This window comes from Halobiforma nitratireducens JCM 10879 (assembly GCF_000337895.1).
Classification (GTDB): domain Archaea; phylum Halobacteriota; class Halobacteria; order Halobacteriales; family Natrialbaceae; genus Natronobacterium; species Natronobacterium nitratireducens.
The window spans coordinates 1-55,721 of the sequence record NZ_AOMA01000067.1; the positions used below are offsets into that span (position 1 = coordinate 1).

Here is a 55,721-nt window from a genome sequence, read left to right on the forward strand (position 1 = left end):
GAGCCGTTCGATCCGCCGACTGTTCGGAGCGTCTCAGTCGTTCGCTTGGGCTCGTTGGCTCCTGACTCCGATGCCGTTCCACCGGCCGATGCGGTTCTCGAATTTCTCGTCCCGCACGTGCTCGAGCGCGCGTCGTGGGGGGCCCTCGATTACTTGCTCGTCGTGCTCCCGTCCGGGACGGACGCGCTCCCACGCGTTGCACTGGAGGACGTCGGACTCGACGGAACGATCGCGGTCGGTGACGTACGCGATGGGGGTGATTTCGAACGGGTCCGGGACGCCGTTCGGGAACTCTCCTCGGCTACGTCGGTGATCGGGGCTATCGGAACCGCACGCGGGGACGCTCCTGGCGGACAGGCCGGACTCGCGGACGCAAGCAACGTCTCTCTCACGGAATCTGCCTCCGGGTTCGTCCCTGCGTGCGCCAAGAATCCGGCCCGTCCGTGCGTTCACCGGGCCGTCGATGCGGATATCGATCGTCCGTATCTCGGAACGCTTTCACTCGAGGAGACGACCGACGGCAGCCGGGAACGAGCGAACGGGACATCGGCTGGCGGCGATCGAGCGGCGGCGACCGGCTGCTTGACGAGTCGTTCCGACGGGGACGAACCGGGGTGTGATCCGACTCGAGCGGTCGCCATCGCGGTAACGGACCTGATCGGACTGGTCAATCGCCGCCACGTCGCTCGCGGCCAGACCGCGTGATACGTCGCCGTTCGGTAGCTTCAGCTTCGCCGTAGAGAAACTGGTCTCGTCACGCAATATAAAAACGTGAACCTGTGAAGGTAGTTCTCGAACGACTGGAAATGCCATCATAAAGTATCTCCGTCAGTCGCCTACCGTAGGGTGTGGTGATACCATGTCATGGACGATAGTCGTCGGGGTCAAACAGGTACCCGACGCCGACGAGGTCGGTATCGACCCGGACACGGGTCGGCTCGACCGGGCGAGTGCGCCCGCGGTGATGAACGGGCCGGATCGGGAGGCCCTCGAGGCCGCCTTCAGGATCCGGGATCAGGTCGGCGGCGAGGTAATCGCGATGAGTATGGGGCCGCCGAACGCCAAGACCGTCCTCAAAGAGGCCGTCGCGATGGGCTGTGACGACGCCGTGTTGATCTCGGACCGTGCCTTCGGTGGCAGCGACACGTGGCCGACGAGTCTGACGCTCGCCCGGGCGGCCGAGGCGCTCGAGGCCGATGTCGTCATCTGCGGCGAGGAGACGACCGACTCCTCGACGGGCCAGGTTCCTCCGGGAATCGCGGCCCACAACGGCTGGGCACAACTGACCTACGCCGAGGCCGTCGACGCACGGCCCGAGGAGGACCGGCTCGCCGCTCGTCGCGACGTGGAGGGGGGACACGAACTCGTCGCCGCGGACCTTCCCGTCGTCGTCGCCGCGGCCTACGGCGAGTTCGATCCACGTCCCGCACCGTTACACCGGAAGATATACGGCGAGAACGACTTCGAGCCGACGGTCTGGGATGCCGAGGATCTCGAGATCAAAGACGAGGTCGGCCTCGAGGTGTCGCCGACCTCCGTCGGTGGGATGGAGACGGTCGATCCGGTCGAGCGCAAGGGTGAGGTCGTCGACGAGATCGACGACCTCGCCGACTCGATCGAGGAGGTGGTAGCATGAGCGACGACGACGAATTCGAGAACGGCGTCGTCGACGTCGAGGAGTACGACGACGTCTGGGTGTTCGTCGAGGAACACGACGGCGAGGTCATGTCCGTCTCGTGGGAACTGCTCGACGAGGCCGAACGGCTGGCCGACGAACTCGGCGACGATCTCGTCGCGCTGGCGATCGGCGAGGACCTGGACGACGTCGCCGAGGAGGCCCTCGAACGGGGTGCCGACCGCGTGCTCGTCGCCGACGACCCGGTGTTCGAGCCCTACCGAGCCGACCCCTACGGCGAGCAGTTCCGCGCGATGGTCGAAAAGCGCAAGCCTTCGATCGTCCTCATCGGCGGAACCCACACCGGCCGGGACTTCGCCGGCCGCGTCGCGGTGCCGGCCCACGCGGGCCTGACCGCCGACGTGACCGAACTCGGCGTCGACGACGACGGCCTGCTCGAGGCCCGTCGCCCCGCCTTCGGCGGCGACGTCTTGGCGACGATCCTCTGTGAGGAACACCGGCCCCAGATGGCGACGATCCGGCCCGGCGTCTTCGAGGCCGCCGAACCCGACGGAGACGCCGACGGCGAGATCGTCGAGGCCGATGTCGTCGTCGAAGAGGACGACGCCATCAGTGAAGTCCTCGAGCGCGAGGTCGGCGACACCGCCGACATCACCGAGGCCGAGCGGATCGTCGCCGTCGGACACGGTATCGATGGCGACCTCGAGCCGGCCCGGAAACTCGCCGACGCCCTCGATGCGGAGATCGCGGCGAGCCGTGCCGCGGTCGACGAGGGCTGGGTCGACGGTGCGCGACAGGTCGGCCAGACCGGCAAGACCGTCCGCCCCGAACTGTACGTCGCCGTCGGTATCAGCGGCGCGGTCCAGCACCTCGAGGGGATGAACAAAAGCGAGACGGTCGTCGCGATCAACAACGACCCGAACGCGCCGATCTTCGAACACGCCGACCACGGGATCGTGGCCGATCTGGTCGACGCCTGTCCCGAACTCGCCGAACGGTTCGACGAAGCTGCGGAACCGCAGGAGGTGGTACAATGAGCCCAGAACTTGAAAGCGACACCGTAGCCGACCCGAACTACGATGACGAGTTCGATGCCATCGTCGTCGGTGCCGGCCTCGCCGGGAGCGCCGCCGCCCTGACGATGGCGAACCGTGGACTCGACGTACTGCTGATCGAACGCGGTTCCTCGCCGGGAGCCAAGAACGTCTTCGGCGGGGTGCTCTACACCCCGACGATCCGCGAGTTGACCGACTTCGACGACGCACCGGTCGAGCGGTACGTCGCCGAGCGACGGTTCAGTATGCTGAGCAAGGACGACGAGACCGCAGTCTCGCTGCGTCCCGGCGAGTGGCACGAGAAGCCCCACAACGACTCCTACACCGTCCTTCGCGGCGACTTCGACGAGTGGTTCGCCGAACAGGCCGCCGAGGAAGGTGCGACCCTGCTGAACTCGACGACGGTGACCGGGCTGATCCGCGAGGACGGCCGCATCGCCGGCGTCGAGACCGACCGACCGGACGGGACCATCCGCGCGCCGTACGTCGTGCTCGCTGAGGGTGGCAACTCGCTGGTCAGCGAAGGAGCGAACCTCAAGCAGACCGAAACCCGCGAAAACGTCGCCGTCGGCGTCAAGGAAGTCCTCGAGTTCCCACAACGGGACGAGGTCATCGAGGATCGGTTCCGGCTGACCGACGAGGCCGGCGTCTCCTATCACTACTTCGGCGAGGGAGCCGTCGGCGACGCCTTCGGTGGCGGGTTCATTTACACCAACGAGGACACAGTAAGCATCGGCGTCGCCTACCGGATCGAGGACGCCGCGGCCCACGATCAGTCCCCGGAGGAGACGCTGAACGCGTTCAAGTCCCATCCGGCGGTCGCGCCGCTGGTACGGAACGCCCGAACCGTCGAGTACAGCGCGAAGACGATCCCCGAAGGCGGTGCCGAGAGCATCCCCGACCTCGTCCACGACGGCGCGGCCATCGTCGGCGACGCGGCCGGTCTGGTGCTCAACAACGGCGTCCACCTCGAGGGGACGAACATGGCCGTCGAGAGCGGCTACCACGCGGGCAACGCGATCGCCCGTGCGGCGGACAAGGGCCGCGTCGGGGCCGACGCCTTGCAGGCCTACCCCGAGTCGCTCGAGGAGTCGTTCGTCGTGAAGAACCTCGAACACTACCAGTGGATGATGAACGCGGTCGAGGAGGACCGTGACCTGCTGTTCGAGGACCTACCGCGTGCCTTCGCCGACGCCGGCACGGAGTACTTCCGGATGGATCGCCAGCCGAAAGAATCCCACGCCAAAAACGCGAAAAGCGCCGTCCTGAGCGCCGTCGGCGGCTGGACTGGCGCTGCAAAACTCGCCCTGCGATACCGAAAGGTGGTGACCTGATATGAGCGTTCAACCCCAGACTCCCGACCTCGACAACGACTCGATGGAGGATCGCCTCTACACTGTCAAGTACGAAGACCCCGGGGACTCACACCTCGACGTGAAAGTCGAGGACGTCTGCATGCAGTGTGAAACCAACGACTGCGTGCGCGTCTGTCCGGCCAACGTCTGGCGCGAGGGCGACGACGGCGTTCCCCACATTGCCTACGAGAACTGCCTCGAGTGCTCGAGTTGCCGGTTCGCCTGCGAGTACGACAACGTCGTGTGGACGTACCCGGAACGCGGTGCCGGGATGACGTTCAAACACGGCTGAGCAGTGGTCCCCGACGGCTGCAATCGTCCACCCCGTTCCCAATCACCGGGAACCGGTTACCCGTTTATTGGGTGAGAAACACACACGAGACAATAGAGGGAGATCTCCATGACCGACCGACTCGCCACCGACGACGGACCCGAAATCGCGACCAAAGAAGACGCCGCCGTGACGGCCTACGACGCACTCAGCGACGCCGGCTGTGAATCCGTCGTGACGTCGATGCCCCAGCGGACCAGATCGACGTGGATCGTTCCCGCAACCAGCGAGGAGAGTACCTGGCGCGTCCACATCGATCCACGGACCGGGAATACCCGGATCGTCGAAACGCCGGAGTGAGAACCCAACAGGACTCGCCTCGCCCCTTGATGTCCTCCCATCCCCGAAAGGGTGGCTTCCGCACGTTATGTGTCAGATCGGGTGTTCGAGCGACTCCATCAACACCTCGACGTTCGCCGACTCCTCGGCGAACGGCTCCGGATAACTGCCCAGTACGACGAGCAGATCGTCGTCGTGGAGGAACGAACTGACGACGACATCGACGTCGACGGTCCGGCCCTGGAACTCCGTTTCCCCGACGAACGCGTCCACGTCCCGTCCCTCACCGAGGATCGGGAGCTGGAACGTCTCGTCGTGCTCGAGGTCCTCGAGGGCGAACCCGTCCTCACCCTCGCCACCCTCGAGCTGTTCTAGAAACTCCTCGAGCAGTTCCTCGTTCGAGAGCCCGTCCAGCGGGTTGACCGAGTAGCCGGCCACCTCCATCCCGGGAACAGAGACGGCGGCGAAAACGCTTGCCTCGTGGGTCTGGCCCTCGAAGTCGCGGTCTTTCGTGTAGACTGACGTCCAGATCCCGGCCCGGACCTCGCGCTCGAGGCCGGCGACCTCGACGGTCTCTTCGAACGACTGTTCCTCGACTTCGTCTTCGACGTACCCCGTCCCCTCGAGCGTGGCGTCGCTCGGTGCGGCCCGTCGGGCCGTAAACTCGAGAGGTGCGTTCCCCAGGGCGAAATCGAGACAGCCTGCGGTCAACGCGAGCGTTCCCGTCGCGCCGGCGGCGAGTAGCGATCGGCGAGATGTAGTCATCACGTCAGTGGTACGCCAGGGGATGCATATTCCTTACGGCTCCTGTGATCGTGGAGACAAGATTTTCCGTCGTTCTGATAGCCCAACGACACGAATTACGGGTCGATCGTGACAGTTCCGGTGTCACGGAGCGTGAGACGGTGTGGGCAAGAGCACCAACAGTTATCGGGGTCGCCCGCACCTGTCTAAACATGACCGAGTTCGCAGACCGGGTCGAACGGGTTTCGATCAGCGGCATCCGCGAAGTGTTCGAAGCAGCGGGCGAGGACGCGATCAACCTCGGGTTGGGCCAGCCCGACTTCCCGACACCCGAACACGCCCGGCAGGCGGCGGTAGACGCCATCGAAGACGGAAAGACTGACGCCTACACGTCGAACAAGGGGACCCGAGAGCTCCGGGAGGCGATCGCCGGCAGGTACGACCACGACTACGGCCTCGAGGTCGATCCCGAGAACACGATCGCCACCTCGGGCGGTAGCGAGGCACTGTTGCTCGCGCTCGAGGCCCACGTCGATCCCGGTCAGGAAGTGATCTTCCCCGACCCGGGCTTTGTCTCCTACGACGCGCTGACGAAGATTGCCGACGGGACGCCGAAGCCGGTGTCGCTGCGGGAAGACCTGACCCTCGATCCAGCGACCGTCGAGGACGCGATCACCGACGAGACGGCCGCGTTCATCGTCAACAGCCCCGCGAACCCGACGGGGGCCGTCCAGAGCGAGGCGGATATGCGGGAGTTCGCCCGCATCGCCGACGAGCACGACGTGCTCTGTCTCTCCGACGAGGTCTACGAGAAGATCGTCTTCGATGGCGAGCACCGCTCGCCGATGGAGTTCGCCCAGACGGACAACGTCGTCGTCGTCAGTGCGTGCTCGAAGACCTACTCGATGACGGGCTGGCGGCTCGGTTGGGTAATCGGTTCGAACCGTCGAATCGAGCGGATGCTGCGAGTCCACCAATACGGGCAGGCCTGCGCCTCCGCACCGGCCCAGTTCGCTGCCGAGGCCGCGCTTACCGGACCGCAAGACCCTGTCGAGGAGATGGTCGACGCCTTCGAACAGCGTCGGGACATCGTCGTCGACGGTCTCGAGGACGCCGGGCTCGAGGTACCGACTCCCGAAGGCGCGTTCTACGCCATGCCGAAGGTACCCGACGGCTGGGTCGACGAAGTCCTCGACCGAGACGTCGTCGTCGTTCCCGGCGACGCGTTCGGCGAACACGGCGACGGCTACGCCCGGCTCTCCTACGCGACCGCGACGGAAGACCTCAAGGAGGCACTCGAGATCATGGGGAACGCGACTCGAGCGGTCCGATAGCTGACTGGCCGGCGATTTCGATTCGCGTTCGCTGCGTTCGATACCTCGGTCGCTCTTTCTCGTGGCCACTCGAGGGTGGACTTAAGCGTTCCAACTGTGCAGCGAGACGGGACTCCGAGTGACTTTCGCTCATCCACCAGGAGAGCAGTTGTTCGTGGACGGGGTCGCCGGTTTCGGCCAACTTCCGGTTCAGCGTCGATTGATACGACTGGACAACAGTCAGTACACACCCGATCGCGTCTCGACGCCCGTCGCGGAACTCGACGGCGTCTCGAGTGCGATCGGTGTGTGCATGGTTTTGTCCGGCAGTATGAACCGACCGATCCTGTTCGACCGTCACATTGACGAAGCGAATCCCGCTTTGCTGGAATCACTACGAGACCAAAACGGTGCGTCGGTACCTTCCGACGACTCGAGGCTCGTGGATCGAAACTCGAGACACGAGACCCGAAAACCCGGCAGGAACGAGACGTTCGACCACGGGTCCCGAACGCAGAGCCGTGGTCCCTTCGTACGAACCCGCTTCAGCGGTGACTTCGCAGGAACTCCTCGAGTTGGGCTGCGACGCCCGGTAACGACTCGTACTCGAGGACGTCGACGGCGTCGTTGCCCCGGATCATGGCGGACAACTCGTGGTCGGCGTCGGGCCGGTACAGCCCACAAACGGGTGTCCCTCGAGCGACGAGGCGACCGATCTCGTAGCCCACGCCCAGGCTGGGGATGGTCACTTCGGCCACCGCGACGTCGGCTTCGCGGAGCCAGGCCATGTCCTGCTCGTAGATGTCCGCGTCGGTCAGCCCTGCCTCCGCTTCCGACTCCTCGACATCTTCGTCGGCGACGTGCTCGGTGAGGACGGTGCCGTGCTCCTCGAGGAGATCGATCAGATCCGCGTAGAGGTCGACGTCCGAGCGGCCGCCACGGATCGAACCGGCGAAGTAGATTTTCATGCCGGCGCGGTTCCGACCACGAACGTATCAACGTTTTGTCTCCGGTCGAGTTCGATGGCCGCGATCGAGGCCCGCTTTTCGACCGCACGACGGCCTCGCATTCGGCCGGTCGAACGGTCCGCATCGATCCTGCCGGGGGCGAGGTCGTCGCGACTGCAACGAGCGGCGTGAGGGGAAGAGGGGAAGAGAAGGGAGACAGCGCGGAGAACAGGACCGCGGGGGTCGCTACACTGCGTCGACGACCGCTTCCATCGTCGTTCGCTTTTCTTCCTCGGTTATCCCGTCGACGAAGCCCACGCGGACCGCGTCGACGCCGTCGATCGCGGCGTACTCGGCGACCCACGAACGAACCTCCGCTGGCGTTCCCGCGGGTGCGAGTTCGTCGAGCACTTCCTCGGAGAGCGAAGCGGCCATCGCGTCCGTATCGCGGTCATCCCAGGCCGAACGAATCTCCTCGACCACGTCGGGGTAGCCTTGCTCCGCGACAGAGTTGCCGTAGTACGGGCCGTACGCGCCGATCATAAACGCGATCGTCTTGCGGGCCTTCCGGCGGGCTGTCTCTCGGTCCTCACTCGCGATCCCACGGACGATCGGGGCGACTCGAAGCTCGTCGAGGCTCTTCCCGCCGAGTTCGGCACCACGCTGTAGGTCCACGAGTCGATCCTCGAGCCCGCCCGTCGTGAACAGCTGAGGGGTCCAGCCGTCGCCGAACCGCCCGGCCAGCTCGGTCGCTTTCGGGCCGAGCGTGCCGACATCGATCGGTGGCGGCGAGTCGGGGACGCCACGCTCGTAGTCGAGCCCCGCGATTTCGAATATCTCGCCGTCGTACTTGGGGGTTCCGTCCTCGTAGACCGCCCGGAGTACCTCGATCGTCTCCCGCGTCCGCCGGAGCGGACGGTCGAACTCCCGGCCGTGCCACCGCTCCGTGATCGCGGGTGAACTCGGACCCAGTCCGAGCCGAAACCGGCCGTCGGCAGCGTCTTGCAGCGTCAGCGCCGTCTGTGCCAGCATCGCCGGCGAGCGGCCGTACGGGGAGACGACGTCGTTCGAGATACCCAACTCGTCCGTTCGGTCCGCAGCCAGCGTCAGCGGCGGCACGACGTTCCAGCCGGTGGTCTCGCCGGTCGTGAGACGATCGAACCCCAACCGTTCTGCCTCGACGGCCCGATCGGCCACGTCCTGTGGGCGGTCGTAGTCGTTCAACGAGACCAGGAGATCGATTTCCTCGCTCACGGGTACACCCTCCGCGTCGCGTCTCGGTCGGCTCGTGGCGTTGCCATCACCCTCGAGCGCGGCACCGAATCACATAAAACGTCGGGCTCGTGGCGACTCCTGCGTTGCACGCACAGCCTACGTCCCCGCGTCCCCGCCCGTTCCGTTCGCGTTCCCGAGAACTACGTCGCAGTGTTCGACCGCCGCTTCGACGTGGGCCCGTGCCTCCTCGTGGTCGACCCCCTCGAGTTCGTCGAGCAAGTCGCGAACGGTCTCGACTCGCTCGCGGACGATTTCGTCCTCGAGGTCGCTCACGGCGGCGTCGCGGGCGACCGCTTCGGCTTCACCGAGTACGCGGCTGCTCGAGCGTTCGATCGGCAGTTCGCTGGTCGCCTCGAGGTGGCGGGCGAGTTCGGCGACGTGTGCCCGGTCCGAATCGTTGTCGGTCACGGCCGTTCTACGGCGGCCGCCGTCGTTATCGTTTCGCCGATGTCGGGTCAGTAGCCCTAACGAAACAACTGCACCGATTTGCACACTGATCGCCGAGCCGTCCGGCGAGCAGGTCAAAATGGCTTGGAGTGGCTACTATAGCCGTAGAGCCTTTCTAAACCGATACAGCCACTCGGCACCGTCGTAGACGAGTGTCGCCTCGAGCGTGCCCTCGGTCTCCCGCCGGACGGGTGCCACAGTAGTACGGCTTCCCGTGTCGACCTGCCGTAGCCCACGGTATTATACGACAGTTCGTCGTCACACGAGGTATGTCGCTCGCGAGAACCGGCGACGGTCCCGGGGCGACGCTGCGAGCGTACTGGTCGCAGGTCCACCCCGTCTTCATGTTGCCGCCGCTGGCTGCCTCCCTGTTCGGTGCGGTCCTCGCCAGAGAGGTCGTCCCCTCGATCGCGACGGCCCACGTCGTCGCGATGTTCGCGGCGGTCTACACCGCCCACGTCAAGGACGGCTACGTCGACTTCCACGTCCGCGGTGAGGACGACGACCACCCGCTGACCGAACGCGGCTGTCGGGTCGGGATCGCCCTCTCGACTGCCCTGTTCGCGGTCGCCACGCTCCTTTTGACCGTCGCAGCCGGTCCGATCGCCGCCGCGCTGACGGTCCCGACCTGGCTGATCGCGTACCACCACGCGCCGCAGTTGGATACGAACCCGCTGACGGCGACGACCGGATACCCACTCGGAATCGCACTCGCGTTGCTCGGGGGCTTCTACGTCCAGGCCGGGACGCTTTCTCCCGTCTCCGTCGGTTTCGCGGTCGTCTTCCTCGTGTTGCTATCTGGAGTCAAGGTGATCGACGACGCCCAGGACTACGCGTACGATCGGTCGATCCGAAAACGGACGGTCGCGGTGATCGTGGGGCCCAGGCGAGCCTACGGCGTCGCGTACGGGCTGATGGCGACCGCGTTGCTCGCGGTTGCCGGTTTCGCCGCCGTGCGGGTTTTCCCGCCGTCGTCAGTACTGGCGGCGCTCGCGTTTGCGGCGGTCGCCGTCCTCGCCCGGCGTGCCGACCCGACCGTCGCGACGATGCTGCTTATTCGGGGGTCGTACGTCTTCCTCGCGGTGCTTGTCGCGGCAGTGTGGTTCGAGCCGCTCGCCCGAGTCTGGTGAGACGGCCCGACTCGAGGCACGCTACACTGCGAGTTCGATGTAGCCGAACTGCCAGAGGGCCAGCATCGCGAGCCACAGCACCACGTTCGCCGCACCCACGGCGGCGAAGACGAGGCCGACCCAGTTGCGGTGCATCACCTTCTTCACCTGGAAGCCGCTGTAGGCGGCGATCAGCCCGACGATCGGCAGGAACATCGAAATCGCGGCGGAGGCGATCGCTCCCCACAGGTGCGTGGGGCTCTCGCCGTGAGCCCGTCGAATGTCGTCCGTCAGCGACAGCGTTTCGGTCGTCATTGCTCGAGCGTTGGGGCCGAACGAATATAAACTGACCGGTCAGTCAACACAGGCCGCTTCGTGCTCTCTTTTCGGAGGTATCTTCGGATCGTGAACATCGATATCGACGAGGGCAACCGGAGTCGAGGTCACGGTACGGCCGTTATCGAGCGTGTGAAAGAAATAGCTCGCGGGCGAGGGTGTGACCATATCAAAGTCTCTTGTGAGTGGCAAAACGAGGGTGCACGCCGTTTCTACCGCAATACGGAGTTCCAACCGAAACAAGTCGACTACGTACAGTCACTGAAGTAAGTCGAAGTACGCCTCTGACTGCTCCAAGAACCAATGAGTAAATAGTTCGGCACTGTCTAGTTGAGCCAGTTTGAGAAGTGAGCAGGTCGTTGAGTTAATTTGGACTAATGCTCGCAGACCTGCTCAGCGAGAGCTACGACGCGAATTTAGAAGAATCTTGGGAGAACGAGCGGACGGCGACGCCCGTCAGGGCGTTCGCCGTCCGTCTCCATCAGACAGGTTGTTCTCTTCGGGAGACAGCAACGATTCTGGCTGAATTAGGCATTGAGCGCTCTCACGGAGCGGTCTGGAACTGGGTACATCGGCTGGCTGACAGCGGACACGACCCGCCTGAGGTGCAGCCGAAGCGGGTCGCAGTTGACGAGACCGCTGTCAAAATCAACGGCGAGTGGTCTTGGTTATACGCTGCAATAGACACCGAAACGAAGCTGATTCTCGATGTCGCGTTGTTTGGTCGGCACGGAACCGATCCGGCAGCTGCGTTTCTGCATCGACTTAACGAGAAATACGATCTCTCCGACACCGTATTTCTCGTCGATCAATTCGGATATCGGACTGCCCTTGCTCGATTAGGGTTAAGCGGTCGGGTCAACTATACCGAGCGAAACCTCATCGAAAAGTGGTTTCACACCCTCAAAGTGCGCATCGACCGCTTCCATAACTCGTGGGTGGGCAGTCGGGCGAGTGCACGCGAATGGTTTGAACAATTCATGCACTACTACAACCGCCAGAGACCGCATCAAGCTCTCGATACCCTGTTGCACGCTTTCGAAATTAGGGCCAAAAACCAGATGATGTTGCAGGTTTCTCTGAACAGGGTTGGCTACTAATGCCCACATCCGGGTACCAAGCATCAACTAATTTTGCACATGCAACGGGCTACTCGACGGAAAGACGCCGATCGAGGAGGTGCAGAACTAGACGGTGCCAAATACTAGATTTTGTCTATTCTGAATGACTAGCTTGATAGTAAACTTACAAGTAAACTTCTGAGTTTACCGAGAGGGAGACCCCCCACTCCACTGTTTCAAGTGTCGATCTATACCGGGGAGGAGCTACGAAGGAATGAAGACAAAGGACGGTGAAGAACGATCTGGGCACGGATACGAGCGTTTCATCAGGCTCAACCATGGTCCTTCGCACGGTGCCGGGACGCAACTTACGTCCCACTCCTTTCCGTGTCCCCTTACTCGTCTTCAACGGATTCGTCGTCTAAATACTCAACAAGACGATTCTCAACCCTATCCACCTCACCTTCATCCAGTACATCAAACCGGACAAACTCATCACGATTATCCTCCAATTTGGATAGATTACCCGCTACTTTCTCACGTTCAATATCTACATCGTCATCAATACCGTTCACACATCCTTCGATAGTGATTTTGAGTGCATTCAAACGTTCCTTATATACATCGCGATGAATTGAACATTGATAATATTTCTCCCCATCATTTATGGATTGGTCAACTGATCTATATGTGCGGTCAAGCAGTAACGGTACATATTGATCTACCTTGTAATCCGACGCTCCAATCGTCTCCTTCAACACATCGACAAAATCACTCTCCTCGATGGTACCATCTTCGTTAAGACTGTGTACAAGGAGATCATCATACATATACCGCGCACACGCCATCACCACATCAGCCGTTTTCTCTACGCTATTGGGGGTTGAGGTCCAGTCAACATGTTCAGGATTTATTACAGCATCCTCGTCATCCGATGTATGATTAAGTATTGTACGTTGATCCGTTGAGTCAAGCGTGTATTCATGTGATTCAGCGTCTGGATCATACGATTCCGCCAATGGCCCCGATGATGAAGACGAAGAGGACGATGTTGAACGAGAGGTGTTCTCTTTTTCTTTTTCCTTCTGCTGAGAAATAGCCCCCCCACCGGGGGTGGTGGATGAATCCTTTTCGAGAATGTCCTTGATTTCCCGAATTTCCTCCTCAACACGGCTGTACCGGTCGTTATCCAGGTATTCTATCATCGCACGTTCGAGATGTTCGTTCGGATCACCTACTACGTTTTCACAGAAATTCTCGAAGTCACGAATGAGTCCTTTGTCTACTGACCACCAGAGTTGTTCCCTGTTGCCAGAGCCTTGATACCGGTTAGTGCGATTCTGTGAGCTATTCTCCGACGATTCGTCGGGATTGGTTGGAATTTCCGACATATTGGATAATTGGGGTTGGTGGGCCTTAGTTCTTATCCAGTTTGTACATACTACTACTATACTTTTACATAGCAATTAGTTAGTTAGTTAGTTATCTTGTTTTTGGAGAGAAGGAATAATTGTTCTCGGGTGGTATTCACAACCACCCTCCTAATCAAGCAAATACTTCCCGTTTACCCGCAATTCATCTCATAACACCCCCTACCGGGGGAGGGGAGCTCATTCTCTGAGAAAGGAAAAAGAAAAAGAGAACAAGAAAACAGTCCTCTCCATATTTCCCAGCCTTTCCACTTCCTCACTGTGTTCCTATTCGACTTCGATCTCTTCTCAATCTCTCTTTCGTGTTTGTGTTTCAGTTTTGTACTAAAGGGATTCAGAATCGTGTGTGTTAGTTTTGTTCACTAGTTTGTGCTGATGATCTTGATCACGTCGCTCTCCTCGAGTTCGTAGTCCTCGCCGACCTCCCGGTTCGATTTGGCGTCGACGGCGTGAAGATAGCCGTCGCCGATATCGGAGTGGACGGCGTAGGCCAGGTCGACGGGAGTCGAGCCTTCCGGAAGTAGGTGGGCGTCCGGCAGCACGTTCCCGCTGCCGTCGGACCACTTCGAGGCGTCCTCGACCGGGTACGCGGTCAGGTGATCGAGCAGGTCGTAGACCGCGTAATCGAGTGCGCCCTGAACGCCCGTCCCGTTGTACTCGGCCATCGTCTCGGCGAGGTCCTCGAGTGCACCCCGCTGGGCGTCGCTGACGTCGTCGCCGATCTCGAGGGTTTCGTCGCCGGGATCGTAATCGACGAGGTCGTTGTCCGCCGCTCGACGGAGTGCGAGTTCTCCCTCCGCAGTAGTTGGAATCACGGGCTTGTCGATCTCGAGCAGTTTCTCGACGTGTTCCTCGGGAGCGACGTCGATCTTGTTCGCCGCGACGACGATCGGTTTGGTCCGTTCCCGGACCAGGCGTGCGAGCTCTTCTTTGTGGTCGTCTTCCCACTGGATGGGGTCCTCGGGGTAGTCGAGTTCACGCAGGACGGTCGCGATCTGTTTCGGCGAGGCTCCGAACCCCGAGAGCATCTCCGAGAGGGCGTCGTCGATATCGAAGTCGGGCGAACGGGACTTGCGCTCGACTGCTTCCCAGTTGCGCTCGACGATATCGGCCAGCCAGAGGTCCATCTCCTCCTCGACGAAGTCGATGTCCTTGAGCGGGTCGTGCTCGCCGATGTCGACCGGCTCGCCTTTCTCGTTTGTCCCGCCGGAGGCGTCGATTACGTTGACGATTACGTCGGCGTTCGTCAGTTCGTCGAGAAACTGGTTGCCCAGCCCCTTCCCCTCGTGTGCCCCCGGGACGAGTCCCGCCACGTCGAGCAACTCGATGGGGACGTAACGCTTGCCGTCCTCGCAGTTGTCGGCGTTGCAGCGCTCGTCGCGCTCGAGACAGGGACACTCCGTTCGGGCGTAGCTTACGCCCCTGTTGGCGTCGATCGTGGTGAACGGGTAGTTCGCGACGTCGACTTCGGCCATCGTCGCCGCGGTGTAGAACGTGGACTTGCCGGCGTTTGGCTTTCCGGCAAGCGCGATCGAAAGCATGGGAAGGGGTAGCGCCGTCGTCTCAAATTGTCTTTCGATTCGGGAGCCGACGGTGTCGACCCTCCTCCTGAAGCGGCTGGACCACGAACGAGCCGAAACCGTTTGAGGCCTTGAAGCGAACGAATCGCGGGACGATATCTCTCACGCGTGGTTCGTTCTTCGTTCGCCGGAGCGTATCGACGACCACCGATCGGTCGCCACTCGTTTACCGATCGTTCCCAGCGTGTCGAAACTCGCCGACCCTCGCTGCGGATCGGCCGTAGCGCTGAACTTCACCCACTGGGATACTCGGATAGAATGGGAGGAGAGTCCGACGCTGGGGTCGAGCGATCTGGGAGGGGTTCGGAAACGGGAACGGGGAGGGGGTCCGACTCCGACGAACTCTCGATCGAACCGTTTCTCGAGGGGTCGACGATCGACGCCGACGGACGCATCGAGATCAGTATCTTCGTCTCGGGGAAAGGGAGGCTCGCGGAGAACGAACTCGACGTGTTCCTCAAACGATCGCGGATCGATCCCGGTGATCGGATCGAACTCGGGGTCTTCGCGACGGGAATCGACCGCGTCGAGGAGAACGAACTCAGCGTGTTTCACGGCCACGAGGAGGTGATCGACCTCGAGGAGCCGGGGCTCGTTCGCCGGAACGCCACGCCGGCCGATAGCGGCGACGAGGCAGCCACGACGGCCGATCGGGGCGGAATGGACAGCAGTCGCCTGACAGGGGAAGTGGCCGATCGCAGCGCCGACGGGGACTACGTCCACCCCGTCGTCTTTCCGGACGACGACGAACGGATCGGCGAGGAAACCGACTACGCTCTCGAGGGGACGACTCTCGACGGGAACACCGACGAGAATCCGGCGTACATCTTCGAACTCAACACGCAGGACGGAGCACCGCCGGGGGAGTACTCGCTGCCGATCGTGTTCACCTACCGCTCGCCGGACGGCGTCAAACAGGTCAAGAACGCACCGTCGGTTCGGATCAACGATTGGCGAGAACGGTTGGAGCCCTGGCTCACACGCGGGCTCGTCGGCGGGGTGGCTGTCCTCGGTCTGGTTCTCTGGCTGGCGATCCTGTAATCACAACGAATAGGGCTCGAGTCGGCTGGGGATCGGGAGCTATCGACGTCGCCGTTCCGTCGGTCGGACTGTGTTTCGTACCGGCAGGGCACGAACCGAACCGTCGTCGGCGTTTCGATGCCCAGACACGCGGGCGGCGAGGAACCCGGACGTATCGGTTCGGACTCGCGGCGAGACTTGAGTGTCTCTCCGAAAACACGATTCCGACGGGCGCGACGGCAACTGTCTGCTGCCAGGAGTCGTGACGGTGATCGTCTCAGAGTTCGACCGCCATCATCACCTCGTCGGCGTACCGCCCGTTGAGCTTGTAGTGGTCTTCGCGGACCGCCTCGGTCTCCCAGTCGTGGGCCTCGAGGAACTCGATAGCCTCCTCGTTGCTCGAGGGAACGCTGTTGTAGACCTTCTCGTAGCCGTTCGAGCCCGCCCACTCGAGCCCGCGGGCGAGCAGGTGAGAGCCGATGCCGTGGCCGCGATAGCCTTCGAGAACGCCGACGGTGAGCTCTGCGGTGTGGCTCAGTTTGTCCAACTCCGGCGCGTAGAGGTGGACCCAGCCGACCACCTCGTCTTCGACCGTCGCGACGAAGAACATCCGCGACTCGAGTTCGTTGTGTCGCAACAACGCTTCCTCGCGATCGATTTCGTCGGCGACGGTCTCGGCGACGATGTAACTTTTCTCCTCGGCGACCTGCCGGATCGCGCCGACGATCCCCGAGAGGTCCTCCTGGCGGGCCGGCCGGATGTGAAACTCCAGCTCCTCGCTTACGTACTCCTCCTCGGCACCGGCCTCGATCGTCACGCGCAGTTTCCCGTCGACCTCCTCGAGTCGCTCGTCCCGCTTGAGGATCGCGACGTGGTGGCGGAACCCACTGGGATCGATCCCCAGGTCCTCGCGGGTTTCGTCCGGATCGGCGGCCCCGTGTCGCTCGACGTACTCGTAGATGCGTTTCCGGTCCTCGTGCCCGAACTCGAGTGTTTCGCCGATTGACATGGTATGTTATACCAGACCACAGTACTTAGTCCTTCGCTCGGCCCGCCCTGGGACTTAATAGACGAACAGGTAAATCCCGCCGACCTTGCGGATTCGCTCCGTCTGGACGGATGCGTGGGAAGCGTCGGTGGAGGAAACCCCGCCATAGACGTCGCCCGGCGCAGGATGAATGATCGAACCGGAGCTCGTCGTCGCCGGATTCGCCCTCCTCGGAACGGTAGCGCTCGGTCTGGTGGTTCACGAGTGGACCCACGCTGTGGTGCTCCGACTCGGCGGGATCGACTACGCGATCGCTTACGCCCCGAATCGCGGCCCCGGCGTGCTCGGGGTGCTCGCGAGCTGTCCCTGGGCGGTCGTGCGGCCGAGACCGACCGGACGCGAGCCGGCCTGGGTCCTCCGGTGTGCCGCGCTCGCCCCGCTCGTGCTCGCCGTGCCGGTGTTTCTGGTCGGGGTCGCTGGCGACGGTCGCCTCGCCTCACCGATGGCGACGGCGATCGCGATCGGCTGGCTGGCCTGTTCGCTTCCCAGCCCGCAGGACTTCTCGGTGGCTTTCTACGCCCATCGAGCACTCGAAGACCGACGCCGGAGGATCGCCGCGACGCCGTCATCCCGCGCCGACTGACGGTCGCCGGGTGGCGTCGCCGATCCCGATACGCATCGTTTCCGGACTGGTTTTGCCCTCGATCGTTACTCCGGAAGACGGTTCGGGGAACCCGAAACTACATACTGTCGAAGTGTGATCCTACGTCACACAATGCAAGGGGGGGACACTGGAGTCTGCGGTCACGGAACGGTCCGAAACTCGTCGTAAATCGATCGCTCCGGGGACGGACGCGACCAGCCTGGAACGGGCGCTCGGATCGGTGAGTGACCGATGATCGCCGAATCGACGGTTTTCCTCGCCTCGAGCGCCGTACTCGGCGTGCTCGCACTCTCGTATGCAGTCTGGACCAGCCGACTTCCGGCGTCGGTTCGCCGGTACGGGGGTGCCGTGGTGGTCGGGACCGCCAGTATGAGCGTCGCCTACCTTCTCATGGCAGAGGGTTTCATTACCGTCCAGACGACGGGGAGAGAGCAGTCCGTCGCACGGTTTCTCGGGTACACCGTCGCCTGGGCAATGTTCGCGTATCTTCTCGGGGCCGTCTCGAACACCGGCCGACGGTACACGGCGGCGCTGCTCGTCTCTATTCTGTGGATGCAGTGGGCGGCACTCGTCTCCTGGATCGTCGCCGGAACTGCCGAGACGCTCGTCTCGGTGAGCATGGTCGCAGCGCTCGCAGCTATCGTCTCCCTGCTGTTCGGTCAGTTCACCCGACGAGCCCGGCAGACGACCGGCAGTCGATTCCTCCTCTTTTCGAAGCTCAAGTACCTGACTGTGCTCGGCTGGACCGGGCTGGTGACCGCCGCGGTCGTCTCCGAGCAGAACCTCGCGCTGGTCGATATGTTCGTCGGACAGGCGATGGTGACGTACATCGACGTCGTCCTGCTTGCGGGCCTCGGCGGTATCGTCCTCCGACACGTGGACGCGCTCGAGGAGACCGCTGCCGGAGTGGTCGATGGCGGTGATATCGACGGCAACGGTGGCCACGACGACGGGGGCTCCAGCATCGATTCGGAACCCGGAGTCGCGGACTGATCACGGCCGACGAACGAACCCTCGTCTCCTCGGACGCTCTGTCGAGCCTAGATCGGTAGCTCGGGGTCGATCGACGGGAACGAAAGAACGGCGGGTCGTGGCCACACAGCCACGGGTAGCCACGACGCCGCTCGAGCACGAGTGTTCCACCGGCACTCACAGGTTCGTTCGGATGCGATGCGTCGGGGCGTCGGCGGCTCGCCGACACTGACACCAAGGACACGTCCAATAATAAATTTACTCGTTGGCGCAACTACGTCACTAAATCTCAATATGGTTGACGATCGGGGACCTATGTGGCATATTCTGTCGAAAAACTCGAAAATACTTCCCAGAGTACGACCCGGAGTAGAAGAGCGTCAGAACGAACGGGTACCCCGAGCGAAGGACCATGCTCGAGTGTCACGTCGAACGCGTCGTCGAGGCGGAAGCGATCGGCCTCGTGACACTGCTCGGCGCGGAGACAACGTGACGAACGATCGCCCAATCCAGAGTCAGAGGTCGATCCCGACCGGAGAGAGGCGGTCCGACAGTTCGGCGCTGATGAGCGCGGCGTGGCTCCGACGGAGCCGCTCGGACAGCGCCTGATGGGAGACGTCGAGTTCGGCGGCCAGTTCCTCGAGTGTGATCTCCCGTGGCACGTCGAAGTATCCCAGTTCGTGTGCAGCGACGACCGTCTCGTACTGGGTGTCGGTCAGCGGCGACTGCTCACGATCGAGGTTTTCGGGGCTGTTGATGCGCGTGACCTCGACCTCGAACTCGTACTGTTCGAACAACCCGTGACTCTGTGAGACCGATTCGCGGTCGTGATAGAGCAACTGCAGGGACCACCGATCGTCCCGCCCCTTGGCTGCCAGGATCGCACCGTCGTTCTCACGGACGATCTGCTGAAACAGTTTGAATCCGTCGTGGAACGCGAGTCGGTACAGCCACTGTCGCTGTTGGGCGGCATCGACGTCGACGTTCCCGTCGGCGACGGTGGGGCTGGCACTGCCGCCTCCGGTCGGCTCGTTTCCGTTCCCTCCCCCGTTCGAACGTCGGTCGTTCGGCCGGCCGGCAGTCGGACTCCCGCCGTCCGCTTCGCGGTTCGGCACGCCGGCCCGTCCTGGAGTCGTCGACGGCGACCGCGAATCGGTAGACGCACCTGCGACTCCGGCTGGCCCGTCGCCCACGTTCGCGATCACGTCCACCGAGGGATCAGTCTCGAGCGCGCGGTCGACGGTACGCCGATCGGGGCCAGTCAGCCGAACCAGCGGTGCGGAGCCCCCGACGAGCCCGCCGATTCGGAACTCGAACGTCGACACGCGGTCGAACGTACGGGCGAAACCGAGCCGTGCAGCCGGAGCCTCGAGTTCGACGACCGTCGTCATCAGAACAGTCCACCACGAATACGTATAGACGAATTTTGCTTCCGGTAGCCTTTCCCGCCACCCAATCGCGGTGAGAGTCACCTCGAGCCGACGGTTGTGCTCGGTGACCGATCCGACGAAAATAATAAACCGTCTCACACCTGCGTGGGGACCACGGTCGGCGAAAACGAAACGACCGAGTGGTCGCCCTCGACAGCGTCACACATGGAGTCGTTCGTTGCCGACAACCTCGAGTACTACGCCGAAACCCAGGGCGTGCTTCCGAGCCGCCTCGAGGAGTTCGGCGAGACGTACCGCGAGCAAGGCTATCTCACGCGGGATCAACTCTACGACATCGCCTACGAGTCTTCGACTCGCAGCGCCTACCACGTGGAGACGAATCCCGACGAGCGGTGTCGAACGGTGACCGAGAACGTTCTCGCCGTCGACGACGATTTCTCGAAGGTCCAGCTGCTGACCGGGCTCTCGGGGTTCAAGGCACCGACAGCATCCTGCGTGCTCGCCGCGTACGACCCCGAGCGCCACGCAGTCGTCGACACCCGGGTGTGGGCTTCCCTCGAGCGGCTGGACTACCTCGAGGGGCGCAAAGAGTCGTTCGACGCCGACGACTACGTGACGATGATCGACCCGATTCGAGACATCACAGCGGAGACGGGATACAGCGCCGCCGAAGTGGGGTACGCACTGTTCGCCTACGACGACAAGGTTCGGGAGGGAACGCTACACTGACGGCCACGGACGAGACGACCCAGCTATTCGATTCGCAGTTCGCCGCTCCCGTCGCCGTCGCCAGCGTCCTCGTCCCACTCGAGTTCGAACTCGATACTCAACTCGCCTGGACTGTCCGTCGGACCCTCGCGTTCGGCTTTCACCTCGAACGTCGGCCGGGCTGGCGGCTCCATCGTCACCGACTGGTCTCCCGCCGAGAGGGAGATCGGCTCGCCGGCCTCGAGGTTGTCGGCGACCTGTCGGAGATACGCGGCGATGTCGGCGCGGTCCTGGCTGCGTTCGGTCTCGAAGAGGACTTCTTCCGGCATACTCCTCTCTACGTGACGGGTCGATATATACTCTCGCCACGGAACTGGTCGGGGATAGTTGCTCTCTCGGGCTTTCGCTGCGAAGGAGAGACGAATTACGAACCGTCGCGAACCGTCGCGAGTCGTCGCGAACCGTCGTGAGTCGTCGCGAGCCCCGAGACGCCACCGACGTGGTCAGTGATGTCGCGACCGCGGGTCCAGTACTTCGACCGGGTGGACCGCGTCCCGGGCAAGCAGGTCCTCGAGTTGGTCCTCACAGGAGGTGCCGCTTGCCACGACCAGCCGGTCGCTCGCTTCGGGCGTCGTGAACTGGTCGGCCAGCCGGTCGCCGACGTCCATGCTCAACTCGTAGTACTGCTCCTTGTAGCCGAACGAGCCGGCCATTCCACAACACTCCACGTCGCTCTCGAGGACGTCGTACTCGAGGTCCTCGAAGATCGCACGCGTGTACCGGTCGAGACCGAGGGTCCGTTGCTGGCAGTGGGAGTGATAGGCGAGGTCCGGCCCGCGCTCGCCCGTTCGCAGCCCCTCGCCGTCGGCCCCGTTCTCGAGCAGCCCGTAGACGTACTCGCAGACCTCGTAGCTCCCCTCGCGTAGTCGTTGGGCGGATGCCTCGGGGAGGAACTTCTCGTACTCCTGGCGGAACATCGCGAGGTCGCTGGGTTCGATCACGACCACGTCACGGTCGGCGTCGAGGTGTTCTGCGAGACCGCTGAACACCCGACTTGCCTTCTCGTCGGCCGTATCGATCATCCCCTGAGAGAGCGGCGCGCGCCCGCTTCCGGGAACGTCCGGAATCCGGACGTGGACGTCCAGTGCCTCGAGGACGCGAACCGCGGCCTTCCCGCGTTCGACGTCGATGTAGTTGGTGTAGGTGTCGGGATAGAGAACCGCTTCACGCTCGGCGTTGGCGGCCGAGACGCGCGGGCCGCGGGCCTCGAACCAGTCGACGAGCGTCTGCCGTTCGAATTCGGGGAGTGGCCGGCGACGATCGACCCCGACGGTCTTCTCCATGAGCGTGCGGACGGGACCGAGCTTCGTCGTCCAGTTCGACAGCGGTGCGGTTGCGGAGGCGAGTTTCGCGAGCGTCTCGTAGTTGCCAAACAGCCGCTTCTGGAGGTCGACGCTGCCGGGCTCCTCGTCCGGGGTGAGCCCCTCGACGAGGAAGTCGAACTGGCCGTCCTCCTCGCGGTTGATCCGGTCGCGGACGACGGTGTTGATCCACGGGATGTCGATCTTGACGGGACAGGCTTCGACACAGCGCGAACAGCCGGTACAGAGGTCGTTGAACTCCGCGGCGCTGTCGGTTCCGTGGACGCCGGCTTCCCAGCCCGTCGCGATGCCACCCGAGTACGTCTCGCCGCCGAAGGCGTGGCCGCCGACGGACTGGAAGTTTGCGCAGGTGTTCGCACAGGCCGAACAGCGGATACAGTAGAGGGTTTCCCGGAGGTGCTCGTCCTCGCGCATCGCCATGCGGCCGTTGTCGACGAGCACGAGGTGAAACTCGCGGTCGTCGTCGCGGTCGGCGAACGCGACGTCCGGGTCATCGACGTCGACGACCGGCGAGTCGACCGGCGGGGTCAGCAGGGAGACGTAGGAGGTGATGTCCTGGCCCGTCCCGGAGCGGCCGATCAGTTCGATGAAGGGTGCCAGGTCCTCGACGGAGGGAACGATCTTCTCGACGCCCGCGACCGCGACGTGGGTGTCGGGTACGACGGCCGTCTTCCGGGCGTTGCCCTCGCTGGTTACGAGCATGATCGAGCCCGAGTCAGCCGTGACGAAGTTCGCCCCAGTCATCCCGATGTCGGCGTCACGGATCAGCTCCCCGAGCTGCTCGCGGGCGAACATCGTCAGCTCCTCGGCTGTCTCGAGCGGTTCCTCGGGATCGAACTGGGCGTTGAACAGGTCGGCAATCTCCGCTTCGGACTTGTGGATCGCCGGCGCGACGATGTGAGAAGGGGCCTCGTCGGCAACCTGGAGGACCCACTCGCCGAGGTCGGTCTCGACGACGTCGACGCCGTCTTCCTCGAGTGCTTCGTTGACCTCGAGTTCCTCGCTGGTCATCGACTTCGACTTGACGACGCGGTCGGCCGCCTGCTCCTCGGCGACCTCGCGGATGTACCGGTTCGCGTCGGCAGCGTCGTCCGCGAGGTAGAGCGTTCCGCCGTTTTCCTCGACAGTCTCCCGCAGCTCCTCGATCAGCTCCGGCAGTCGCTCGATCGCGTCCTCCTTGATCGCGCGGGCCTCGTCTTTCAGCTCCTCGTACGCCTCGAGGTCGGCGACCGATTCGTAGCGACCCTCGTTGAACCCGATCGTGTTCTCCTCGACCGCTTCGCCCTCGGTCTCGAGGAGGTGACGGATGCGCTGGGCTTTCGTCTTGCGGGCGTCGCTGCTCATGCCTTCCCCCCGTTAGCTGCGGCAGCGTCGTCGTCCTCCGGGCCCTCCGTGTCGGTCGACCCGTCCTCGAGTAACACGACGTGAACGTCTTTCGGACCGTGTGCTCCCGTCACGAGCGCGCCCATGTCGGCGGTCGCGCTCGGGCCGGTCGCGACGATCGCGCTCCTGCCCGCTCGCAGTTCGGGACCGAGCCGTTCGATCGCAGTGGGCATATCCGCCACGAGGTCACTCTCGCGGAGGACGGGCACGTGTAACTCCGGGAAGAGACTCACCGGCTCGCTCCCTTCGGCCGTCGACGGGAGTACGACGCTGCCGTAGTCCGCGATACCGAGCGACGCTGCGGTGACGCCGGTCGTCGCCGTCTCCAGTGTCTCGGGCGTCGGCTCGTCGTCGACCCAGTCGGGAAGCGACGCCGACGAAAACGGGAGCGGCGTTCCGACGACCGAATCGGTATCGTGGCCGTGCTCGGTGACGACGGTCTCGAGGCACTGGGCGAACTCGTCGTCGGGGTCGATACGAGTAATCGAGACCTCGAGGGCCGCGAGCGTGGCTTCGAATCGCTCGACGGGTGACGGTGATTCGACGCTCATTACGTGGTGGTTCGAGTCCGCGCATTTGTCTGTTCTGTTCGGGGGAGACTCGTTGACACTGATCGAGTAGTGCCGTAGCGACGTGGGCCGTTGTGGCCTGCACTGGATATCTGTGGTCGGCCGTTGGTGATCCGCCGGAAGGCAGCGGGCTGTTCTGCTCGCGCTTCACGGGGTTTGGTGGTCCAGTCGGAGAGTGGCGGCGTTTCAACGACGAGCCACCTCGTCCGACCACCTGGTTGTACAATTGGGCACGTTAAGGTCATGGTCGACCAATATGTATTAAAATATTACAAAGAATGCGGAAAGACTCCGATAGATATACGGTACCATACCATCGAAATTCGTTCGATGGCGGTTCCTCTCGACCCACTGGACGATCCGAGGCAGGACGCAGAGGGGGATAAGTACGATATCGAACGGAGGCGACGATGACGAGCCTCGTAGAAATCGGGGCCGCGCTCGCCCCGCTCGTTATCGTTGCCGTGCTTCTGGTCGGGTTCCTGTGGCCGGCCGAGCGATCGATGCCAGTCGCGTGGCTCGTCGCGGCGGTCGTCGCCTTCGCGGTCTGGGACATGCCACTCGAGTGGATTATGGCGGCGAGTATCGGCGGGGCACTCGCCGCAATCGAGATTCTCTGGATCGTCTTCGGCGCGCTCGTGTTGCTCTACACGCTGATGCGCTCGGGGGCGGTCGACCGGATCAACGAGGGGTTCGCCTCGATCAGCGAGGATCGGCGCGTCCAGGTCGTGTTGCTCGGGTTCTTCCTCGCGACGTTCATCGAAGGCGTCGCCGGGTTCGGGACGCCCGCTGCCGTCGTCGCGCCGCTGCTACTCGCGCTCGGGTTCCCGGCGCTTGCCGCCGTCATCGCGGCGCTTGTCGGCCACGCCGTCGCGACGGTGTTCGGTGCGGTCGGCACGCCGATCATCGTCGGCTACGAGCAGCCGTTAGAGAGCGTCGAGCCGACGATCGCAGCCGAGGGGATGACTGTCGGGGCCTACTCCGCCTCGGCCGGTGCCTGGGCCGCCGTGTTCAACGCTATCCTCGGCGTGTTGATGCCACTCTTTGCCGTCGGGATGGTCGTCTACTTCTTCGGTGATCCAGAAGAGCGGTCGCTGGCTCCGGTCACGAGCGTCGTTCCGCTCTGTCTGTTCTCCGGGGTCGCGTTCGGGGTCCCGTACGCGTTGACGGCCTGGTTCATCGGCCCCGAGCTTCCATCGCTGTTCGCCGCGATGGTCGGCGGAGCCGTCGTCGTGTCCGTGCTCCGTGCCGGCTATCTCGAGCCCGACGACACCTGGACGTTCCCGCCCCGCGAAGAGTGGCCCGACTACTGGGTCGGCACCATCGAACCGGGGAGCGACGAGACCGACGCCGCGATGGGTGGCGAGGAGTCGATGTCGCTGGTGCGTGCCTGGTCGCCGTACGTGATCCTCGTCGTCCTCCTGATCGCCACTCGCGTGATCGAACCTATCGCCGACTTCCTGCAGGGCGGCCCCATCGCTGCCCTCGATACCGGTGTCGGCGAGTTCTCGATCGGCCCGGCCCTCGAGTGGTCGGCGATCCTCGGCACCGAACTCGGCGGTGCGGTCGACTGGGCCTACGTGCCCGGCACCTGGCTCGTGCTCAGCGCACTGCTTGCGATCCCGCTGTTCCGGATGGACACCGATCAGGTCGCCGGCGCGTGGCGGGAAGCCGGCAGCAAGATCGTTTCGCCCCTGATCGCGCTCGTGTTCGTCATCGCGATGGTCGAGATCATGCTCGAGACGTACTCACACGTCGAAGCAGATGTCGTGGCAGCCGCCGCGGTACCCGACGGGAGCATGATCGTCGTCCTCGCGGAGGCGACCGCCTCGGCGATCGGCCCTGCGTACCCGATGATCGCGCCGGCAGTCGGCGCGCTCGGCGCGTTCATCGCGGGCTCGATCACGGTCAGTAACATCACGTTCAGCGCGTTCCAGTTCGAAGTCGCCCAGACTCTCGGAATGCCGACACAGCTGCTTGTCGGCGCACAGTCGATCGGCGCTGCGATCGGGAACGTCATCGCGATCCACAACGTGATCGCGGCACTGGCGACCGTCGGCCTGGTCGGGAAGACCGGACGCGTGATCCGACTCAACCTCATTCCGCTCGCTTACTACCTGATCGGGGGCGGGCTCCTGACGACGCTGTTCGTCTACGTGCTGTTCCCGACGGTCTTCTGACCGTCCGCGAGAGCGGCGGTCGACCTCGGGGCGGTTCGCTGGCCGATACGGCCGTTCGGCGACAGCGACGATCTCGCCGTAACCCGTGTCCGTATCCGGCTCCGACTCCAACACCGAACCGACACACGAACGTACCGGAACCGAACGCGAATTACGTCCAACAGCACTCGCTGCTGTATCCGACTGCCGACTCGACACTGCCATATGACGATCACACCACCCACACGCGGAGACCCAGCGGACGATCCGAACGCCGACTACGACTACCGTAGCGACGATGTCGAACGACCCGACCTCGTCGCCGAACTCGAGCGTCGCGTCACCGGCGACGTGCGGTTCGACTCCTACTCGCGACAGCTGTACGCCACCGACGCGAGCATCTACGAGGTGACGCCGATCGGCGTCGTCTTCCCGAAGACGACCGCCGACGTCGCCCGCGTCGTGACTTACTGTGCCGACGAGGGGATTCCGGTCCTGCCGCGGGGCGGGGGAACCAGCCTCGCGGGCCAGACGGTCAACGAAGCCGTCGTCCTCGATTTCACGACGTACATGGACGATGTCGTCGAGATCGACCCCGACGAACGACTCGCGACCGCCCAGACTGGAATCTACCTCGAGTCGCTCAACGAGAAACTCGAATCGCACGACCTGAAGTTCGCGCCCGACCCAGCCTGGGGCGACAAGAGTGCCCTGGGCGGCGCGATCGGCAACAACTCGACGGGTGCTCACTCCCTGCAGTACGGAAAGACCGACGCCTACGTCGAGGAAGTCGAGGTCGTCCTCGCGGACGGTACCGTCACCACCTTCGGCGAGGTCGACATCGACGACCTCCCCGAGTTAGCCGACGGCGACGACCTCGAGGCAGCGATCTACGCAGAGGTCGCACGGATTCTCGAGGAGAAAGGCGACCTCGTCGAAGAAGTGTATCCGGACCTCAAGCGAAACGTGTCGGGGTACAATCTCGACTGGCTGGTCGATGATGCACGAGGCACCGAACGCGGTATCGGCGAACCCGACGCCGAGGGCGGCACGGTCAACCTCGCGAAACTGCTCTGTGGGAGCGAGGGGACGCTGGCGATCGTCACCGAAGCGACCGTCTCGCTCGAGACCGTCCCGGAGGAAAAGAGCATGGCGTTGCTGGCCTACGATACAGTGCTCGATGCGATGGACGACGTCGAGCCGATCGTCGAGCACGACCCCGCCGCAGTCGAGGTACTCGACGACGTGATGATCGACCTCGCACGGGAGACGCCCGAGTTCGCCTCGGTCGCGGAGATGCTCCCCGAGGGGACCGCCGCGGTCCTGATCGTCGAGTTCTACGCCGACGACGTCGCGGACGGCAAACGAAAGGTCGCGAACTTGCTTGCCGACCGCTGTCCGGACGCCGATCCCGAAGGCGAGGCCGACGACGAGGACGACGACGCGCGGACGATTACCGACGCCGACGCCCTGGCGTTCGACGCCCTCGAGGCCTACGACGCCGACAGCCGCGCGAAGATATGGAAACTCCGCAAGTCCGGGCTCCCGATCTTGCTTTCGCGGACGACCGACGAGAAACACGTCGCCTTCATCGAGGACACCGGCATTCCGCCGGAGAACCTCCGGGAGTTCGTCGCCGACTTCCAGGAAGTCCTCGAGGATCACGAGACCTACGCTAGCTTCTACGCCCACGCCGGCCCAGGCGTCCTTCACATCCGTCCGCTGGTGAACACGAAGACCCAGGGCGGACTCGAGGCGATGGAGGCGATCACCGACGACGTGACCGACCTCGTCGTCGAATACGACGGCTCCGTTTCGGGCGAGCACGGCGATGGCCGCGCCCGCACCCAGTGGAACCGGAAACTGTACGGCGACGAGATGTGGGAGACGTTCCAGGAGCTGAAGACGGTGTTCGACCCGGACTGGCTCCTGAACCCGGGACAGGTCGTCTTCCGCGAGGAGAACCCGACGGACATGACGGAGAACCACCGGTTCGGCCCGGACTACGAGTTCGACGCCGGCTTCGAGTCGAACCTCGAGTGGCACAACGACAATGGGTACCAGGGAATGGTCGAACTCTGTCACGGCTGTGGCGGCTGTCGCGGCGAGCAGTCGACTACCGGCGGCGTGATGTGTCCGACGTTCCGTGCCGAAGACGAGGAAATTCTCTCGACCCGCGGGCGTGCGAACGCCCTTCGTCAGGCGATGAGCGGTGAACTCGACGCCGACGAGCAGTTCAGCGACGAGTTCGTCGAGGAAGTGCTCGACCTCTGTATCGGCTGTAAGGGCTGCAAACACGACTGTCCAAGCGGGGTCGACATGGCCAAGATGAAAGCCGAACTCACCTACGAGCACCACAAACGCCACGGGACCTCGCTCCGGGACCGAATGTTCGCCAACTTCGAGAGCCTGGCGAAGCTCGGCTCGGCGACCGCGCCGCTGTCGAACTGGGCGACGAAAGTGCCCGGAAGCGGCCTCATCGCCGAAAAAGTCCTCGGCATCTCCCGCGAACGCGACCTGCCGACGTTCCGCCGGAACACCTTCGCGAAGCGGGTCGCCGACCACCGACCGGCGGTCTCCCCGACCGAGGCCGACCACAAGGTCGTCCTCGTCCCCGACGTCTACACCAACCACGAGTACCCCGAGGCCGGCGAGGCCGCACTCGAGGTGCTCGAGGCCGCCGGCGTCCACGTCGAGATTGCCGATCCGCGCGATGTCGGCCGACCGGCATACTCGAAGGGGATGCTCGACGAGGCAGCCGAGAACGCGAACGACACCGTCCACGCGCTGTTGCCGTACGTCGAGGACGGCTACGACGTGGTGTTGATCGAACCGTCCGACGCCGTCATGGTCCAGTCGGACTACCTCGATCTCTTCGACCACGATGAGGTCCGGGCCGTCGCGGAGAACGCCTACGGCATCTGTGAGTATCTCGACCGGTTCGATCTCGATCGCGAACTCGCGTTTGCCGCCCCCGACGATCACCTCGCGTACCACGGCCACTGTCACCAGAAAGCCCACGCGAAGGATCACCACGCGGTCGGGGTTCTCCGCCGGGCTGGCTACGCCGTCGATCCCCTCGACTCGACGTGCTGTGGGATGGCCGGCTCCTTTGGCTACGAAGCCGAACACTATTCGATGAGCATGGCCATCGCAGGCGTGCTCTACGATCAGGTCGACGAGAGCGAGGGCGACCGCGTCGTCGCCCCCGGCGCGTCGTGTCGCACCCAACTCGAGGATCGACCCGGCGAGACCGCGGAGCCGCCGACGCCGATCGAGGTCGTCGCCGAGGCCCTCGAGGGCGGAGGCGTGGCCGGAACTGGGTCCGGGTCAGGGTCCGGAGCCGACGGCATCGGCCGCTAACCACCGTCCTCGGCTCCTCTCGTATCTCGAGTATCTCGACGGTCGACTGGTGCCCGACCTGCTTCCTCGGTCGTCCGTACGCTTGCTACATTCGAAACGACAGCGAAGCCGATCAATCGGGTCGGTCCGGCTCGATTTCGCTTCTGACGATGACGACGTCGTAGGTTCGCTCGGCCGCGACGGTCGCACCCACGCTGCTGATGTTGTTCACGATCCGGCCGGCGTTTTCGCTCCCGATGAACACCATCGAGGCGTCGACCTCTCGAGCGACCCGTCGAAGGCGCGTCGCGACCGTTCCCGGCGACGCGTATCGATCGACGACCACGTGTCGAAAGTTCGCCTGGGGTACCGTATCGACGACGTCTTGGTGAACCCGGGACAGCACCGTCCGCAACGAAAACGATTCGTCGTCCTCGAGCCAGCCCTTCTCGTGGGCGTACTCGGCGTTGCCCTTCGGGACGACGGTTACTGCGACCACGTCCTTCTCGAGGACTGTGCTGAATCGATCGGCACGCAACAACGCGGCGCGGGATAGCGCCGTCCCGTCGAACGGGACGACGAACGTCATCGCCCGATCACCTTCATCGCGTCGTGACGATGTCGTTTCGGTATCGGTGCATCCGTCTTGGCGCTCTCGAATCGTGTTCGGATCATCCTGGTGTGGGTGGTCGGACGTGGGCTTCGGTCGATCGGTTCGATGTGTCGCGGCGAGTTCGAAGGGACGGAGTCTCCGGACTGCGGTGTCGGGCGACGGTGTCGTCGATCGCGTTCATGCGCGAGCGTCGGCATCGCGGTCGTCGGTCGTCGCCTCCGCGATCGGCAACCTGACGACGAAAATCGCCCCCCGCGGCTCGTTGTCCTCGACCCAGACTTCGCCGCCGTAGTCGTCGACGAGTTCTCGGACCAGGTACAGGCCGATCCCGGTGCCGTCGCTTCTCAACCCCTTTTCGCCCTTGCCGAAGATTTCCTCCTTCTGAGAGTCCGGAACGCCAGGGCCGTCGTCCGCGATCCGGACGTGGACGTACCCGTCCTCGCGGTTCGAGTCGATCGTGACCGTCGGCACCGACGTATCGTTGTGCTGGATCGCGTTTTTCAGGAGATTCCGAAACACGGCATCGAGCATGTCGTTGCCGACGACCTCGACCGACGGCAGCGGTTGCTCGATCGTGACCGCAGCGTCTGGATAGGTCGAGCGAATCTCCGAGAGCTGGCGCTCGAGGGTCGCATCGAGTGCGATGCGCTGACTCTCGACCTCCGATCGGAGCATCACGTCCGCGAGATCGCGTGCAGTCGCCGTGAGTTCGATCGCGTTCTCGGTGCTTTCCCGGACGATCTCGAGGTGGTCTTTGCCGTCCTCGTCGACTGTTCGCTCCAGCATCTTCGCGTAGGCCTGGACGAGCTGGAGATCGTTGCGGATGTCGTGGCGAACGACCTGGTTGAGCACCTCGAGGTCGTCACGCTGCTCTTCGAGCTCCCGCTCTCGTTTCTTGCGTTCGGTCACGTCCTTGAAGACGACATCGAGGTACGTCTCCCCGTGTCGCTCGCGGCTGATGACGGTCACCTGTCCCCAGATGGTCCGGCCGTCGAGCGTCTCGAACGGGTGCTCGAACTCGACCGAGCCTTCCTCGAGCACCCGTTCGAACGATGGGGTGTCGTCGTCGCCCCAGAAATCGGCGACGGATATCTCGAGAAGCGCCGATTTGCTCTCCGCACCGGAGAGTTCGACCAGCCGCTCGTTGGCGTCGAGGATCCGGCCGTCGCCGGTCGGATCGAGCTGACAGACGCCGATCGGGAGCTGTCGCCAGAGGCGTTCGTAGCGTTCCAGTTCCCGGTTGCGCTCGGTCCGCTCGGTGATGTCGCGGGCCATCGTGATGAACCGCCGTTCGTCGCCGGCGTCGAAGTCGGTGACCCACACCTCCACGGGATACGTCGTCCCGTCGGCACGCTGGTGGACCCCTTCGAGGGAGAAGGTCTCACCGGCCGACAGCGATTCCCAGCCGTCACGCAGCGTCTCGGGGTCGATCCCGACCGCTATGTCGAACACACTGGTTCCGATCAGTTCGTCCCGCGAGTAGCCAAGCAGCTCCGTGGCCGCGCGGTTCGCGTCGGTGATCGTACCGTCAGCGTCGTGGACGATGATACCGTCCGGAGCCTCGTCGAACAGCCCGCTGAGCCGGCGTTCACGACGCTCGAGGGTCTCGACGTACTGTCTACGCTCGAGTTCGTACCCGACGCGTTCGGCCAGGGCCTCGACGATCGACCGCTGGAGTTCGATCTCGAGATCGTCGCGGGGTTCACGATCGGCGAAACAGAGCGCGCCGTAGCAGTCGTCGTCGACGGTCACGTGTGCCCCGACGTAACACCGGAGCCCGAACCGTTCGAACGCCGGATCGTCGTCCCACCCCTCCGCGAGCGCGTCCTGGAGGACGATCGGTTCGTCGGCCTCGAGCGTGTGTCGAGAGTACGTCTCCTCGAGTGGGTCGACCGCGCCGGGGTCGATAGCAGCGTGATCGCCGACGGCTGCGAGTATCTCCTGGGAATCGCCCTCGATCCGCGTCGCGTAGCCGATCGGATAGTCGAGCTGTTCGGCCGCAGTCTGCAGGAGTCGACCGATCGTCTCGGCTGCATCCCGATCGGGGTCGCCGTCGACCCGCTGTACCGCCCGCAAGGCCTCGGTCGCGCGCTCGAGTTGCTCGGTTACCGCCCGGTCGTCGACCGGTTCGTCCCGTTCGACGGACGACGGCCCTCCGTCGATCGCCTTCGAGGCGACGGCAGTTCGAACGCGGTTCAGGAGGACATCGGCACGGCTTCGGATGTCGACGGCTCTGACGAAGGCGGTCACGTCTGACTCGAGCAGCGAGGGCGACGGTGCACCCTCGGTGACGGCGACGATCGCCGGCTCGCCACGAATCCCCTCGAGCCGGATCGACGGCTCGTCGTCGGTCTCGACAACGGCCTCGGCCGCCATCACCACGCAGTCGATACGCTGGTCGGACTCCGTCTGTGAGCCCGCGAGTCGTCCGTCGACGAGATCGGCCGACCGCACCCGAACCTCCCGTTCCGACAACTGCGATTGAGTTGTCGGTGGAACGGCATCCCCGACCGTCAGTACCTCGAGCGTCCCCCTCATGCCTACCAGTACCGACGTTACGAACAAAAATCTAGTAGTTTCTTCTCGGCATCCAAGAGGCCGTGAAGTATTTCCATAACGTGTGTTGAACGAATAGCTGTACTGGTTATTCGATTCGAGAAAGACGCGGCTGTGGAGAGACGAGTGAAAACCAGGTGAGAGTTTATAGCGGCGACCGCGGGTTCGAGAGGGGGCCCAGAGTCGGCGATGGTGGGAAGTCGGTCCGCTCACTCGAGTTCCGATCTGAACGCGTCGATCGCGTCGTCGTCACCGGCGGGCAACAGGTTGTCGCCGCGCCGGAACTCGAACGACGGCGCGGGATCGGTGACGATCTCGTCCGACCGTTCGACCGCGATGAGTGTCCAGTTCAGGTCCGGAAGCGACGTGTTCGCGACGGCTCGACCCGAGAGCGGATCGGCTTCGAACCGGACGATCTTCAGTTGTCGGTCGTAGGAGATGATCTCCTCTCGGAGTACGTCGACTACGAGCAACCGACCGATGATGTCGGGTAGGGTGAGAACGTAGTCGGCTCCCGCCCGGCGCACCTTGGTTTCGTTCGTCGAATCGTTTACCCGAACCACGATATCGATGTCGGCAGTCAGTTCACGCGCGACCAACACCCACCACGACGTGATCCGCGAGGTCCGTCTCCGTCGGCAGCGACGGCGAGAGCGTCTGCTCGAGGACGGGCTGGAAGGTACGGGAGAACGATAGACGAGATCAGGCCGGTACTGAGGTCCATCGTGACGACAAAGAGGTTGCCGACGACCGACTCCAAGGGGGAGTCGGAGCCGTACCCGGTCCCGGTAAACGTCTCGACGACGACCTGCGTCGAGTGAAAATAGCTCGGCGAGCGGCCCTCGAAGACGACCATGATGTAGTGATAGACCAGCGACGTGAGGAAGACGAGCACGACGATACCCGCGATCGTCTTCACCGCGCGTCGTTGCACCGTTCCATGTGGCTCCGTTCTGTTCTCACGAGCCCGTAACGAACGTTCGTATCGACTGTCAGACCTCCTCGAGTCGGGACTCGCGGCTCCGTCCCGTTACGCTTTACCGCCACCGGCCCGAATCGGCGGGCAATGACTGCCCAAACCGTCCAGCAGGGCGACCTCGTGACCGTCATCGGCCTCGAGGTCCACGTCCAGCTGGAAACCGACACGAAGATCTTCTGTGGCTGTTCGACCGAGCCGACGGCAGAGCCAAACGAACACGTCTGTCCGGTCTGTCTCGGCTTACCCGGCGCGCTTCCCGTTCTCAACGAGGGGGCCGTCGAGGCAGCCGTCAAGATCGGCAAGGCGATCGACGCCGACATCCCCGAGGAGACGCGGTTCCACCGCAAGAACTACTACTACCCTGACCTGCCCAAGAACTTCCAGATCACCCAGTACGACGAGCCGATCTGTGCCGATGGCGAACTCGAACTCTCCGTCGAAGGTGATCGTCGCACCGTCACCATCGAGCGTGCACACCTCGAGGAAGACCCCGGAAGCCTCCAGCACGTCGGCGGGGGCGGGGGGATCGACTCGGCGGAGTACACACTGGTCGACTACAACCGTGCGGGAACGCCGCTGATGGAGATCGTCACCGCGCCCGACTTCCGCAGCCCCGACGAGGTACGAGCCTTCCTCGCCGAACTCGAGGAGGTACTGGAGTATCTGGGCGTCTTCGACGCCGAACGCGACGGCAGCCTGCGCATCGACGCCAACCTCTCGATCATCCCCGGAGCGGAGATCGACGGCGACGATGTCGACGGGATCGGCGAGGACGCCCTCGAGGCCGCGAACCGCACGGAGGTCAAGAACATCTCGAGTCACAAGGGTGCCGAGAAGGCACTGGCCTACGAGGAGACGCGACAGAAAAACGCCATCCAGCGGGGCCGCGCGGTCGAACAGGAGACCCGCCACTGGGACGAGTCCCGCGGGATCACCGTCTCGATGCGCTCGAAGGAAGAGGAGAAAGACTACCGCTACTTCGAGGAAGCCGACCTGCCGCCGCTGCAGGTCTCGGACTGGAAAGAAGAGATCGCGATTCCGGAACTCCCGCGGGCCCGCCGCGAGCGGTTCCAGGAAGAGTACGGGCTGAACGAGGAAGCCGCCTCCAAACTCACGTCCACGAAGCAGGTCGCGGACTTTTACGAGACCGTCGCGAGCGAGTTCGATCCCGACCTCGCGGCGACGTGGGTCGCGGACAACCTGCTCGGGGAACTCAACTACCGTGACATGGAGATCACGGAGATGGAGGGTCGTCTCGAGGAAGTCACTCGCCTCGTCGAACTCGTCGCCGAAGACGAGATTACGGCGAAAAACGCCCGCGAGACGGTCCTTCGGTCGATGCTCGACGACGGAAAAGGGCCCGACGAGATCGTCGAAGCGGAAGGACTCGGCAAGACCGACGAGAGTGAGGTCCAGGAAGCGGTCCTCGCGGCGATCGAGGAGAACCCCGACGCCGTCGAAGACTACGAGTCGGGCGACGACGGCGCGATCAACTTTCTCGTCGGCCAGGTGATGCAAAAGACCGGCGGCAGTGCCGACCCCGGCGACGTCAATCAGTTGCTCCGGGCCGAACTGGACGGCTGATCCCGTCGGTCGGTCGACCGTCCGGCCGAGACGTTGCTCGAGTTCGAGTCGGTGTCTCCCATTCGTTCGATCGCTCGCCGGGAGCGGTTACCAGCGTACCGTCCTGATATCCGTCGAATTAATATCGTCAGGCCGATTGGCTGGCACATGGACCGCATCTCGCTGGGCAACGAGGAGTTCGAGGGGCGCAACAATGCCTACTTGCTTGCGGACGACGCCGAGGGGTCGCTGGCGCTGGTCGACACCGGAGTCGCGACCCCCGGCGTCCGTTCGGACCTCCGGGAGGGGCTTGCCGAACGCGGCTACGAGTACGCCGACGTCGACGCTATCGTCCTGACACACTTCCATCCGGACCACTCCGGGCTGGCGGGCGAAATACAGGCCGAGAGCGATGCCACCGTCTACGTCCACGAAGCCGATGCCCCGCTCGTCGAGGGCAGCGCCGACGCTCTCGAGGCTCTCGACGAACGTCGTCGCGAGTACCTCACACAGTGGGGCGTCCCCGAAGAACCGCGGAACGAACTGCTCGCGTTCCTCGAGGCCTCCGAGGGGATCGCGGGCGACCCCCTCGAGGCGACGCCGATCGAAGACGGCGACGTGCTCGAGGTCGGCGGATACCGACTCGAGGCCGTCCACGCGCCCGGCCACGCCGCCGGCCTGTGTTGCTTCGAGTTCGAAGCAGACGGCGGCCTCGAGGCGTTCGTCGGCGACGCCGTCCTCCCCGTCTACACCCCGAACGTGGGTGGTGCGGACGTCCGCGTCGACCGCCCGCTCGCGAAGTACCTCGAGACGCTCCAGCGGATCGCCGACCGGGAGTACGATCGGGTCTGGCCCGGCCACCGCGACCCTATCGACGACCCGACCGACCGTGCGCTGACGATTGCCGAACACCACCGCGAGCGTACCGCGAACGTCCTCGACGTGCTCGAGGAGCACGGCCCGGCCGATCCCTGGACGGTTAGCGCCCACCTCTTTGGCGATCTCGAGGGTATCCACATCCTCCATGGGCCCGGCGAAGCGTACGCGCATCTCGATCATCTCCGGCACGAGGGGGCCGTCGCCCTCGAGGATGGGGCGTACCGACTGCTCGAGGAGACCGACGAACTCGATCTCGACGACGTTCTATCGAGGCCGGAAACAGAGCCGAGAGCCTGATACGGATCGCTGTAACTGTGTACCGCCGATTGCTAGAACGGGGTCGGCAATCGATTACAGTAAACCGTATGAGACGGGTCCTCGTCTTCTCGTTCCTGTCCCTATCCCTGTTCCTGTCCCTATCCCTGTTCCTGTTCCTGCCCCTGTCGTTGGCGCGACGTTTCCCATCTGGCAATGCCGGCCTCACCACTATCGGTCGGCGCGTCGACACGGCGGTATGGTCGAGTTCTCGACGATCGTCATCCTGATCTGGATCGGTCTGCTGTTCGTCCCAATTCCGCCGGTCGCTACGATCCTGGGTGTCCTGGTAATTCTGGCTGGAATCGCGTTACGGGTGCTGTTCGGTATATGAGCTGCAGGCATTTCGCTTCGCCACCGCTGTAACGGAGTCGATCTACAGGCGGAGCAGGCCGAGTGCCTCGGGGTCGGACGGGAATCGTGAACCGACGGGACCGGGACACCACGCAGACACGTCCAGCCAGTTCTCGAGCGGCGCGTCACCAGCTGTTCCCAGTATAGTGGAATCCGAACAAGACTTAAGCGATACCGAAACGTCGGTTCCGGTATGGCAGGCGACGAACTGACGACGTACGAACTGACCGGCGAGCGACAGAGTCCGAAACGAATGCGGATCGACACCGACGACGCCGAGTTCGTGGTCGGCAAGGACGTAAACCCTATCGAGTACTTCCTCGGTGCCGTGCTTGGTTGTCTGAACTCCACCGGGACGATGGTCGCGCGTGACATGGACATCCGGCTCGACGATCTGACGGTCACCGTCGAGAGCGGCGTCGACTACGCCGCCTATCGCGGTGAGGAAACCGACGACCGTCCAGGGCTCCAGGGCCTCGAGGTCTCCGTCGTCGTCGACTCCGACGCCGACGAGGAGACACTCGAGGAGTGGCTGGCAGCCGTCGAACGGCGGTGCCCGATCACCGACAACGTAGCGAACGAGACGTCGATCGGTCTCACACTCGAGAGCGAATCGGCCTGACGGCCGCCGCGACGTTGCGTGGTTTGGTCCACGATTTTATACCTCGCTACCCAACAGCCGGGTATGCAGTCGACTCCGCACGTGATCGTCGTCGGTGGCGGACTCGCAGGTCTCGTCGCGTCGCGGCACCTCGCCGGTGCCGGACTCGAGGTTTCCCTTCTCGAGCGAAACGACCGCGTCGGCGGTCGCGTTCGGACGATAGAACGGGACGGGTTCCGGTTCGATCGGGGCTTCCAGGTGCTGTTTACCGGCTACCCGGCCGTCGAGCGGGAACTCGACCTCGAGGGACTCGATCTCCGACGATTCGCTCCGGGGGCGACCATCGCCAGGCCGAACCACCGGTCGACGGTCGCGGACCCGTTTCGGAGTCCGGGGACACTCCCCGCGACGGTGCTCAATCCGGACCTCTCGATCGGTGACAAACTCCGGGTAGCCAAACTCCGGCGGACGCTTCGCGGGATCGATCCGGGCGAGATTTTCAGTGGCGATAGTGATACGGCCGACGACGAGTCGATCGCGGCCTACCTCCGGAACCGAGGGTTTTCCGATCGCTTCCTCGAGAACTTCGCCGCGCCCTTCTACGGCGGGATCACCCTCGATCGCTCGCTGTCGACCTCGAGTCAGGTCTTCGAGTACACGTTCCGGACGCTCGCCGACGGCGAGACGGTCGTCCCGGCGACGGGAATGGAGGCGATTCCGGCCCAGTTGGCCGACCGCGTCGCGGACGAGGGGGGAACGATTCGGACGGGTGTGACCGCCGACGCGGTGACGGCAGGGAACTCCGACGGCGAGAGCGACGGTGACGTGACGGTCTCGAGCGACGACGGCACGCTCGAGGCCGACGCCGTCGTCGTCGCGACTGACCCTCCGACCGCTCGCGACCTGACCGACATCGAGGCGATCCCGACGGAGGCGAGGGCCTGTGTCACCCAGTATTACGCCCTTTCGGCGGGGATGGACCTCGAGACGGGCAAGCGACTGTTGTTGAACGCCGGCGGCGAGAACGGCGAGCGCGAGGGGCCCAACCACGTCGTCCCCCACAGCGAGGTCGCGCCGGAGTATGCACCCGACGATCGGACCCTCATCAGTGCGACCTACCTCGGCGAGCGCGAGGAGACGGACGAGGAACTCGCCGATCGCACGCTGCGGGCCCTCGAGTCGTGGTACCCCGAACGAGCCTTCGACGGGTTCGAACCTCTCCACACGGCGCGCGTGTCGTTCGCCCAGTTCGACCAGCCGCCGGGCTTTCACGAGGGTCTTCCGAATCCCCGCGATCCCGACGGGTCGGTCTACCTGGCCGGCGACTACACCCGCTGGTCGTCGATCCAGGGCGCGATGGAAAGCGGTCGTCGGGCGGCCAGTGCCGTCGTCGAGGATCTGTCGAGGTAGCTCGTCGACGGCGGCACCGTCCCGCGTCCAGCACTCACAGTATGTTATCGTGCGAGAACGTTCGGATATGGCCCTCCCCTGCTTCGACGTCGCCCTTTCGGACCGACAGCGGCCCCGGCTTCGCGTCCTCGAGGTTGCCGCCGCCGTGCTGTTCCCGCTCCTGTGGGCGTCGATTTTCGCCCCGGCACTCGAGTCCCTGTTCGCACCACTCGAGTCGTTCGTGGTGTCGCCGCTGCTCGCCTCGGCGGTCGTTCCGGGGCTGCTCTGTCTCGTCGCGCTCGCCGGTGCGGTCGCGGACGGGTTGGGAATCGATACGGCCGTCGTCGGGGTATTGGTCGCGGTCACGTCGCTGCTGATCGCCTGGGACGTCCCCGTCGTCCTGTTTCACACCGGTGGTGGCGTCCACGTCGCACCGCTTTTCGTCTTCGTCTCGGGAACGGTCCTCGCGGTCGTGGTGATTCGCCGGGCACTCCTGGCAACCGTTGCTCCCGGTGGCGTCGTGGGATGGATTCGCGGCCGTCGAAGCGAATCGTAACTGACGGTTCGGATCGACCGCAGTCTGCTGGTCGAAAGCGGCCAGAGACCACCCGAAAGCACGCCGCTTTTCAGAGCGGGACCGCAGCCGTGTCGTATGGTCAACGTCGCGATCGTACTCGCGTTGGGCGCGCTGGTCCTGTTCGGTGGCTGGGCGGTCTCGGCCGGCGTCGCGACCCGGTCGCTGGCTCCGGTCAACGCCGTGTTCCTCTCGTACGTGGCGAGTCTCGCCATCGTTGGCGGCTACGTCCTCTTCACGCGAGAGCCCATCGTCGGCACCCGTATGGAAATCACGTTCGCGCTGCTGTCGGGCGTGTTCCTCGCCGTCGGCACGATCAGCTTCTACGCCGGACTCACCCACGGCAACATGGCTATCGTCTCGGCGATCGCCGCGCTGTACTTCGTCATCCCCGCGGTCGTCGGGGTCCTCTACTTCGATGCAGCACTCTCGCCGACCAACGTGGTCGGGTTGCTCCTCGCGGTGATCGCGGTCGTGCTCGTGTCCTCCTGATCACGGGCGCACAAACTTCTCGCCCCGAGTCCGAGTCGAGGTCGCTCGAAATCGGGAAGTGAGCCCCAGCGAGCGCTCCCGTTCGGCACCGCTCAAACGAAAGTCACAACAGCCGTCGACACTCCCCCAGCGGCGGAAACCACAGCGTCTCGCCGCGCTCGGAATCCCGTACCGCCGGGTAGCAGGCATCGGCGTCCGTAACGAGCGGCGACTGAAAGTCTCGAGCGCACATTCCGTTGACCGTCGCGCCGCTCGCGAGTCGCGTGAACGCCGGGAGAACGAGCACGTCCGCGCCCTCGTAGATGTCGGGGCCGTAGAGGAAACAGGGGCGTTTTCGACCGTCGATCGACAGCGCCGGGTGGTCGTGGCCGACGACGTACCGGGTTGCGCTCGCGTCCCCCGCTGCGTTGGACGGGGATTCGTGCCCGTGACAGACTACCGTCTCGCCGTCCTCGAGCCGGTACGTCGGCGACGTCTCACCGTCGAAGACCTCCGAGAGCATCGTGTCGTGGTTTCCGGGCGTCACCACGAGCGACGCACCGTGGGTCTCGACCGTCGACGCGAGGGCGTCGAGGTCCCGCTCGAGCCCCCGCGGGACGCGGTCGAACGAGTGCAGCAGGTCGCCGGCGACGACGACCGTCTCGGGCACGGTGCGCTCGAGCAACGCGGCGAGTCGATCCCGGATGTCCGTCCCGTCGTCGATCGGTGCGTCGACGCTCGAAGCGGCCGCGCGTCCGAGATGGAGGTCGGCGACGATTAGCGCGTCGGCCTCGGGAACGTAGACTGCACGCTCGAGGAACGAGAACGGGACGTCGACGTCGATTCGGTCGTCGGTCACGGGTGCTGTCGGGCGTCAATCGGCCGCCCGAGTCTCGACTCGTGACTCGGGTCGGTACTCCTCTTTTCCGAGCGCCTCGAAGAGGTCGTACTCGTTGCCCGAAAGGATGTAGAGCACCTCCTCGAGCGGTGCGAGTATCTCGGGGAGGATACGGACGACGAGGTAGGTGATGCCGATCAACGCGATGACCGACAGCAACTGGGAGATGTAGTTGTGTGCAACGAGGTACGAGACACGGTTGGCCTCGGCACCCATGTAGGTCGTCATAAACGAGACGAGCCAGTCCTGCTGGAACCAGCCCCACGGGGAGGCCAGGCCGATGAAGACGTTACGCGTGAGGTTGAGGAACCAGATGACGCCGATGGCCGCCGCGAGGGCGACTACTTTCCGCTTTAGCGGTGCGGAGACGGCCCCGATCAGCCCGCCGAAGATCGCCATGCTCCCGATTCCGGTACAGGTGAGGACGATGTAGGTCGTTCGGCCGGTAACCGTTTCGTCGGGATCGAAGTTGAACCGGCTCTGATAGCCGTCAGGACCCTCGTTGATTCCGGGACTGTGGCCGAGCAGCTCCATCCCGTAGTGGGTCTGGACCGCGGTCGTCTCGATCAGCCACTCCCGGAACACCGGAATCGTCTCTGCCGGCAGGTAGATCAGTCCCATCAGCGCGACCGCTTTCGTCAGCAACAGCAACGACTGACGGCCGCCAACGAGGAGATAGCCGGTATAGGCACACAGCGGGAGTGCAGCCAGCGAGAGCAGCGTCTGGAGCGGGCTCTGGATCTCGTAGTAGTAGTACGGAACCATCGTCAGCCAGAAGAGCCCGAACAGCAACCAGGCTGCAGCGCCGATCCGACGGGCGGCTCCGCCCGCCCCCTGCCACTGGGCCAGCAGTGCCACGAAGAACGCGCCGATCGAAATCCACGCGAGCGCGTCCGTCAGGCCGACGCCGGCGAGTACGGCGGGGGCGACCGCGACTCCATCGAGGCCGAGAGTCGAACTCGAGTCGGTGGCGAGTCCGGCCACGGCGAAGGAGGACGGCATGTTCACGTTATCCAATGAACTCTCGCGCTATCAACCTGACGTATCACTCCGGGTGTTCGAGGCAGTCGATCTGCCGCTACCGACGAAACGTTTAAGGAATATAATGACATTCGATAACATAGATCATGGCTTCCAGCGAACTGTCGACCAGCGACCACCTCGACCGGCGGGTGACGCTTCGACGCGTCGACGAGATCGATCCGACCGCAACCGTCCGTCACGTCGATCAGCTCGAGCCGGACGAACGCGAACAGTTCTACGAGTTATGGGCAAACGGTGGGTCGATGCCGATCGGGGAGACCGACTTCGAACTCGAACTCGAGCTCGAGGTCGGCGAAATAATCGTCTTCACCGACTACGTCGTGGTCGACGGCGTGTGAAGCCACCGCCTGCGAGCGGGCGTTCCCGGTTGGTCGCACGTATCGAAGCCGTTTTCCCCGGTGCGGCCGTTCGATCGGGTATGAACGGCGATACGGACATGACCCTGGCGTTCGAGCTCGAGGCGCTGAAGGAACTCGCCTCGCCGGAAAACGTCTTCGAGGACGCCAGAGGGTGGACCGAATACATCGGCGTCGTCTCCGAGAAGCCGACCTACGTCGTGACCAACTTCACTCGCAAGAACCGCATCCGCCAGGACTTCTTCTCGGGACCCCGCGGGAAAGCAGAGAGTCTCGAGGGCGTCAAAGACCAGTTCGACACGGAACGCTACGTCTACATCGGTGCCGACGAGGAAGACGAACAGCTGGCCGACGAGGTCGACTGGGAGTACCTCGACGTCGAGGACGCCGCGGACGCCGCCGACTGGATCGTCGCTTCCCGAGTCGACGAGGGTGAAGACGAGGACGAGCAGGTCCGAGACGACTGGCCCTGATTTCGATCTTTCCTAGCTGCTGACTCCGAGCGGGTCCGTCTCGAGCAGGTTCGACACGATCGCCACGCCTGCCCGAGCGGCGTTGTCGATCGCCAACTCGAGACTCGCTTCGGTACCGTCGAAGCTCTCCGTGACCGACTCCCCAGGGGCAGACCGATCGTAGTTCGCGACCGCCCGCACGGACAAGTACCGTTCGAGCGTACCGAACCGTTCGAGCACAGTCGCGGTCGCGGCGTCTTCCATCTGGGTCGTGAAGTAGGGAGCGACGCCGTAGCGGTCACAGAGCCACTCGACTTCTCGGGCGTACCGTGGGCCGTGCCAGAACTCGTCCCCACAGACCGTCGTCCCGCGTTCGACTGTCGGCCCGTCCGCAGGTGCGTCGGGATATCGACGCTGGGAGGCCAACACGTCCGGGTCTTCGCGAAGGTCGACGCTGCCCACAGCAGCGACGGCGTCGTCGACGAGCCGTTCCTCGAGGTGGTGGACGTACTCCCGAGGACGGTAGGCCAGGCGGTCGATCGGGGGAGTGTCGCGCCCATCACCACTCGAGTGGTCGGAGTCGCCGTGGTCCCAGCGATGTTTCCGATCCCAGTCGACGACCGCGTCGGCGACGACGACCGAACCCAGCGCGAGACGCTCGGGTGCGCCGCCGGCGATCCCCGCCGAGACCACGTAGGCCGCGGAGAGGTCGATCGTGGGTGCTCCGAACAGCGCGGCGACGGTCGCCGCCGCGTCGCTCTTGCCGATGCCAGTCGTCGTGATCGCGACTCCCGCGTCGTCGGTCAGGTAGATCGGCGTATACGCACCCGGTACCAAGACTGCACGCTCGAGGTCGGCCGCGTAGTGCTCGAGCCAGGCCCGGCGTTCGTCCAGCGGGGGGTCGGCGACGGCGGGCAGGACCAGCGCGGAGGGCTGCAGGGCCGGTCCGGGCCCGTCGTCGGCGAGTCGTTCGAGTGGCTCGGGCTCCGGGAGATCGAGGTCGTCGGTCATCGCCGAACTGTCGGCCCGCACGGACAAAGAAACGCGGGGCCGAACCGACGAGCCACGACTCCCGCGGAACCACAAGCGATTCGGAGCCGGCCTTCGATCCACCTGCCGTGACGGACGGTCCCGGGAACCACGACCGACGCGACAGCCGTGGAACGGACGAGACCGCCGACGCGGACGCACCGAGTGACTCGCCGACCGTCGACCACGAAATCATCGCTCGCGCTCGCATCCACGCCCGCGAAGTGGTCGACGGGGAGGAGTACGACCTGCCAGTCGACCGGTCCGCTCTCGAGTGGACGACCTCCGCGCGGGCCCGCCGACGCGCCGGCGCGTGTCGATGGGACGCCGACCGCGAGGTCGCGACGATCGTGCTCTCCCGGCTGGCCTACGAGCACTACGACTGGCCGGAGTTCGCCGCGGTCGTCCGCCACGAACTCGTCCACGCCTGGGAGTTCCAGCAGTTCGGTGACTCCGGGCACGGGCAGCGTTTCCGCGAACGAGCGGCGGCCGTCGATGCACCACGTCATTGTCGGTCGTTCGCCGACCCCAGGTACGTCCTCCGGTGTCTGACAGACGACTGTCCCTGGCGGGCCCAGCGCCACCGTGCCTCTCGGCCCGTGAAGACCCCGGATCGGTACCGCTGTGGCGCTTGCGGCGGCGACTACGAGGTCGAGCACGTCGAGAGTGGGCGAACGTGGACGACGGCGAGCGGATACGGCGGAGCCAGGGCCGCGCTCGGCGACGACTGGTGACTCCCCTCCCGCGACGGTCGCAGCGATCCCGGCCGCGTAACACGTCGATACTCAGCGTACGCTGTGGTTACGGGCGTCTCGCGTCCACACAGCGCGGAACACTTATTCGAGTGTCGATACCTGTTTCGCGTATGGGCATACTCGATCTGATGCTGGGCAAAACGGGACCCGGCGAGCAGGGCGTCGAGTCGGCGTCCTACACGCTCCCGAAGGACACTCACGGCTTCGTCTATCCGGTCGCCGTTCGCCGCGCCGAACTCGAGGCCTTCGACCGGCTGATCGACGCCGAAGCCGACTCCCCCTACCTCGAGGAGCGAACCGACGACCTCCAGGCCGTCTTCGACGACGTACTCGAGGATGCCGATCTCGACGCGTCGGAGTTGGTCGAGCGAAAGCGCGGGATTCGACGGGCCGTCGAGCCCGTTCTCGAGCGCTGGCGCGAGCAAGTTAGCGAGGACGAAGACGTCGGCGTCGTCTACGCGATCGCCGGCACGAGCGACGATCTGCGAGCGTTCGTCAAACTCTGTAAACAACGCGACGAGGACGCCGACGATCCGTTCGACCTCCCGGAGGGGTTCCCCGGGGCGGCCGCGCTACTCAAGCGGGTCGACGAGGCGACCGACTCGCAGTACCGGGCAGTCGTTCACGAGGACCTGGTCCCCGGCAACGCCGAGTAGCCCACTGCGGTCCGTTCCCGAACCCGTATCGCCGGCGTCACTGCCGTCGATCGCGAGTCGGGCGTCGTCCGCTGTCCCGACTGCGAGAGCGGAAACGAACTGAGAGATACGCACCTCTCTTTCGCCGTTCCGCGGGCACCGATCGACGACGGATCACAGGACCCGCTCGAGCATCTCGAGTGACGACAGTTCGTACGTCGGCCGGTGTTCCGACGACCGCTCGCGATCGCCCGCGACCAGCGCCGAGTCGATCCCCATCGCGTTCGCGCCGGCGACGTCGGCGTGGGGCGAGTCGCCGACGTGGATCGCCATCGCAGGGGTCGCTTCGAGGGCTCCGAGCGCCCGCTCGAATGGCTCGGCGTTGGGCTTCGGGTAGATTCCGGCGCTCGGCTCGGTGAAAACGCGAACGTCGAAGGCGTCCTCGATGCCGAGCGCCCGCAGCTTTCGCGTCTGGGTGGCCCGGCCGCCGTTGGTGATCAGCCCCACGTCGCCGCGGTCGGCCGCGTCCTCGAGGGCCGCTTTCGCACCCGGCCGGAAGCGAACCGCGGTGGGATCGCGCAACTCGAGGTAGGCGTCCGCGAGCCGCGAGGCGATCGCGTTTCGAGTGCCGAGTTCGACGTTACTGTGGCTCGCGACTTCGTCGAACAACTGCTCGAAGAACTCGCGATCCGTTTCGGTCGTCGGCATCGCCGGAATCGCCGCCCGCAGATCCGCCGGCGTACAGAACGTCGGGATACCGGTCCGGTCGAACGCGGACTCGAGCAACGTCGCGTCGTCCTGCGTAGACTCACACAGGGTGTTGTCGAGGTCGAAACAGATCGCGTCGTAGGCGGCCATCTACGATCCGTACGGGCGTGAGCGCCCTCAACGTTTCGCCGGGAGATGCACGCTTTGCACGCCCGCTGTAAGGACCGAAAGCACCGCCGCCTGGCCTGGACGCGGCAAGCTGTATCTCGTTCGACATCATCGGAAGTTATTGTACCGGAGTCGGTTGTCGGCGTATGGACGTCGTCAAGCGAGTACACATCGTCCCCGTCGGCTTCGAGTACGACCGCATCCTCGAGCCCGTACGGAGCCAGCGGGCTGACCTCGTCTACCTGCTCGAGGGTGGACCCGAAGGAAGCGACGGCGACGAAGCCGATCACGACAAGCGTCGATCCGATACCGCGACCGACTCACAGCTCACCAGTCCCCGTGCGGAGTATCACGACGAGTTACGCGCCGAACTCGAGCAGTTCGTCCCCGAGGTCCGGACCCGGCGCTGTGACCTGGGGGACGTGTACGCCGTCCTCGGGGCAGTCACGACGATCGCGTCGAACCACGCCGGCGACGACGTCTACGTCAACGTCTCGAGCGCGGGCACGATCGCTGCGATCGGCGCGACGATCGCGTGTATGGACGTCTCGACGGACGCCCGGGCCTACTACGTCCAGCCGTCGGAGTACGCCCACGACGGGACGACGGAACCGGCCTCCGTCGGTATCGAACGGACCGAACCGATCCCGACCTATCCCATCGAGTCCCCGACTCGGGATCAGGTCGCTATCATGGAGTTCCTCCGCGAGCCGTCGGCCTGGGACGGGTTCGACGACATCCGAACCGCGCCGCCGAAGAAGAAAGACCTCATCGAGTACGCCAGGGATCGCGGCCTCTCGTTTATGGCCGATCGTCGTTCCCCCGCGGACCGGAGCGGCGAGGACAAGGGCGCGTTCCGCGTTCTCGATACCCACGTGCTCGAGCCGCTGGTCGAGGACGGGTACGTGACGGTCGAATCGGTCGGTCGGCGACGTGTCGTCGAACTCACCGAGCAGGGTGAAAACGCCTACCGAGCGTTCAAACACAAACTCGACGGCGGCGACGCGGACGGTGGTGGATCGAGCGATCGGAGCTAGTATCGCCACTGTAGCGAGCGAAAGCGGGGAACGCGGTTTCAGCGGCAGTCGAACTGGAGGGCCGAAACGGTTCCGACGGAACGACAGCAGGCAGCGAGCAGCGGGCAGCGAGCAGCAGGCAGCGGGCAGAGCCGACGCGGGGGCACACGTCGGCGGTCAGCGAAGGCCCGTCGGTAATCGAGCGGACGACCGTTCAGCGCACCTCTTCTACCGCGGCGTACAGGGTCGTCCCCAGCCGCGCGAGCTCGAGGTCCGCCTCGAGTCGGTCGATGTGGGCCTGGAGGGCCTCTTCGAGTGTCGACGCCTCGATGTCGTCTCGATCCTCGAGATCCTCGGGATGGCCCGCGAGGCCGTCGACTCGCGCAAGCAGGTCCGGCGCGGCGTCGGCGAGATAGGAGCCGGGCAGCTCCGGCCGAGGCCGACCGCTCTCGCAGGCAGTGCGGATCTCGTGGGCGACGACGAGACGGCGACGTAACGTCCGGGTCTCGTCCGGATCGGCCGGCGGGGAGAGGGTTGTTGCCAGCACCTCCTCCGCGCCGACGATCGGATCGCGACCGACGCCGAACGCGTCGGACAGGTCACGGACGCCGATCGTCGGTCCGTCCGTTCGGCGGCTCGCGAGTCGGACGGCGGCCAGCACGGTTGCTCCGCGGCCGAACCGATCGATCGCCGGTTCGCCCGCACGCTCGAGGGCTGCTCGAGCGACCGCCGTCGCGGACTCGACTCCGAACCGACGTGCGGCGTCTTCGATCGTCGGCCCAGCGGTTTCGTGACTCGTCTCTGATTCGGTTTCGGAGCGGCATCGAGCCATACTCGTGGATACGAGCCATCAGATATTATGCACTTCTACAAAAGTATCAAAACTATCCATACTATTCGTACTATTGATACTTAGGCTACTATCGTCCGTACTGCACTTTCGGCTCCGATCGGACAGTGTGGACTGGAGTGTCGGTAGCAGTGACGAGGGTCGTCGGATCGAACGGCCGGTGCTGCCCGATCCGCCACGTTCAAGCCGGTTCCCTTCGACCGTCGAGTCATGACGCGATCTGTCTGGGTCAAAGCCGACGACACCGTCGGCGACTGGGACGACCGCCGGGCGCGGATCACGGCCGCGCTCGAGGCGGGTGCCGACTGGGTACTGGTCGACGAACACGACGTCGAGCGCGTGCGGGAACTCGGCGACATCGGCGTCGCCGCGTTCCGGACCGACGGTGACCTCACTCTCGTCGACGACGCCGAGAGCGAGGTCGACGACATCGATGCGGTCGACGCGGAGCCCGATGCCGTCGTCGTCGGCAAGGACGGTGAAGGCGATGCGACGATCGACCTCCCCGAAGACTTCTCCGGTTCGGCTGACCTCTCGACGCTCCGGCGGGACGGGGACCAGGAACGGGGTGCCTACGTTCGCATCCTCGGCAAGGAGTACGAGGAGTTCGCCGAAGCCGCCGCCGACGAGGCCGAGCACACGATCGTCGTCGGCGAGGACTGGACGATCATCCCCCTCGAGAACCTGATCGCTCGCATCGGCGAGGAGACGAACCTCGTCGCTGGCGTCACCAGCGCCGAGGAGGCCAGGACGGCGTTCGAGACTCTCGAAATCGGGGCCGATTCCGTCCTGCTGGACTCGGCCGATCCCGACGAGATCCGCAAGACCGTCGAGGTTCGCGACGAGGCAGACCGGGAGACCCTCGAACTGGAGTACGCCGAGGTACTCGACGTGGAACGCGTCGGCAGCGCCGATCGAGTCTGTGTCGACACCGGGAGCCTACTGGACCACGACGAGGGAATGCTGGTCGGCTCGATGGCCCGTGGGCTGGTCTTCGTTCACGCCGAAACCGCGGAGTCGCCGTACGTCGCCTCTCGTCCGTTCCGGGTCAACGCGGGCGCGGTCCACGCCTACGTCCGTACCCCCGACGGAGGGACGAAGTACCTCTCGGAACTGCAAAGCGGCGACGAGGTCCAGGTCGTTGACACCGACGGCCACACCCGAGAAGCGATCGTCGGCCGTGTCAAAATCGAGAAACGCCCGATGTTCCGCGTCGCCCTCGAAACCGACGACGGCGACCGCGTCGAGACGCTGTTACAGAACGCCGAAACGATCAAGGTCCCGACGGCCGACGGCCGGACGGCCGTCACGGACCTCGAGGCAGGCGACGAACTCCTGCTGTACTACGAGGATACGGCACGTCACTTCGGCGAGGCTGTCGAAGAGAGTATTATCGAGAAGTAAACGCTCGACTCGCTTCGCTGCTGTCTTCCATCCTCGAGATTCGAGACGAGCGCCATCGTGCTCCCTCACTACTCAAAACGGCGGTCTGTTAGACGAAGAGACACATGTTGCTGCGTAATATGAAACATCTACAGTAATTTAGTCTCCCTGTAGACAAAACCTATTGTAGTCCATGTGGTGCGAGCACATGGAACAATGAGCGTCCCGAAAGAGCAGGTACGGCAGTTCGAAGTACCGGAGTTCGCGGTCACTCTGCGTAACGCGGGCGTGGCTGGTGCAGGCGGCGCAGGGTTCCCATCGTACGCCAAGTGGGACCGTCTCGAGGAGGTCGACGCGCTCCTGGTCAACCACCAGGAGAGCGAGCCGAACTACTACATGGACAAGTGGCTGGGTCGCGAGCGAACCGACGAATTGGTCGCGTTATTCGATGGACTGCTCGAGTCGGCACTCGATCGGATCGTCGTCGCCACCAAAGAGACCGACCGCCAAGAGTGGGTCGAACCGCTCGAGGAGGCGACCGACGCGACGGTCTACGAGCCAGCGGCCCTTCCGGTTGACGAAGACGACACGGGCGTCGTCGTGGCCTACACCGACGACAGGTACGAGTACGGGATGGAAAGCGTGCTGATGCGGCTCGTCGCTGGCGTCGTGATGGAGGGCGAGGAGTTGCCGATGGACCACGGCTGGATCGTCCAGAACACCGAAACGCTTTGGAACGTCTTCCAGGCGTTGACCGACGGGGACCCGATGACCCGGAAGTTCGTCCACGTCGACGGGCGGGTCCCCCAACATCGGTTTCTCGAGGTGCCGGTGGGAACGCCGGCGACCGAACTCCTCGCGGCAGCGGGCCGAACGGACGGACTGGATTCGAACGAGGTACTGCTGGATGGCGGTCCGGGCTGGTGCTTCGAGATCGACCGCGAACCGGACCGGTTCGGCGTTCGCAAGCGAACGAACTGCCTGCTGGTGATGGAAGAGTCGGTCGTCGCGGAGAACCGTCTCGGCGGCGGCCGCGTCAACGTCCTGGCACCGGCCGCCTGGAAGGAGTCGACACAGGAGACCGAGCCGACGGAGACTCTCCGGCCCGACTACGTCGAACTCCCTCGGATCACGAACCCGGCACTCGAGGGGATCGTGACGCCGAGCGAACCGATCGTCCGGCCCGACGACGAGGTCGAAACCGGCGAGATGGTCGCTCGGCCCGGCGAGGGGATCAGTATCGCCCAGCACGCACCAGTCGACGGGACGGTCTCCGAGATCGACGGTGGAACGATTCGTCTCGACGCGTCCGGACGCGAAGCGACGGCTGCAGCCGACGAACACCGGATCTACTGGACCTGGTGTGGCGACTGTGGTCGGTACCTGCCGGAGCCACAGCTCACGGCGCTCGATACGGACACGTTCGTCTGTGCTCGGTGCAGATGACGTGACAGGGAATCGGTTTCGGCCTACCGCGGACACGTCGACAGATCGCTCGCCCGACAGCGGACCCAGGCCGACGCGTTCCGTCGATCACAGATCACCAGCCCGTCTTCGTCTTCGTAACACACGTGCCGATCGAAGTCGGTCTCGAGCGGGCGCTCCCGCGCTCGAGGCTGTTCGTCGTCGTTTTGCGTTCTCATACTGGACTCTCACCGACGAGGCGACTCCTCACGGCCCGTCAAAACTGGCGAGCGCGGATAAACGCTCCGCGAGGACAGTACTAGGGTGGTTATATGTCGCGGCTGGTGGTCACACGGCACATTGCTGGTCGGCCGAGTTCGAAAACGAACGCAGATAGCGAGGAGTTGCTCGACGCCGTCCGGTCGGTCCGGTCAATCCGATCGCGTCCCGACCGGTTCTTCCTCGTCTTCCGTCTCGTCGTCCGGGTGCTCGAGGCGGGTCGTACACCAGTGACAGAACTCGAGGTCCTCGTCGAGTTCCTTCCCACACTGGGGGCAGGTCGGCCCTTCGGTCGCGTCGGTGGTGTCCGGCGGGAACCCAAGCGCCCGGAACGTCGCGTCGATCGCCGCAAACAGGACGATAAACGAGAGGGCGAACTGCCCGATCGTGTCTGTTTCCTGCGTGGCGGCTTCCATACCCTCGGTTATCGATTCCGCCGCAAGGAGCTGGTCGGTGGGAAGAAAGATCACGATCGCCGAGAGATACAGGCCGGCGAACACGAGCGCTCGAGCCCAGTCCCGAAGAACAGCGTGACCCGCCCCGGGGAAGAGGATCGAGAGCCCGCCTGCGGCGAGCGCGCGAAGCCATGTCATCTTCGTATCCCATCCTAGGAGAGGCGACGGGTTAACATTCCGATTCCTCGCCGCGGTCGCGAGATCGGTCCCACGTTCGTTTCGACCGCTCTCGTCCAGTCTCGGCTCGGGGAGGCGGTACCAGTCGTCACTCGAGTCGGACACGTGGCTGCCGTACGTCAGACGCACGTCAGAAAATGATCCCCCGTACTTTTCTATCGGAACGGTGGAGGCGGCGTATGGAACGGGGTATCCCACCGAGTATCGCCGTCGTCCGCGAGGTCGCAGCGCGCGAGGAGACCGAGCCGACGGAACTACAGCCGCCGTTGCACACCGTCGTCGATACGGACGCTCTCGATGCGCTCTTCCTGACCGACGGGCGGCCTCGAACAGGATCGAGGCTGGCACCGGAGTCGGACCTCTCGGTCGAGTTTACCTACCTCGAGTATCGAGTTCGGGTCGGTGACTGTGGAACGGTTCGAGTGACCGACGAGACCGAGCGAGACGGGTTTTCGCGGTCGGCCGGCGAGAACTAGTACTCGTCTTCGGCGGCAGTGGCGAGCTCTCACGCGCCGTCCCGTCCGAACACGAGCGCCCAGACAGTTGCGGAGACGGACCGTGAACCTCGCTCGGGACCGTTCCTGGATCGCTCACCGCGTGGATCGATCGAGAAACTCGTCGACGTCGTCGGACTCCTGTTCCTTGGCGAACTCGAGGTACGGCTCGAGCCATTCTCCACGTTCGGTGAGCGTTACCGCCCCCGTATCGGCATTGAACGTGACGAGGTCGTAGTCGGCTAACTTCGGCAGGCTCGCGTGGACGAGAGACGTGCGAGTGTGCCGTTTCATCTCCTCGGTGAGCAAGTCCGAGGTGGTTTCGTTTTCCCACGCGGTGAGTTGCGCGGTGAGTTCGGAGAGCGGGACGGTCCCACCGCGCTCGTACAGCAGATACAGCAGAAAGCGATCGCGTCGGTCCGCGAGAAGCCCGAAGACGACACCTGGCGTGAGCGTCACGTCTTCGCCTGCGTCTGCGTCGGGATCGAGGTCGGCGTCCGCGGTCGACTCCGGACGGCGATCGGCCTCGTTTTCGTCCCCGTCGTTCCGATCAGTTCCCCCGTTATCCTCCGGCATTGTTCACATGTACCAGCGTCGCCGGGATAACCGTTTGGATAACGACAGGTTTCGAACCACTACAGTGCTCATTTTCCGGCCGTCAGGTGGAGAAACAACGATTCTGTCGAGTCCGATCGATCCGGACTGATACGTACTATGCCACATTGTTCGAGATAACCGGGACGCCGCTACCGGTGCGATGGGTCGGGGACGGAGAGTACGACGAACCCCTCAGTCACAGGTACTGGGTTCGGGCTTCGGCGTGAGGACGACCAACGCCGTGCTCTCCTCGAGCGCGTACGGCGAGACCGTTCGGTCGCCGTCGAATCGGACGAGATCGCCCGACTCGAGGTCGTAGGTCTCCCCGTCGAGGTCGAGGGCGACATCGCCGGACAGCACGTGAAAGAGGACGGTCGATTCGGGGTGACGATGCTCCGGGACCCGTTGCTCGGCCTCGAGTTCGAGCCGGACCGTCCGAGGATCGTTTTCGAAGGCTACCGCGTGGGGCGTCTCGGTCAGCGACTCGAGGGACGTACGTTCCGGCATGAGAGACACGTCTCCGCTCGGATACTTGTAGCTACGGCAGGCTCCAGACGTGCGGGAAACAAAGCGACCCAACGGCCGCGAGTCGACGGCGATCAGATCGCACAGCCGACGTCGCGGTAGAGCCAGTGAGTCATCACGTAGACGCCCAGCACGATCCCAACCGCCGCGATGAACGAGTGTACCGACAGCGAGGCGATACCCGAGTAGATGTTCCCGATGTTACAGCCCGGTGCGAGCCGCGAGCCCGATCCCATCAGGAATCCGCCGATCGCGGCGTTGGGGAGCCGTTGGAGTTTCGGCGTCCGTACCGCGAAGTCGCCGCTCCAGAAGGCGGCGATGCCAGCGCCGACGATCACCATCGCGATCATGATCATGTCGACGGTGACGGTGACCCCCTCGCCGGCGAAGAGGATCGATCCCCAGTACTCGTAAGATTCGGCGTCGACCCCGGCATGCTGAAGCAGGTAGCCGGTCCAGCGGGCTTCCGGACCCGTCACGCCGACGATCGAGACCTGCGAGAACCAGATCATCGCGACGCCGGTGATTCCGATCGCGGCCGTCCGCGGGTCCCACGGCTGCTTCGAGGCAGCAACCCAGTCGTCAATCTCCCGGAACCCGCGGAGGTACGAGCGCGTCCCCTCGAGGAGTTTCTCTGCGCCGAGGACAGGTGTTGCGAGCACGACCGGCCGGAACTCGGCGACCTGCTCGCGATCCGTTCCGGTCTGACCAGCCTCGCGCCCGACGACAGTGACGTACGCGAGGACGATCAGCCCCGAGGCAAGCACCGCGAGAAGTGGCGCGGGAAGCGACGACGACTCGAAGAGCGTGACGCCTTCGCCGACGGTCAACGGCTCGAAGTACGTCGCCTGCAGCGTCGGGAACACGACCGAGAAGGCCGCGTAGCCGACGCCCATGAAAAGCAACGTCAGCCAGAAGTGGAGGTAGCCCTGGCCGGCACGATAGAGAGTGCCGCTGGCACAGCCGCCTGCATAGGTCATGCCGACGCCGAAGATGAATCCGCCGATCAGTCCGGTGAGTCCCCAGTCGGGCGTCCAGAACCCCTGATAGTAGCCGAACTGATAGAGAAGGCTCCAGCCCACCATCGTCAGCACGACTGCGACGAGAACGCCGTTCGTTACCCTGGTGTCTTTGAACGCGAACAGGTCGCGAAAGGCGTGAACGAAACAGAACCGCCCCTTCTGGAGAAAAATCCCTAATCCGAGGCCCACCACCGCTGCGACGAGCAGTGTCGATGTCATCGTCGGCTCTACTCACTGATCACCCTAAATCGGATTCGTTACGGGGACCTCTGCACGGATCGATGACGGACGGTATTCGCCGATCCGGCGGCTGCGGGCGTCTCGATTCGACTTCGTTCGATCCGCCCGGAATCGACGATCTGAGATTCCGGCAACACTGACCGGTAGCTACGATCGGTAGTGTCACGACCGCTGGCTCGATATTTCGTCGTCGGACGGTGTCGCTTAAGGAGCTGTACTCCACACCCACGAGCGTGATCGAACTCGCTCGCTCCGTGTACGACGAGATCGTCTATCAGGCGTACGACGGGAACGAAGCGGAAGTCTGTGGCATCCTCGCCGGCGAGTACGACGCCGAACACACCGTCATCACCGATGTCTACCCCGCGGAGAACGCGGCCGACGACCCCGAAATCCGGTACGCGATCGATCCCGAAGAACAGTTGGCACTCACCGAAGCAATCGAGGACGCGGGACTCGAGGTCGCGGGCTTCTACCACTCCCATCCCGCGGGTCCGACCGAGCCCAGCGAGACGGACGCGGCGCGGGCGACGTGGCCGGACTTCTCGTACGTCATCGTCGCGCTCGACGGCTACCCGTTCGTCGGTTCGTGGCGCTGGCGCGAGCACGAAGACCGGTTCGAGGGGGAGCGGGTGAGGGTGGCCTCGAGTAGAGGCGAGTGGGTCGAGAAACGAGCGAATTAGTCGTCGCTGGCTTCGATCTCGGGTTCGTCCGCGGTACCGTCGATCGAACAGGAGGCCGTGTACTCGACATCGTGGACGGAGTCGATCGTCGGATCGTCACTACAGACCGGACAGTCGTCTTTCTTGGTGATCGCGACGGTATCGAACTCCATGTTCATGGCGTCGTAGAAGACCATCCGGCCGTCGAGCAGTTCGCCCTCGTCCAGCAGGAACTTCACCGCTTCGGTAGCCTGGATACAGCCGACGGTTCCGGGGAGAACCCCGAGCACGCCCGCTGTCGCACAGTTGGGTACCATCCCAGCCGGCGGCGCTTCGGGGAACAGACAGCGGTAACACGGCGAATCCTCGCTGCCCGCGAAGGTGGTGATCTGTCCTTCGAACTTGAAGATCGAGCCGTGGGAGAACGGAACGTCCGCGAGCGTACAGGCGTCGTTGACCAGATAACGGGTCTCGAAGTTGTCCGCCCCATCGATCACGAAGTCGTAGCCGTCGATCAGGTCGTCGACGTTGCCCGGCGAGACGCGGAGTTCGTGTTTCTCGACGTCGATGTCGGGGTTGATCGTTTCGACGTACGCCGCGGCGCTGTCGACCTTCTTGCGGCCGACGTCGTCGTCGCCGTGGATGACCTGGCGCTGGAGGTTCGAGAGTTCGACCTCGTCGTCGTCCGCGATTCCGATCGTCCCCACGCCGGCGGCCGCGAGATACTGGATGATCGGCGATCCGAGCCCGCCAGCGCCGATCACCAGCACGCGCGAGTCGAGCAAATCGCTCTGTCCCTCGG

57 protein-coding genes and 2 pseudogenes (1 of these 59 running past the window's edge) are annotated in these 55,721 nt (G+C 64.2%); 32 read left to right on the forward strand and 27 right to left on the reverse strand.

Annotated elements, in window-relative coordinates:
• The 6 genes and pseudogenes from C446_RS05970 to C446_RS05995 all read left to right on the forward strand — a co-directional run.
• Positions 1-705 (forward strand): annotated as a pseudogene (locus C446_RS05970) (iron-sulfur cluster assembly protein); the annotation flags it as partial.
• 154 nt (positions 706-859) lie between these two features.
• Entirely contained in the window at positions 860-1,636 is a 777-nt protein-coding gene (locus C446_RS05975; protein WP_006672179.1) for an electron transfer flavoprotein subunit beta/FixA family protein, read from the forward strand.
• A complete protein-coding gene (locus C446_RS05980) occupies positions 1,633-2,673 on the forward strand; it encodes an electron transfer flavoprotein subunit alpha/FixB family protein (RefSeq protein WP_006672180.1) in 1,041 nt (346 codons plus the stop codon). The genes C446_RS05975 and C446_RS05980 overlap by 4 nt, the downstream gene beginning before the upstream one ends.
• Positions 2,670-4,025 carry an FAD-dependent oxidoreductase gene (locus C446_RS05985; RefSeq protein ID WP_006672181.1) on the forward strand — a complete coding sequence of 452 codons (1,356 nt, stop codon included), beginning with the start codon at positions 2,670-2,672 and terminating at the stop codon, positions 4,023-4,025. The genes C446_RS05980 and C446_RS05985 overlap by 4 nt, the downstream gene beginning before the upstream one ends.
• Before the next feature lies 1 nt (position 4,026).
• On the forward strand, positions 4,027-4,338 hold the full coding sequence (locus C446_RS05990) for a ferredoxin family protein (RefSeq protein WP_006672182.1): 312 nt from the start codon (positions 4,027-4,029) through the stop codon (positions 4,336-4,338).
• A 108-nt stretch (positions 4,339-4,446) separates the two neighbouring features.
• Positions 4,447-4,677, forward strand: a complete 231-nt coding sequence (locus tag C446_RS05995) for a hypothetical protein (RefSeq protein ID WP_006672183.1) — start codon at positions 4,447-4,449, stop codon at positions 4,675-4,677.
• Positions 4,678-4,749: 72 nt separating this feature from the next.
• Here the strand turns inward: C446_RS05995 and C446_RS06000 are convergent, their stop codons facing one another.
• Complete coding sequence (locus C446_RS06000) at positions 4,750-5,421, reverse strand: DUF6517 family protein (protein WP_006672184.1); 672 nt, start codon at positions 5,419-5,421, stop codon at positions 4,750-4,752.
• Between the two features lie 191 nt (positions 5,422-5,612).
• On the opposite strand from C446_RS06000, the gene C446_RS06005 reads away from it, so the two are divergent.
• Positions 5,613-6,734, forward strand: a complete 1,122-nt coding sequence (locus C446_RS06005) for a pyridoxal phosphate-dependent aminotransferase (RefSeq protein WP_006672185.1) — start codon at positions 5,613-5,615, stop codon at positions 6,732-6,734.
• A 524-nt stretch (positions 6,735-7,258) separates the two neighbouring features.
• On the opposite strand, the gene C446_RS06015 is transcribed toward C446_RS06005, so the two are convergent.
• The 3 genes from C446_RS06015 to C446_RS06025 form a co-directional block, all read right to left on the reverse strand.
• A complete protein-coding gene (locus C446_RS06015) occupies positions 7,259-7,681 on the reverse strand; it encodes a nucleoside 2-deoxyribosyltransferase (protein ID WP_006672187.1) in 423 nt (140 codons plus the stop codon).
• A 225-nt stretch (positions 7,682-7,906) separates the two neighbouring features.
• Positions 7,907-8,914 carry a TIGR04024 family LLM class F420-dependent oxidoreductase gene (locus tag C446_RS06020; RefSeq protein WP_006672188.1) on the reverse strand — a complete coding sequence of 336 codons (1,008 nt, stop codon included), beginning with the start codon at positions 8,912-8,914 and terminating at the stop codon, positions 7,907-7,909.
• Positions 8,915-9,031: 117 nt separating this feature from the next.
• Positions 9,032-9,343, reverse strand: coding sequence for a hypothetical protein (locus C446_RS06025; protein WP_006672189.1), 312 nt, complete (start codon positions 9,341-9,343; stop codon positions 9,032-9,034).
• Between the two features lie 308 nt (positions 9,344-9,651).
• On the opposite strand from C446_RS06025, the gene C446_RS06030 reads away from it, so the two are divergent.
• On the forward strand, positions 9,652-10,512 hold the full coding sequence (locus C446_RS06030) for a UbiA family prenyltransferase (RefSeq protein ID WP_006672190.1): 861 nt from the start codon (positions 9,652-9,654) through the stop codon (positions 10,510-10,512).
• 21 nt (positions 10,513-10,533) lie between these two features.
• On the opposite strand, the gene C446_RS06035 is transcribed toward C446_RS06030, so the two are convergent.
• On the reverse strand, positions 10,534-10,806 hold the full coding sequence (locus C446_RS06035; protein WP_006672191.1) for a hypothetical protein: 273 nt from the start codon (positions 10,804-10,806) through the stop codon (positions 10,534-10,536).
• A gap of 69 nt (positions 10,807-10,875) precedes the next feature.
• Between C446_RS06035 and C446_RS17855 the strand changes: the two are divergent.
• Both C446_RS17855 and C446_RS06040 read left to right on the forward strand, forming a co-directional pair.
• Positions 10,876-11,097 (forward strand): annotated as a pseudogene (locus C446_RS17855) (GNAT family N-acetyltransferase); the annotation flags it as partial.
• Positions 11,098-11,204: 107 nt separating this feature from the next.
• Positions 11,205-11,927: an IS6 family transposase gene (locus C446_RS06040; RefSeq protein WP_006672192.1), complete on the forward strand. Its 723-nt coding sequence runs from the start codon at positions 11,205-11,207 to the stop codon at positions 11,925-11,927.
• Between the two features lie 356 nt (positions 11,928-12,283).
• Here the strand turns inward: C446_RS06040 and C446_RS18605 are convergent, their stop codons facing one another.
• Positions 12,284-13,279, reverse strand: a complete 996-nt coding sequence (locus tag C446_RS18605) for a hypothetical protein (protein ID WP_152419385.1) — start codon at positions 13,277-13,279, stop codon at positions 12,284-12,286.
• A gap of 401 nt (positions 13,280-13,680) precedes the next feature.
• The gene (locus C446_RS06050) at positions 13,681-14,859 is read right to left on the reverse strand and encodes a redox-regulated ATPase YchF (RefSeq protein WP_006672194.1); all 1,179 of its coding nucleotides are present in this window, start codon (positions 14,857-14,859) and stop codon (positions 13,681-13,683) included.
• Positions 14,860-15,156: 297 nt separating this feature from the next.
• On the opposite strand from C446_RS06050, the gene C446_RS06055 reads away from it, so the two are divergent.
• Positions 15,157-15,939 (forward strand): hypothetical protein, encoded by a 783-nt coding sequence (locus tag C446_RS06055; RefSeq protein ID WP_006672195.1) that lies wholly within the window; start codon positions 15,157-15,159, stop codon positions 15,937-15,939.
• Positions 15,940-16,195: 256 nt separating this feature from the next.
• Here C446_RS06055 and C446_RS06060 read toward each other — a convergent pair whose 3' ends face one another.
• Entirely contained in the window at positions 16,196-16,927 is a 732-nt protein-coding gene (locus C446_RS06060; protein WP_006672196.1) for a GNAT family N-acetyltransferase, read from the reverse strand.
• Between the two features lie 169 nt (positions 16,928-17,096).
• Here C446_RS06060 and C446_RS06065 point away from each other — a divergent pair, with 169 nt between their 5' ends.
• Together C446_RS06065 and C446_RS06070 are read left to right on the forward strand one after the other, a co-directional pair.
• Entirely contained in the window at positions 17,097-17,549 is a 453-nt protein-coding gene (locus C446_RS06065; RefSeq protein WP_006672197.1) for a hypothetical protein, read from the forward strand.
• A gap of 252 nt (positions 17,550-17,801) precedes the next feature.
• Positions 17,802-18,563: a bacteriorhodopsin gene (locus C446_RS06070; protein ID WP_006672198.1), complete on the forward strand. Its 762-nt coding sequence runs from the start codon at positions 17,802-17,804 to the stop codon at positions 18,561-18,563.
• Between the two features lie 494 nt (positions 18,564-19,057).
• Here C446_RS06070 and C446_RS06075 read toward each other — a convergent pair whose 3' ends face one another.
• Complete coding sequence (locus C446_RS06075; protein WP_006672199.1) at positions 19,058-19,933, reverse strand: helix-turn-helix domain-containing protein; 876 nt, start codon at positions 19,931-19,933, stop codon at positions 19,058-19,060.
• A gap of 204 nt (positions 19,934-20,137) precedes the next feature.
• Here C446_RS06075 and C446_RS06080 point away from each other — a divergent pair, with 204 nt between their 5' ends.
• Positions 20,138-20,662: a hypothetical protein gene (locus C446_RS06080; protein ID WP_006672200.1), complete on the forward strand. Its 525-nt coding sequence runs from the start codon at positions 20,138-20,140 to the stop codon at positions 20,660-20,662.
• A 23-nt stretch (positions 20,663-20,685) separates the two neighbouring features.
• Here the strand turns inward: C446_RS06080 and C446_RS06085 are convergent, their stop codons facing one another.
• The 3 genes from C446_RS06085 to C446_RS06095 form a co-directional block, all read right to left on the reverse strand.
• Entirely contained in the window at positions 20,686-20,970 is a 285-nt protein-coding gene (locus tag C446_RS06085; protein WP_006672201.1) for an amphi-Trp domain-containing protein, read from the reverse strand.
• A 174-nt stretch (positions 20,971-21,144) separates the two neighbouring features.
• Positions 21,145-23,367, reverse strand: a complete 2,223-nt coding sequence (locus C446_RS06090; protein ID WP_006672202.1) for an LUD domain-containing protein — start codon at positions 23,365-23,367, stop codon at positions 21,145-21,147.
• The gene (locus C446_RS06095) at positions 23,364-23,957 is read right to left on the reverse strand and encodes a LutC/YkgG family protein (protein ID WP_006672203.1); all 594 of its coding nucleotides are present in this window, start codon (positions 23,955-23,957) and stop codon (positions 23,364-23,366) included. Before C446_RS06095 ends, C446_RS06090 begins: the two co-directional genes overlap by 4 nt.
• 428 nt (positions 23,958-24,385) lie before the next feature.
• Here C446_RS06095 and C446_RS06100 point away from each other — a divergent pair, with 428 nt between their 5' ends.
• Positions 24,386-26,155: an L-lactate permease gene (locus C446_RS06100; protein WP_006672204.1), complete on the forward strand. Its 1,770-nt coding sequence runs from the start codon at positions 24,386-24,388 to the stop codon at positions 26,153-26,155.
• Positions 26,156-26,359: 204 nt separating this feature from the next.
• Positions 26,360-29,497, forward strand: coding sequence for an FAD-binding and (Fe-S)-binding domain-containing protein (locus C446_RS06105; RefSeq protein WP_006672205.1), 3,138 nt, complete (start codon positions 26,360-26,362; stop codon positions 29,495-29,497).
• A gap of 112 nt (positions 29,498-29,609) precedes the next feature.
• On the opposite strand, the gene C446_RS06110 is transcribed toward C446_RS06105, so the two are convergent.
• The 4 genes from C446_RS06110 to C446_RS19900 all read right to left on the reverse strand — a co-directional run bounded on the left by C446_RS06110 (position 29,610) and on the right by C446_RS19900 (position 33,579).
• Positions 29,610-30,065 (reverse strand): universal stress protein, encoded by a 456-nt coding sequence (locus C446_RS06110; RefSeq protein WP_006672206.1) that lies wholly within the window; start codon positions 30,063-30,065, stop codon positions 29,610-29,612.
• A 201-nt stretch (positions 30,066-30,266) separates the two neighbouring features.
• Entirely contained in the window at positions 30,267-32,627 is a 2,361-nt protein-coding gene (locus tag C446_RS17860; RefSeq protein WP_006672208.1) for a PAS domain S-box protein, read from the reverse strand.
• A gap of 227 nt (positions 32,628-32,854) precedes the next feature.
• Positions 32,855-33,244 carry a TrkA C-terminal domain-containing protein gene (locus tag C446_RS19895; RefSeq protein ID WP_239639466.1) on the reverse strand — a complete coding sequence of 130 codons (390 nt, stop codon included), beginning with the start codon at positions 33,242-33,244 and terminating at the stop codon, positions 32,855-32,857.
• A complete protein-coding gene (locus tag C446_RS19900; RefSeq protein WP_239639467.1) occupies positions 33,226-33,579 on the reverse strand; it encodes a hypothetical protein in 354 nt (117 codons plus the stop codon). The genes C446_RS19895 and C446_RS19900 overlap by 19 nt, the downstream gene beginning before the upstream one ends.
• A gap of 132 nt (positions 33,580-33,711) precedes the next feature.
• On the opposite strand from C446_RS19900, the gene gatB reads away from it, so the two are divergent.
• The 7 genes from gatB (at position 33,712) to C446_RS06165 (ending at position 39,791) form a co-directional block, all read left to right on the forward strand.
• Positions 33,712-35,208 (forward strand): Asp-tRNA(Asn)/Glu-tRNA(Gln) amidotransferase subunit GatB, encoded by a 1,497-nt coding sequence (gene gatB / locus C446_RS06135; protein ID WP_006672211.1) that lies wholly within the window; start codon positions 33,712-33,714, stop codon positions 35,206-35,208.
• A 147-nt stretch (positions 35,209-35,355) separates the two neighbouring features.
• On the forward strand, positions 35,356-36,363 hold the full coding sequence (locus tag C446_RS06140; RefSeq protein ID WP_006672212.1) for an MBL fold metallo-hydrolase: 1,008 nt from the start codon (positions 35,356-35,358) through the stop codon (positions 36,361-36,363).
• A gap of 217 nt (positions 36,364-36,580) precedes the next feature.
• A complete protein-coding gene (locus C446_RS06145) occupies positions 36,581-36,715 on the forward strand; it encodes a hypothetical protein (RefSeq protein ID WP_006672213.1) in 135 nt (44 codons plus the stop codon).
• 213 nt (positions 36,716-36,928) lie between these two features.
• Complete coding sequence (locus tag C446_RS06150) at positions 36,929-37,357, forward strand: OsmC family protein (protein WP_006672214.1); 429 nt, start codon at positions 36,929-36,931, stop codon at positions 37,355-37,357.
• A gap of 63 nt (positions 37,358-37,420) precedes the next feature.
• Positions 37,421-38,746: an NAD(P)/FAD-dependent oxidoreductase gene (locus C446_RS06155; RefSeq protein ID WP_006672215.1), complete on the forward strand. Its 1,326-nt coding sequence runs from the start codon at positions 37,421-37,423 to the stop codon at positions 38,744-38,746.
• Positions 38,747-38,813: 67 nt separating this feature from the next.
• Positions 38,814-39,281, forward strand: coding sequence for a hypothetical protein (locus C446_RS06160; protein ID WP_006672216.1), 468 nt, complete (start codon positions 38,814-38,816; stop codon positions 39,279-39,281).
• 96 nt (positions 39,282-39,377) lie between these two features.
• The gene (locus tag C446_RS06165; RefSeq protein WP_006672217.1) at positions 39,378-39,791 is read left to right on the forward strand and encodes an EamA family transporter; all 414 of its coding nucleotides are present in this window, start codon (positions 39,378-39,380) and stop codon (positions 39,789-39,791) included.
• Between the two features lie 103 nt (positions 39,792-39,894).
• Here the strand turns inward: C446_RS06165 and C446_RS06170 are convergent, their stop codons facing one another.
• Positions 39,895-40,629 carry a metallophosphoesterase gene (locus C446_RS06170; protein ID WP_006672218.1) on the reverse strand — a complete coding sequence of 245 codons (735 nt, stop codon included), beginning with the start codon at positions 40,627-40,629 and terminating at the stop codon, positions 39,895-39,897.
• 15 nt (positions 40,630-40,644) lie between these two features.
• Positions 40,645-41,670, reverse strand: a complete 1,026-nt coding sequence (artA, locus tag C446_RS06175; protein WP_006672219.1) for an archaeosortase A — start codon at positions 41,668-41,670, stop codon at positions 40,645-40,647.
• Positions 41,671-41,795: 125 nt separating this feature from the next.
• On the opposite strand from artA, the gene C446_RS06180 reads away from it, so the two are divergent.
• Both C446_RS06180 and C446_RS06185 read left to right on the forward strand, forming a co-directional pair.
• Positions 41,796-42,050, forward strand: a complete 255-nt coding sequence (locus C446_RS06180) for a hypothetical protein (RefSeq protein WP_006672220.1) — start codon at positions 41,796-41,798, stop codon at positions 42,048-42,050.
• A gap of 80 nt (positions 42,051-42,130) precedes the next feature.
• Positions 42,131-42,541 carry a DUF7124 domain-containing protein gene (locus C446_RS06185; protein WP_006672221.1) on the forward strand — a complete coding sequence of 137 codons (411 nt, stop codon included), beginning with the start codon at positions 42,131-42,133 and terminating at the stop codon, positions 42,539-42,541.
• Positions 42,542-42,553: 12 nt separating this feature from the next.
• On the opposite strand, the gene C446_RS06190 is transcribed toward C446_RS06185, so the two are convergent.
• Positions 42,554-43,531, reverse strand: coding sequence for a phosphorylase family protein (locus C446_RS06190; protein ID WP_006672222.1), 978 nt, complete (start codon positions 43,529-43,531; stop codon positions 42,554-42,556).
• Positions 43,532-43,740: 209 nt separating this feature from the next.
• Between C446_RS06190 and C446_RS06195 the strand changes: the two genes are divergently transcribed.
• Both C446_RS06195 and C446_RS06200 read left to right on the forward strand, forming a co-directional pair.
• Positions 43,741-44,283, forward strand: coding sequence for a SprT family zinc-dependent metalloprotease (locus C446_RS06195; RefSeq protein ID WP_049920070.1), 543 nt, complete (start codon positions 43,741-43,743; stop codon positions 44,281-44,283).
• A 131-nt stretch (positions 44,284-44,414) separates the two neighbouring features.
• Positions 44,415-44,960, forward strand: a complete 546-nt coding sequence (locus C446_RS06200) for a hypothetical protein (RefSeq protein ID WP_006672224.1) — start codon at positions 44,415-44,417, stop codon at positions 44,958-44,960.
• Positions 44,961-45,113: 153 nt separating this feature from the next.
• Here C446_RS06200 and C446_RS06205 read toward each other — a convergent pair whose 3' ends face one another.
• A complete protein-coding gene (locus C446_RS06205; RefSeq protein ID WP_006672225.1) occupies positions 45,114-45,797 on the reverse strand; it encodes an HAD family hydrolase in 684 nt (227 codons plus the stop codon).
• A 164-nt stretch (positions 45,798-45,961) separates the two neighbouring features.
• Here C446_RS06205 and C446_RS06210 point away from each other — a divergent pair, with 164 nt between their 5' ends.
• Entirely contained in the window at positions 45,962-46,852 is an 891-nt protein-coding gene (locus C446_RS06210) for an HFX_2341 family transcriptional regulator domain-containing protein (RefSeq protein ID WP_006672226.1), read from the forward strand.
• A 193-nt stretch (positions 46,853-47,045) separates the two neighbouring features.
• Here the strand turns inward: C446_RS06210 and C446_RS06215 are convergent, their stop codons facing one another.
• A complete protein-coding gene (locus tag C446_RS06215) occupies positions 47,046-47,663 on the reverse strand; it encodes a hypothetical protein (RefSeq protein ID WP_006672227.1) in 618 nt (205 codons plus the stop codon).
• 228 nt (positions 47,664-47,891) lie between these two features.
• On the opposite strand from C446_RS06215, the gene C446_RS06220 reads away from it, so the two are divergent.
• Positions 47,892-49,085, forward strand: a complete 1,194-nt coding sequence (locus C446_RS06220; protein WP_006672228.1) for a 3-dehydroquinate synthase II — start codon at positions 47,892-47,894, stop codon at positions 49,083-49,085.
• A gap of 195 nt (positions 49,086-49,280) precedes the next feature.
• Positions 49,281-50,510: an NADH dehydrogenase gene (locus C446_RS06225; RefSeq protein ID WP_006672229.1), complete on the forward strand. Its 1,230-nt coding sequence runs from the start codon at positions 49,281-49,283 to the stop codon at positions 50,508-50,510.
• Positions 50,511-50,533: 23 nt separating this feature from the next.
• Here C446_RS06225 and C446_RS19300 read toward each other — a convergent pair whose 3' ends face one another.
• Positions 50,534-50,707, reverse strand: coding sequence for a DUF7331 family protein (locus tag C446_RS19300; RefSeq protein WP_169331359.1), 174 nt, complete (start codon positions 50,705-50,707; stop codon positions 50,534-50,536).
• Between the two features lie 192 nt (positions 50,708-50,899).
• Positions 50,900-51,340, reverse strand: coding sequence for a zinc ribbon domain-containing protein (locus tag C446_RS06230; protein ID WP_049920071.1), 441 nt, complete (start codon positions 51,338-51,340; stop codon positions 50,900-50,902).
• Between the two features lie 218 nt (positions 51,341-51,558).
• Here C446_RS06230 and C446_RS06235 point away from each other — a divergent pair, with 218 nt between their 5' ends.
• A complete protein-coding gene (locus tag C446_RS06235; protein WP_006672231.1) occupies positions 51,559-51,855 on the forward strand; it encodes a HalOD1 output domain-containing protein in 297 nt (98 codons plus the stop codon).
• A gap of 114 nt (positions 51,856-51,969) precedes the next feature.
• Here the strand turns inward: C446_RS06235 and C446_RS06240 are convergent, their stop codons facing one another.
• From C446_RS06240 to C446_RS06250, 3 genes are all read right to left on the reverse strand, one after another.
• A complete protein-coding gene (locus tag C446_RS06240; RefSeq protein WP_006672232.1) occupies positions 51,970-52,449 on the reverse strand; it encodes a DUF7344 domain-containing protein in 480 nt (159 codons plus the stop codon).
• 213 nt (positions 52,450-52,662) lie between these two features.
• Positions 52,663-52,977 (reverse strand): cupin domain-containing protein, encoded by a 315-nt coding sequence (locus C446_RS06245; protein ID WP_006672233.1) that lies wholly within the window; start codon positions 52,975-52,977, stop codon positions 52,663-52,665.
• Positions 52,978-53,069: 92 nt separating this feature from the next.
• Positions 53,070-54,236 carry a YeeE/YedE family protein gene (locus C446_RS06250; protein WP_006672234.1) on the reverse strand — a complete coding sequence of 389 codons (1,167 nt, stop codon included), beginning with the start codon at positions 54,234-54,236 and terminating at the stop codon, positions 53,070-53,072.
• A gap of 254 nt (positions 54,237-54,490) precedes the next feature.
• Here C446_RS06250 and C446_RS06255 point away from each other — a divergent pair, with 254 nt between their 5' ends.
• Positions 54,491-54,940, forward strand: a complete 450-nt coding sequence (locus C446_RS06255) for a desampylase (protein ID WP_006672235.1) — start codon at positions 54,491-54,493, stop codon at positions 54,938-54,940.
• Here C446_RS06255 and ubaA read toward each other — a convergent pair.
• A protein-coding gene (gene ubaA, locus C446_RS06260; protein WP_006672236.1) for an SAMP-activating enzyme E1 crosses the window boundary here: on the reverse strand, positions 54,937-55,721 show its 3' portion. Its footprint extends 73 nt past the window's final position; 785 of the gene's 858 nt are visible here — the last part of the coding sequence; its start codon lies beyond the right edge, outside the window; the stop codon is at positions 54,937-54,939. The genes C446_RS06255 and ubaA overlap by 4 nt on opposite strands.

Coding starts and splice junctions, on each gene's coding strand:
- C446_RS06225 (WP_006672229.1), top strand. CDS start 49,281: ATGAGCGTCCCGAAAGAGCAGGTACGGCAGTTCGAAGTACCGGAGTTC.
- C446_RS06100 (WP_006672204.1), top strand. CDS start 24,386: ATGACGAGCCTCGTAGAAATCGGGGCCGCGCTCGCCCCGCTCGTTATC.
- C446_RS19300 (WP_169331359.1), bottom strand. CDS start 50,707: ATGAGAACGCAAAACGACGACGAACAGCCTCGAGCGCGGGAGCGCCCG.
- C446_RS06185 (WP_006672221.1), top strand. CDS start 42,131: ATGAACGGCGATACGGACATGACCCTGGCGTTCGAGCTCGAGGCGCTG.
- C446_RS06090 (WP_006672202.1), bottom strand. CDS start 23,367: ATGAGCAGCGACGCCCGCAAGACGAAAGCCCAGCGCATCCGTCACCTC.
- C446_RS06055 (WP_006672195.1), top strand. CDS start 15,157: ATGGGAGGAGAGTCCGACGCTGGGGTCGAGCGATCTGGGAGGGGTTCG.
- C446_RS06065 (WP_006672197.1), top strand. CDS start 17,097: ATGATCGAACCGGAGCTCGTCGTCGCCGGATTCGCCCTCCTCGGAACG.
- C446_RS06190 (WP_006672222.1), bottom strand. CDS start 43,531: ATGACCGACGACCTCGATCTCCCGGAGCCCGAGCCACTCGAACGACTC.
- C446_RS06220 (WP_006672228.1), top strand. CDS start 47,892: ATGACGCGATCTGTCTGGGTCAAAGCCGACGACACCGTCGGCGACTGG.
- C446_RS06250 (WP_006672234.1), bottom strand. CDS start 54,236: ATGACATCGACACTGCTCGTCGCAGCGGTGGTGGGCCTCGGATTAGGG.
- C446_RS06180 (WP_006672220.1), top strand. CDS start 41,796: ATGGCTTCCAGCGAACTGTCGACCAGCGACCACCTCGACCGGCGGGTG.
- C446_RS06110 (WP_006672206.1), bottom strand. CDS start 30,065: ATGACGTTCGTCGTCCCGTTCGACGGGACGGCGCTATCCCGCGCCGCG.
- C446_RS05980 (WP_006672180.1), top strand. CDS start 1,633: ATGAGCGACGACGACGAATTCGAGAACGGCGTCGTCGACGTCGAGGAG.
- C446_RS06015 (WP_006672187.1), bottom strand. CDS start 7,681: ATGAAAATCTACTTCGCCGGTTCGATCCGTGGCGGCCGCTCGGACGTC.
- C446_RS06070 (WP_006672198.1), top strand. CDS start 17,802: ATGATCGCCGAATCGACGGTTTTCCTCGCCTCGAGCGCCGTACTCGGC.
- C446_RS06035 (WP_006672191.1), bottom strand. CDS start 10,806: ATGACGACCGAAACGCTGTCGCTGACGGACGACATTCGACGGGCTCAC.
- C446_RS06050 (WP_006672194.1), bottom strand. CDS start 14,859: ATGCTTTCGATCGCGCTTGCCGGAAAGCCAAACGCCGGCAAGTCCACG.
- C446_RS06230 (WP_049920071.1), bottom strand. CDS start 51,340: ATGACATGGCTTCGCGCGCTCGCCGCAGGCGGGCTCTCGATCCTCTTC.
- C446_RS06240 (WP_006672232.1), bottom strand. CDS start 52,449: ATGCCGGAGGATAACGGGGGAACTGATCGGAACGACGGGGACGAAAAC.
- C446_RS06000 (WP_006672184.1), bottom strand. CDS start 5,421: ATGACTACATCTCGCCGATCGCTACTCGCCGCCGGCGCGACGGGAACG.
- C446_RS06075 (WP_006672199.1), bottom strand. CDS start 19,933: ATGACGACGGTCGTCGAACTCGAGGCTCCGGCTGCACGGCTCGGTTTC.
- artA (WP_006672219.1), bottom strand. CDS start 41,670: ATGCCGTCCTCCTTCGCCGTGGCCGGACTCGCCACCGACTCGAGTTCG.
- C446_RS06060 (WP_006672196.1), bottom strand. CDS start 16,927: ATGTCAATCGGCGAAACACTCGAGTTCGGGCACGAGGACCGGAAACGC.
- C446_RS06005 (WP_006672185.1), top strand. CDS start 5,613: ATGACCGAGTTCGCAGACCGGGTCGAACGGGTTTCGATCAGCGGCATC.
- C446_RS06210 (WP_006672226.1), top strand. CDS start 45,962: ATGGACGTCGTCAAGCGAGTACACATCGTCCCCGTCGGCTTCGAGTAC.
- C446_RS06245 (WP_006672233.1), bottom strand. CDS start 52,977: ATGCCGGAACGTACGTCCCTCGAGTCGCTGACCGAGACGCCCCACGCG.
- C446_RS06085 (WP_006672201.1), bottom strand. CDS start 20,970: ATGCCGGAAGAAGTCCTCTTCGAGACCGAACGCAGCCAGGACCGCGCC.
- C446_RS05990 (WP_006672182.1), top strand. CDS start 4,027: ATGAGCGTTCAACCCCAGACTCCCGACCTCGACAACGACTCGATGGAG.
- C446_RS18605 (WP_152419385.1), bottom strand. CDS start 13,279: ATGTCGGAAATTCCAACCAATCCCGACGAATCGTCGGAGAATAGCTCA.
- C446_RS06165 (WP_006672217.1), top strand. CDS start 39,378: ATGGTCAACGTCGCGATCGTACTCGCGTTGGGCGCGCTGGTCCTGTTC.
- C446_RS05975 (WP_006672179.1), top strand. CDS start 860: ATGTCATGGACGATAGTCGTCGGGGTCAAACAGGTACCCGACGCCGAC.
- C446_RS05995 (WP_006672183.1), top strand. CDS start 4,447: ATGACCGACCGACTCGCCACCGACGACGGACCCGAAATCGCGACCAAA.
- C446_RS06155 (WP_006672215.1), top strand. CDS start 37,421: ATGCAGTCGACTCCGCACGTGATCGTCGTCGGTGGCGGACTCGCAGGT.
- C446_RS06160 (WP_006672216.1), top strand. CDS start 38,814: ATGGCCCTCCCCTGCTTCGACGTCGCCCTTTCGGACCGACAGCGGCCC.
- C446_RS06095 (WP_006672203.1), bottom strand. CDS start 23,957: ATGAGCGTCGAATCACCGTCACCCGTCGAGCGATTCGAAGCCACGCTC.
- C446_RS06140 (WP_006672212.1), top strand. CDS start 35,356: ATGGACCGCATCTCGCTGGGCAACGAGGAGTTCGAGGGGCGCAACAAT.
- C446_RS06030 (WP_006672190.1), top strand. CDS start 9,652: ATGTCGCTCGCGAGAACCGGCGACGGTCCCGGGGCGACGCTGCGAGCG.
- gatB (WP_006672211.1), top strand. CDS start 33,712: ATGACTGCCCAAACCGTCCAGCAGGGCGACCTCGTGACCGTCATCGGC.
- C446_RS06145 (WP_006672213.1), top strand. CDS start 36,581: ATGGTCGAGTTCTCGACGATCGTCATCCTGATCTGGATCGGTCTGCTG.
- C446_RS06040 (WP_006672192.1), top strand. CDS start 11,205: ATGCTCGCAGACCTGCTCAGCGAGAGCTACGACGCGAATTTAGAAGAA.
- C446_RS06080 (WP_006672200.1), top strand. CDS start 20,138: ATGGAGTCGTTCGTTGCCGACAACCTCGAGTACTACGCCGAAACCCAG.
- C446_RS06215 (WP_006672227.1), bottom strand. CDS start 47,663: ATGGCTCGATGCCGCTCCGAAACCGAATCAGAGACGAGTCACGAAACC.
- C446_RS17860 (WP_006672208.1), bottom strand. CDS start 32,627: ATGAGGGGGACGCTCGAGGTACTGACGGTCGGGGATGCCGTTCCACCG.
- C446_RS05985 (WP_006672181.1), top strand. CDS start 2,670: ATGAGCCCAGAACTTGAAAGCGACACCGTAGCCGACCCGAACTACGAT.
- C446_RS06235 (WP_006672231.1), top strand. CDS start 51,559: ATGGAACGGGGTATCCCACCGAGTATCGCCGTCGTCCGCGAGGTCGCA.
- C446_RS06205 (WP_006672225.1), bottom strand. CDS start 45,797: ATGGCCGCCTACGACGCGATCTGTTTCGACCTCGACAACACCCTGTGT.
- C446_RS06150 (WP_006672214.1), top strand. CDS start 36,929: ATGGCAGGCGACGAACTGACGACGTACGAACTGACCGGCGAGCGACAG.
- C446_RS06105 (WP_006672205.1), top strand. CDS start 26,360: ATGACGATCACACCACCCACACGCGGAGACCCAGCGGACGATCCGAAC.
- C446_RS06200 (WP_006672224.1), top strand. CDS start 44,415: ATGGGCATACTCGATCTGATGCTGGGCAAAACGGGACCCGGCGAGCAG.